The 57,144-nt window shown below is 59.3% G+C and carries 52 protein-coding genes and 5 pseudogenes (2 of these 57 only partly in view); 17 read left to right on the top strand and 40 right to left on the bottom strand.

What is annotated here, in order from left to right; translation table 11 throughout:
• Positions 1-85 carry the 5' portion of an NUDIX hydrolase gene (locus tag ACQQZ8_RS10530; protein ID WP_431709785.1) on the bottom strand. 374 nt of this gene lie to the left of the window's left edge, so 85 of the gene's 459 nt are visible here — the first part of the coding sequence; its start codon is at positions 83-85; the stop codon falls past the left edge of the window.
• 159 nt (positions 86-244) lie between these two features.
• Here ACQQZ8_RS10530 and ACQQZ8_RS10535 point away from each other — a divergent pair, with 159 nt between their 5' ends.
• Positions 245-748, top strand: coding sequence for an Lrp/AsnC family transcriptional regulator (locus ACQQZ8_RS10535; RefSeq protein ID WP_431709786.1), 504 nt, complete (start codon positions 245-247; stop codon positions 746-748).
• Positions 749-886: 138 nt separating this feature from the next.
• Here the strand turns inward: ACQQZ8_RS10535 and ACQQZ8_RS10540 are convergent, their stop codons facing one another.
• Together ACQQZ8_RS10540 and ACQQZ8_RS10545 are read right to left on the bottom strand one after the other, a co-directional pair.
• On the bottom strand, positions 887-1,756 hold the full coding sequence (locus ACQQZ8_RS10540; protein WP_431709787.1) for a hypothetical protein: 870 nt from the start codon (positions 1,754-1,756) through the stop codon (positions 887-889).
• 177 nt (positions 1,757-1,933) lie between these two features.
• Positions 1,934-2,554 carry a GNAT family N-acetyltransferase gene (locus ACQQZ8_RS10545; RefSeq protein ID WP_431709788.1) on the bottom strand — a complete coding sequence of 207 codons (621 nt, stop codon included), beginning with the start codon at positions 2,552-2,554 and terminating at the stop codon, positions 1,934-1,936.
• 121 nt (positions 2,555-2,675) lie between these two features.
• Here ACQQZ8_RS10545 and ACQQZ8_RS10550 point away from each other — a divergent pair, with 121 nt between their 5' ends.
• Positions 2,676-3,434: a 5-formyltetrahydrofolate cyclo-ligase gene (locus ACQQZ8_RS10550; RefSeq protein ID WP_431709789.1), complete on the top strand. Its 759-nt coding sequence runs from the start codon at positions 2,676-2,678 to the stop codon at positions 3,432-3,434.
• Between the two features lie 70 nt (positions 3,435-3,504).
• Positions 3,505-4,203 (top strand): SAF domain-containing protein, encoded by a 699-nt coding sequence (locus ACQQZ8_RS10555; RefSeq protein WP_431709790.1) that lies wholly within the window; start codon positions 3,505-3,507, stop codon positions 4,201-4,203.
• A gap of 16 nt (positions 4,204-4,219) precedes the next feature.
• On the opposite strand, the gene ACQQZ8_RS10560 is transcribed toward ACQQZ8_RS10555, so the two are convergent.
• The 3 genes from ACQQZ8_RS10560 to guaA form a co-directional block, all read right to left on the bottom strand.
• A complete protein-coding gene (locus tag ACQQZ8_RS10560; RefSeq protein ID WP_431709791.1) occupies positions 4,220-4,603 on the bottom strand; it encodes a hypothetical protein in 384 nt (127 codons plus the stop codon).
• Positions 4,600-8,802, bottom strand: coding sequence for a DUF4011 domain-containing protein (locus ACQQZ8_RS10565; RefSeq protein WP_431709792.1), 4,203 nt, complete (start codon positions 8,800-8,802; stop codon positions 4,600-4,602). The genes ACQQZ8_RS10560 and ACQQZ8_RS10565 overlap by 4 nt, the downstream gene beginning before the upstream one ends.
• Positions 8,803-9,048: 246 nt before the next feature.
• On the bottom strand, positions 9,049-10,635 hold the full coding sequence (gene guaA, locus ACQQZ8_RS10570) for a glutamine-hydrolyzing GMP synthase (protein WP_431709793.1): 1,587 nt from the start codon (positions 10,633-10,635) through the stop codon (positions 9,049-9,051).
• A gap of 45 nt (positions 10,636-10,680) precedes the next feature.
• On the opposite strand from guaA, the gene ACQQZ8_RS10575 reads away from it, so the two are divergent.
• Complete coding sequence (locus tag ACQQZ8_RS10575) at positions 10,681-11,448, top strand: hypothetical protein (protein ID WP_431709794.1); 768 nt, start codon at positions 10,681-10,683, stop codon at positions 11,446-11,448.
• Between the two features lie 231 nt (positions 11,449-11,679).
• On the opposite strand, the gene ACQQZ8_RS10580 is transcribed toward ACQQZ8_RS10575, so the two are convergent.
• The 10 genes from ACQQZ8_RS10580 to ACQQZ8_RS10625 all read right to left on the bottom strand — a co-directional run bounded on the left by ACQQZ8_RS10580 (position 11,680) and on the right by ACQQZ8_RS10625 (position 25,524).
• Positions 11,680-12,144, bottom strand: a complete 465-nt coding sequence (locus tag ACQQZ8_RS10580; RefSeq protein ID WP_431709795.1) for a DUF3817 domain-containing protein — start codon at positions 12,142-12,144, stop codon at positions 11,680-11,682.
• A gap of 35 nt (positions 12,145-12,179) precedes the next feature.
• Positions 12,180-12,977 (bottom strand): SURF1 family protein, encoded by a 798-nt coding sequence (locus ACQQZ8_RS10585; RefSeq protein ID WP_431709796.1) that lies wholly within the window; start codon positions 12,975-12,977, stop codon positions 12,180-12,182.
• A gap of 206 nt (positions 12,978-13,183) precedes the next feature.
• Positions 13,184-14,335, bottom strand: coding sequence for a GuaB3 family IMP dehydrogenase-related protein (locus ACQQZ8_RS10590; protein ID WP_431709797.1), 1,152 nt, complete (start codon positions 14,333-14,335; stop codon positions 13,184-13,186).
• A 73-nt stretch (positions 14,336-14,408) separates the two neighbouring features.
• Positions 14,409-15,689, bottom strand: a complete 1,281-nt coding sequence (locus ACQQZ8_RS10595) for a DUF4872 domain-containing protein (RefSeq protein WP_431709798.1) — start codon at positions 15,687-15,689, stop codon at positions 14,409-14,411.
• Between the two features lie 129 nt (positions 15,690-15,818).
• Entirely contained in the window at positions 15,819-17,633 is a 1,815-nt protein-coding gene (locus tag ACQQZ8_RS10600) for an HNH endonuclease signature motif containing protein (protein ID WP_431709799.1), read from the bottom strand.
• Positions 17,634-17,812: 179 nt separating this feature from the next.
• On the bottom strand, positions 17,813-19,318 hold the full coding sequence (gene guaB, locus ACQQZ8_RS10605; RefSeq protein ID WP_431709800.1) for an IMP dehydrogenase: 1,506 nt from the start codon (positions 19,316-19,318) through the stop codon (positions 17,813-17,815).
• Between the two features lie 107 nt (positions 19,319-19,425).
• A complete protein-coding gene (locus ACQQZ8_RS10610) occupies positions 19,426-21,558 on the bottom strand; it encodes an acyltransferase family protein (protein ID WP_431709801.1) in 2,133 nt (710 codons plus the stop codon).
• A gap of 192 nt (positions 21,559-21,750) precedes the next feature.
• A complete protein-coding gene (gene groL / locus ACQQZ8_RS10615; protein WP_431709802.1) occupies positions 21,751-23,346 on the bottom strand; it encodes a chaperonin GroEL in 1,596 nt (531 codons plus the stop codon).
• Between the two features lie 100 nt (positions 23,347-23,446).
• Positions 23,447-23,743, bottom strand: a complete 297-nt coding sequence (groES, locus tag ACQQZ8_RS10620; protein ID WP_431709803.1) for a co-chaperone GroES — start codon at positions 23,741-23,743, stop codon at positions 23,447-23,449.
• 269 nt (positions 23,744-24,012) lie between these two features.
• On the bottom strand, positions 24,013-25,524 hold the full coding sequence (locus ACQQZ8_RS10625; RefSeq protein ID WP_431709804.1) for an amino acid permease: 1,512 nt from the start codon (positions 25,522-25,524) through the stop codon (positions 24,013-24,015).
• 385 nt (positions 25,525-25,909) lie between these two features.
• Here ACQQZ8_RS10625 and ACQQZ8_RS10630 point away from each other — a divergent pair, with 385 nt between their 5' ends.
• Positions 25,910-27,160 carry a THUMP-like domain-containing protein gene (locus ACQQZ8_RS10630; protein WP_431709805.1) on the top strand — a complete coding sequence of 417 codons (1,251 nt, stop codon included), beginning with the start codon at positions 25,910-25,912 and terminating at the stop codon, positions 27,158-27,160.
• A 162-nt stretch (positions 27,161-27,322) separates the two neighbouring features.
• Positions 27,323-28,465, top strand: a complete 1,143-nt coding sequence (locus ACQQZ8_RS10635) for a glutamate--cysteine ligase (RefSeq protein ID WP_431709806.1) — start codon at positions 27,323-27,325, stop codon at positions 28,463-28,465.
• A gap of 408 nt (positions 28,466-28,873) precedes the next feature.
• Here the strand turns inward: ACQQZ8_RS10635 and ACQQZ8_RS10640 are convergent, their stop codons facing one another.
• Positions 28,874-29,710, bottom strand: a complete 837-nt coding sequence (locus tag ACQQZ8_RS10640) for a Ku protein (RefSeq protein WP_431709807.1) — start codon at positions 29,708-29,710, stop codon at positions 28,874-28,876.
• A gap of 163 nt (positions 29,711-29,873) precedes the next feature.
• Between ACQQZ8_RS10640 and ACQQZ8_RS10645 the strand changes: the two are divergent.
• A pseudogene (locus ACQQZ8_RS10645) lies at positions 29,874-30,137 on the top strand (ATP-dependent DNA ligase); the annotation flags it as partial.
• Between the two features lie 16 nt (positions 30,138-30,153).
• Here the strand turns inward: ACQQZ8_RS10645 and ACQQZ8_RS10650 are convergent.
• Positions 30,154-31,442 (bottom strand): IS3 family transposase gene (locus ACQQZ8_RS10650; RefSeq protein ID WP_431709808.1). Its coding sequence is split into 2 segments (ribosomal slippage): positions 30,154-31,169 and positions 31,169-31,442, totalling 1,290 coding nucleotides; the frame shifts between segments, so codons are not numbered across the junction.
• 168 nt (positions 31,443-31,610) lie between these two features.
• Here ACQQZ8_RS10650 and ACQQZ8_RS10655 point away from each other — a divergent pair.
• Positions 31,611-31,949, top strand: a complete 339-nt coding sequence (locus tag ACQQZ8_RS10655) for a hypothetical protein (RefSeq protein ID WP_431709809.1) — start codon at positions 31,611-31,613, stop codon at positions 31,947-31,949.
• A gap of 418 nt (positions 31,950-32,367) precedes the next feature.
• Here ACQQZ8_RS10655 and ACQQZ8_RS10660 read toward each other — a convergent pair whose 3' ends face one another.
• The 4 genes and pseudogenes from ACQQZ8_RS10660 to ACQQZ8_RS10675 all read right to left on the bottom strand — a co-directional run.
• Positions 32,368-32,835 (bottom strand): hypothetical protein, encoded by a 468-nt coding sequence (locus ACQQZ8_RS10660; protein WP_431712181.1) that lies wholly within the window; start codon positions 32,833-32,835, stop codon positions 32,368-32,370.
• A gap of 81 nt (positions 32,836-32,916) precedes the next feature.
• Complete coding sequence (locus ACQQZ8_RS10665; protein ID WP_431709810.1) at positions 32,917-33,855, bottom strand: IS3 family transposase; 939 nt, start codon at positions 33,853-33,855, stop codon at positions 32,917-32,919.
• A 151-nt stretch (positions 33,856-34,006) separates the two neighbouring features.
• Positions 34,007-34,150, bottom strand: a complete 144-nt coding sequence (locus ACQQZ8_RS10670) for a hypothetical protein (RefSeq protein ID WP_431709811.1) — start codon at positions 34,148-34,150, stop codon at positions 34,007-34,009.
• A gap of 55 nt (positions 34,151-34,205) precedes the next feature.
• Positions 34,206-34,337 (bottom strand): annotated as a pseudogene (locus ACQQZ8_RS10675) (ISL3 family transposase); the annotation flags it as partial.
• Positions 34,338-34,492: 155 nt separating this feature from the next.
• On the opposite strand from ACQQZ8_RS10675, the gene ACQQZ8_RS10680 reads away from it, so the two are divergent.
• Both ACQQZ8_RS10680 and ACQQZ8_RS10685 read left to right on the top strand, forming a co-directional pair.
• Complete coding sequence (locus ACQQZ8_RS10680; protein WP_431709812.1) at positions 34,493-35,314, top strand: hypothetical protein; 822 nt, start codon at positions 34,493-34,495, stop codon at positions 35,312-35,314.
• Positions 35,283-36,571, top strand: a protein-coding gene (locus ACQQZ8_RS10685) for an IS3 family transposase (protein ID WP_431709808.1) whose coding sequence is annotated in 2 segments (ribosomal slippage) — positions 35,283-35,556 and positions 35,556-36,571 — 1,290 coding nt in all. Because the reading frame shifts where the segments join, the coding sequence is not laid out codon by codon here. The genes ACQQZ8_RS10680 and ACQQZ8_RS10685 overlap by 32 nt, the downstream gene beginning before the upstream one ends.
• A 157-nt stretch (positions 36,572-36,728) precedes the next feature.
• On the opposite strand, the pseudogene ACQQZ8_RS10690 reads toward ACQQZ8_RS10685, so the two are convergent.
• The 3 genes and pseudogenes from ACQQZ8_RS10690 to ACQQZ8_RS10700 all read right to left on the bottom strand — a co-directional run.
• Positions 36,729-36,926: pseudogene (locus tag ACQQZ8_RS10690) on the bottom strand (AraC family transcriptional regulator); the annotation flags it as partial.
• 39 nt (positions 36,927-36,965) lie between these two features.
• Positions 36,966-37,547: a CDP-alcohol phosphatidyltransferase family protein gene (locus ACQQZ8_RS10695; RefSeq protein WP_050803074.1), complete on the bottom strand. Its 582-nt coding sequence runs from the start codon at positions 37,545-37,547 to the stop codon at positions 36,966-36,968.
• Positions 37,544-38,230 carry a DedA family protein gene (locus ACQQZ8_RS10700; RefSeq protein ID WP_431709813.1) on the bottom strand — a complete coding sequence of 229 codons (687 nt, stop codon included), beginning with the start codon at positions 38,228-38,230 and terminating at the stop codon, positions 37,544-37,546. Before ACQQZ8_RS10700 ends, ACQQZ8_RS10695 begins: the two co-directional genes overlap by 4 nt.
• Before the next feature lie 30 nt (positions 38,231-38,260).
• On the opposite strand from ACQQZ8_RS10700, the gene ACQQZ8_RS10705 reads away from it, so the two are divergent.
• Together ACQQZ8_RS10705 and ACQQZ8_RS10710 are read left to right on the top strand one after the other, a co-directional pair.
• A complete protein-coding gene (locus ACQQZ8_RS10705; RefSeq protein ID WP_074690056.1) occupies positions 38,261-39,682 on the top strand; it encodes a sensor histidine kinase in 1,422 nt (473 codons plus the stop codon).
• A complete protein-coding gene (locus ACQQZ8_RS10710) occupies positions 39,679-40,356 on the top strand; it encodes a response regulator (RefSeq protein ID WP_010154757.1) in 678 nt (225 codons plus the stop codon). The genes ACQQZ8_RS10705 and ACQQZ8_RS10710 overlap by 4 nt, the downstream gene beginning before the upstream one ends.
• Before the next feature lie 352 nt (positions 40,357-40,708).
• On the opposite strand, the gene ACQQZ8_RS10715 is transcribed toward ACQQZ8_RS10710, so the two are convergent.
• Together ACQQZ8_RS10715 and tet(33) are read right to left on the bottom strand one after the other, a co-directional pair.
• Complete coding sequence (locus ACQQZ8_RS10715) at positions 40,709-40,879, bottom strand: hypothetical protein (RefSeq protein ID WP_155818981.1); 171 nt, start codon at positions 40,877-40,879, stop codon at positions 40,709-40,711.
• 363 nt (positions 40,880-41,242) lie between these two features.
• Positions 41,243-42,466 carry a tetracycline efflux MFS transporter Tet(33) gene (tet(33), locus tag ACQQZ8_RS10720; RefSeq protein WP_074690335.1) on the bottom strand — a complete coding sequence of 408 codons (1,224 nt, stop codon included), beginning with the start codon at positions 42,464-42,466 and terminating at the stop codon, positions 41,243-41,245.
• 38 nt (positions 42,467-42,504) lie between these two features.
• On the opposite strand from tet(33), the gene ACQQZ8_RS10725 reads away from it, so the two are divergent.
• The 3 genes and pseudogenes from ACQQZ8_RS10725 to ACQQZ8_RS10735 all read left to right on the top strand — a co-directional run.
• The gene (locus tag ACQQZ8_RS10725; RefSeq protein ID WP_010154754.1) at positions 42,505-43,074 is read left to right on the top strand and encodes a TetR/AcrR family transcriptional regulator C-terminal domain-containing protein; all 570 of its coding nucleotides are present in this window, start codon (positions 42,505-42,507) and stop codon (positions 43,072-43,074) included.
• Positions 43,075-43,421: 347 nt separating this feature from the next.
• A complete protein-coding gene (locus ACQQZ8_RS10730; RefSeq protein WP_255180144.1) occupies positions 43,422-43,556 on the top strand; it encodes a hypothetical protein in 135 nt (44 codons plus the stop codon).
• Positions 43,557-43,737: 181 nt separating this feature from the next.
• Positions 43,738-44,109 (top strand): annotated as a pseudogene (locus tag ACQQZ8_RS10735) (relaxase domain-containing protein); the annotation flags it as partial.
• 11 nt (positions 44,110-44,120) lie between these two features.
• On the opposite strand, the gene ACQQZ8_RS10740 reads toward ACQQZ8_RS10735, so the two are convergent.
• The 6 genes from ACQQZ8_RS10740 to dfrA27 form a co-directional block, all read right to left on the bottom strand.
• Positions 44,121-44,885: an IS6-like element IS6100 family transposase gene (locus tag ACQQZ8_RS10740; RefSeq protein WP_001389365.1), complete on the bottom strand. Its 765-nt coding sequence runs from the start codon at positions 44,883-44,885 to the stop codon at positions 44,121-44,123.
• A 168-nt stretch (positions 44,886-45,053) separates the two neighbouring features.
• On the bottom strand, positions 45,054-45,554 hold the full coding sequence (locus ACQQZ8_RS10745; protein WP_000376623.1) for a GNAT family N-acetyltransferase: 501 nt from the start codon (positions 45,552-45,554) through the stop codon (positions 45,054-45,056).
• A gap of 127 nt (positions 45,555-45,681) precedes the next feature.
• Positions 45,682-46,521 carry a sulfonamide-resistant dihydropteroate synthase Sul1 gene (gene sul1, locus ACQQZ8_RS10750; RefSeq protein ID WP_000259031.1) on the bottom strand — a complete coding sequence of 280 codons (840 nt, stop codon included), beginning with the start codon at positions 46,519-46,521 and terminating at the stop codon, positions 45,682-45,684.
• On the bottom strand, positions 46,515-46,862 hold the full coding sequence (locus ACQQZ8_RS10755) for a quaternary ammonium compound efflux SMR transporter QacE delta 1 (RefSeq protein WP_000679427.1): 348 nt from the start codon (positions 46,860-46,862) through the stop codon (positions 46,515-46,517). Before ACQQZ8_RS10755 ends, sul1 begins: the two co-directional genes overlap by 7 nt.
• A gap of 116 nt (positions 46,863-46,978) precedes the next feature.
• Positions 46,979-47,824: an AadA family aminoglycoside 3''-O-nucleotidyltransferase gene (locus ACQQZ8_RS10760; protein WP_431709814.1), complete on the bottom strand. Its 846-nt coding sequence runs from the start codon at positions 47,822-47,824 to the stop codon at positions 46,979-46,981.
• Positions 47,825-48,004: 180 nt separating this feature from the next.
• Positions 48,005-48,478, bottom strand: a complete 474-nt coding sequence (dfrA27, locus tag ACQQZ8_RS10765; protein WP_001749985.1) for a trimethoprim-resistant dihydrofolate reductase DfrA27 — start codon at positions 48,476-48,478, stop codon at positions 48,005-48,007.
• A gap of 154 nt (positions 48,479-48,632) precedes the next feature.
• On the opposite strand from dfrA27, the pseudogene intI1 reads away from it, so the two are divergent.
• A pseudogene (intI1, locus tag ACQQZ8_RS10770) lies at positions 48,633-49,229 on the top strand (class 1 integron integrase IntI1); the annotation flags it as partial.
• Between the two features lie 53 nt (positions 49,230-49,282).
• Here the strand turns inward: intI1 and ACQQZ8_RS10775 are convergent.
• The gene (locus ACQQZ8_RS10775) at positions 49,283-50,047 is read right to left on the bottom strand and encodes an IS6-like element IS6100 family transposase (protein WP_001389365.1); all 765 of its coding nucleotides are present in this window, start codon (positions 50,045-50,047) and stop codon (positions 49,283-49,285) included.
• Between the two features lie 120 nt (positions 50,048-50,167).
• On the opposite strand from ACQQZ8_RS10775, the gene trxB reads away from it, so the two are divergent.
• Positions 50,168-51,154, top strand: coding sequence for a thioredoxin-disulfide reductase (gene trxB, locus ACQQZ8_RS10780; RefSeq protein WP_430267890.1), 987 nt, complete (start codon positions 50,168-50,170; stop codon positions 51,152-51,154).
• Positions 51,155-51,235: 81 nt separating this feature from the next.
• Here the strand turns inward: trxB and ACQQZ8_RS10785 are convergent, their stop codons facing one another.
• From ACQQZ8_RS10785 to tsaB, 6 genes are all read right to left on the bottom strand, one after another.
• Positions 51,236-51,733, bottom strand: a complete 498-nt coding sequence (locus tag ACQQZ8_RS10785) for a universal stress protein (RefSeq protein ID WP_430267891.1) — start codon at positions 51,731-51,733, stop codon at positions 51,236-51,238.
• 253 nt (positions 51,734-51,986) lie between these two features.
• Positions 51,987-53,927, bottom strand: coding sequence for a heavy metal translocating P-type ATPase (locus tag ACQQZ8_RS10790; protein WP_431709815.1), 1,941 nt, complete (start codon positions 53,925-53,927; stop codon positions 51,987-51,989).
• Positions 53,924-54,292, bottom strand: coding sequence for a Cd(II)/Pb(II)-sensing metalloregulatory transcriptional regulator CmtR (gene cmtR / locus ACQQZ8_RS10795; RefSeq protein WP_430267893.1), 369 nt, complete (start codon positions 54,290-54,292; stop codon positions 53,924-53,926). Before cmtR ends, ACQQZ8_RS10790 begins: the two co-directional genes overlap by 4 nt.
• A gap of 727 nt (positions 54,293-55,019) precedes the next feature.
• The gene (tsaD, locus tag ACQQZ8_RS10800) at positions 55,020-56,096 is read right to left on the bottom strand and encodes a tRNA (adenosine(37)-N6)-threonylcarbamoyltransferase complex transferase subunit TsaD (RefSeq protein WP_431709816.1); all 1,077 of its coding nucleotides are present in this window, start codon (positions 56,094-56,096) and stop codon (positions 55,020-55,022) included.
• The gene (gene rimI / locus ACQQZ8_RS10805) at positions 56,093-56,557 is read right to left on the bottom strand and encodes a ribosomal protein S18-alanine N-acetyltransferase (RefSeq protein ID WP_431709817.1); all 465 of its coding nucleotides are present in this window, start codon (positions 56,555-56,557) and stop codon (positions 56,093-56,095) included. The genes tsaD and rimI overlap by 4 nt, the downstream gene beginning before the upstream one ends.
• Positions 56,557-57,144, bottom strand: partial view of a tRNA (adenosine(37)-N6)-threonylcarbamoyltransferase complex dimerization subunit type 1 TsaB gene (gene tsaB / locus ACQQZ8_RS10810; RefSeq protein ID WP_431709818.1) — the 3' portion only. It continues 87 nt past the right edge of the window; the window shows 588 of its 675 coding nt (coding positions 88-675); the start codon falls outside the window, past its right edge — the gene reads right to left on this strand; it ends in the stop codon at positions 56,557-56,559. The genes rimI and tsaB overlap by 1 nt, the downstream gene beginning before the upstream one ends.

The following is a 57,144-nucleotide window of genomic DNA, read 5'->3' on the forward strand; positions in this document are numbered from 1 at the left end:
AGAACTTTCCTTCATCCTCAACCAGACAATAGGCCGCAAGTCGGGTGTCAAAGGGTTCACCGGTGAATTCGGATATGCGCGTCATACCTTCAATATAGCGAAGTCAACGCCACCTCTCCGAGCCAGAGCAACGGATCCGCGAGCCTGGGAGCCGACGTGCGGGAGAGCTGGGGGAGGAATTTTCTTCCCGCGGGTCGGCTGCTATCAAATCTTCGAACCCCGTCGAATGTGATGAAATGTTTCTATGTCACCGCACAGCGAACCAACCCATGACGCCGAACTGGACGAGATTGATCGAATCATCATTGATGAGCTGGTTGAGAACGCCCGAATCTCCAATGCGACGCTGGCACAGCGCGCCGGTATTGCCCCTTCCACCGCATTGCTACGCACCCGCTCGCTGGTGGAGCGCGGGATTATCACCGGTTATCGGGCCGAGATCTCCTTAGGCAGTGTGGGACGTTCGGTGCAGGCGCTGATTTCCGTCAAGCTACGCGCCCATGACCGAGAAAAGATCGACCGCTTCCGGGAACGGGTACCGCAGTTATCCGAAGTGCTCTCGATGTTCCACGTCTCCGGCGGAACCGACTATCTCTTGCATATCGCGGTGCGCTCCACCGATGAGTTACGCGATTGGGTGCTGGATAATTTAGCCACCGATGAATCCGTGGGGCACACCGAAACCACTTTGGTCTTTGACCATGTGCCCGGCAGTGGCGGGCCACTTCCCGCGGCCAACCTCGACTAGACTTCCCCGCTGTCCGCCACGGCGTAAAACAACAAATCCCGGCGAGAATCCTCTGTGAAGATTCTCGCCGGGATTTGCAGTTAAGGTCTGACTGCACCGCGGCCGTGAGCTTAGAGCTCTAGGGCTGAGGCCTCGGGGTTAGGCACGGCGGCGCTGAAGCACCGCGTCCAAGTTCATCCGCGGGGCAGCTGCGCTGGAATTCTCCGCGGCCGGGGTGTCCTGCACCGGCTGTGGCTGATCCTCGGCGGCTGCCTTGGTGTTCTGGGCGTTGTCCGCGGCCGGCACGTTGGTTGGCTTAGCGGTTTCGGAGGTCGGAGCTGTGCTTTGGAGCGTGGCCAGCGCGGCCTTCTGCTCCGCCGAGACCTGGCTAGCGATTTCCTTCGCTTCTTCCGCGGCCTTCAGGCTGATCTTGGTGCGAGGACGCAATGGCTCAGCCATCGGCAGCGGTTCGGGGCGCACCTGCTTGGCCACCAGTTCACGCGTGGCCTGCGATGCTTCGCGCACCGCAAGGTACTGCGGCTTCGGAACTTGGGTGGGCTCCCAAGTGGCTGGCTGTTCTACGCCACCGGCGCCACGAGCTACGCGCAGAGCTTCGGCGCGCAATTCCTCGGCGGTAATCGCCGGGGCGCGGCGCCCGGAACCGGGACGTGCGTCGAACACTTCATCCTCACGGGACTCGGTGGCAGCCACCGGGCGATGCCCTTCAGCCAAGGCCGGGGTGTGCATGGCCTGCTGACGGGCTCGTTCCATCTTGTCCAGCAGCTTGCGGTTGCGGTCACGCACCGCCAGCATGCGTAGGGTGGCGAAGCTAGCCACGGCGGCGAGGAAGCAAAGTAACACCACCGGGAAGCTGACCGCGGTGAAAGGCGCCAGAATGCCGGTGACGACAGTGCCCAGCACGGCCAGTAAACCTATTACGGCCACCGACAGACGCCCATAGCGCAAACGAAGTTTTGGCTGGGCAGCTGAAACTCGTTCTTGCTGTGCGTTCTGCGACGTAGCAGCCATAAGGTCCTCCATCACCGAGTCGTTTCGGTCTGATTACTGAATCCACGTTAGGGATTCTCGATTTAACCCTATGCAACACAGCAACTCGCAGCGATGACATTGCGCGGTGTGTCTAGAAGTTTTACGCCAAGACTCGTCATCTCAGAACGGAAAACTGGGCGTGAATCGAAAACTCAGTCACTGTTCGTTCATATGTTCGAAAATTGAGCGGCCGAAGTCTTCCCGGTTCAGTGCGAAGGTACGATGATCACGCCAGGCACCGTCGATATGCAGGTATCGCAGCCGCATTCCCTCATCACGGAACCCCAGCTTCTCTACCACCCGCAAGCTCGCCTGATTCTCCGGGCGCAGGTTGATTTCTATTCGGTGCAGATTCAGCGTGTGGTAAGCGAAGTGGCAGACCGCAGCCACCGCCTCCGGGGTGAAACCTCGCCCCGCGTGCCCGTAATCAATCCAATAGCCGATGGAGGCGGTACGTGCCGCCCCGTATTGAATCCCGGAGAGTGAAACCTGCCCGATGATCCTATCGGCGCGTTTGCCAGGCAACGGAATAGTAACTGCCCAGTTATAGGCGCTGCCCATCGCCGCCGCCCGGTTCTGGGTGCTGAGCATCTGCCGGAAGCTGATTTCTGGGGCGTTGCCGGTCGGGTCGGTGGGATCCCAGGGTTTGAGCCATTGCGCGTTCGCCCAACGCAGATGCATCCACGCATCGTAATCTTTCGGCCGCAAGCCACGCAGCCGCAGACGCGCGGAGGTCAGCGGCGGGATTCGCGCAGTTGAGAACCAGGAGATCTTCATGCCTATATCGTAGAGCGCGGGCTGCTACTCTCACGTCGTGACACCTAGTCATCGGAACAGATGACGCGGTATGCGGTAGCCGGGAAGAAAATGGGCAGAGCCCGGTGTATTGTCACGAAGTATGAGCAACAGTGATCGCACCCAACCACGTTCGCAGTCAGATGCTGTTGAGGATGCTGGTCCAGTAGCCCCACCGACGCCGGTGTTTGCCGATGCTGCTACGGCAGTATCGGGCGAGGCATCAGCGGGGTCGGAAGCGGCAAGGGCGGATAAGGCGCGGTGGCGCAGCGATATCCGGGCCGCACGTCGGGCCTTACCGGCAGCCCATCGTGCAGAGTTAGCGCAGGCACTCACCGTCCAGGCTTTGGACGCTCTGAAAGAACGTTTGGGAAGCGGTGATGACGCGGCGAGCACGCCGGGAAAGCTAGCAGCCTATTTCTCCGCTCCCGATGAACCCGATACCGCTGGGCTCTTGGCGGCGCTGGTGCAGCTGGGTTATGAGGTGTACCTGCCGGTGTGCGAGCCGCAATACCAATTGTCTTGGACACGGTGGGAGCCTGAAACCGAGCTGGTCCCCAGTCCGCGGGCGCCGGTATTGGAACCGGCCGGTGAGCGCCATGGGGCGGAACTCTTCGAGCAAATCCAGCTGATGTTTATTCCGGCATTAGCCATCGACGCCGCGGGACTGCGGTTGGGGCAGGGTGGCGGCTACTACGACCGTTTCCTTCCCCAAATCCAAAGCTTGGGCACGCGTTTAGCCGCGCTGGTGTATGACCATGAATTTTTGCCCGCCGGGTCCTTTGCGGTTGCTGCCCATGATCGGCCGGTGGGTTTGGTGATCACCCCGACCGGCCGCCACGAGTTAAACAACGGTTTCTAGCCGCAGCACTAATCCACACTCGGTCACGACGCGACTGTGGCCGAACAATGCCGACGGTGCAATGGGCTTTATGAGTCCTTCACCAGCACCGCGCCCCCTATCGATTCCGCGTCCGCGCCGCCGTCCGGCCACTACCCGGGCCGCGCTGTTACGCCGCTACCGCAAACCACTGGCGCTGATGTTGCTGGTGTTGGGGTTGGCAAGTTTCCTCAGTTCACTGGCACCGCCCAGTGCCGTGGAGCAACGGCTGGTGACCTTGAGTGTGGATCGGCCGGCTGGAGCAGAACTGCGGGCGACGGACCTGGAAGTGCTCATGCTGCCCGCACAGTTGGACTCCCCCGGGTTACTCAGTGACCCGCAACAGGTGATCGGTCAACGGTTGGCAGTGGGATTGCCTGCGGGGTCATTAGTGAGCGAACAGATGCTGATCGGTCCACAATTACTGACCGGCACAACCCCGGGCACGGTGGCGGTGCCCATCCGCTTATCGGATCCTGCCACGGTCCAGTTATTGCATGCCGGTCAGTTAGTCGACATCGTGCTGAGCAGTGGAGATGGGTTTGAACGCGAAGTTCTCTCCGAAACCATCGGGCGCCGGCTGGCCGTATTGTGGGTTCCAGTGCCCGGGGACAGCTCGGGGCTAGGATTGCTGGGTGCTGGAACTACCCACAGTGAGGGCATGGTGGTCGTGGCCGCCGATGAGTCGCTGGCCGGGGTGCTTTCCGGGGCAGTGACCCGAGGCAAAGTCTCCGCCGTGCTGGTCAACTAGCCCGCAGGAGTTTGGTTTAACCCCAGTGTGGAGGTTTTTCGCGGTTGAGCCGTTCGCTCAAATCCTCGGTCTTTTCTCCCCACCCGGAGAGCTCATCTTCTTTGGCTTGTAAGCCCGCTAACGGGTCGGCCGCCTGCGGTGGCGAGGGCTGATAGCGGGCTGCGGTGGTGCTGTTGACCTCTGCCTGCTCCACCGACTGAGGCCGTGGCAAGGAGTTGAAGCTGCCGGTGAGCTCGGTTGTCACATTCAATGATTGCGGTTGGGAGACCACCCGCCGGCGGCGTTTGGGTTTGAGTTCGGCCGAAGGTGCTGGGTTAGCCGCCGACGGCGAGGAGCTGACCCCGGTGGGTTGCTCCTCGCCGTCGGTGGCGTTGACTGCGGTGTTGACCTCGTCGTTCACTTCTTTGGCTGGTCCTTCAGCTGCGTGCTGGCTGGGATGGGAGCCGGGGTGCGTGGCTCGCTGGCAGCCGGGGATTGTTTGGCTTCCGGTTCTTTTGCCTGCTCCGCTGGCTCCACCGCGTCCTTAGCCGAGCTCACCGAATCCGCTGTGTTTTGCGCAGCGGATGCGGGTTTCTCGGCAGCCGGGGCGGCTTGACCATTGCCGGAACTGGCCGAAGCACTGACCGGTTCGGCCGGTTTCGTGTGGGCGGTGACGGAGCTGGCCGGGACCGGTTTAGCCACCTTCAGGTTTGCCCGTGAATCCTGTTCTGGTTCGCTGGTCTCTGGCTTGGCCAAATTCAGGTAGCTGGCCAACCGATCGGCCACCGCGGTGGGGTCGGTGAACACATCAATGGTCCACAACGGCAGGTAACGCCAGCCGTTGTTCTCGAAGAAGTCCGGACGCAGCCGGCTACGTTCGCGCACCGTGAGGTTGGAGTAGTGTTCGGTGCCGTCATACACCACGGCCAATGGGCGCACCGCGGCATCAACAGTTTCTAACACGTGAGCCGAAAGGTCCAGCACCCCGCGGTAGTTCTCGGTCACGATGGCCCCGCGTTCGCGCAGCCGTTTGGCGAGGTCCGCCACCAGTGGGTCGTGCCGGACGGCGCGATCGGTGCTGACTCCCGAGTCCCCTGCGTGCACCCGGCCAAAGAGTTCGAAGAACTGGCGGGCACCACGGTAGACCCGGCTGAGGTCCACGTCTTCGGGCAGCAGGCTGGAGACCAGCACCATGCGTTTGCGGGCGCGGGTCATCGCGGCAACGAACAGGTCGTCGCCGTCTTGCCGGGAGAGCGCACCGAATTCATGCAGTGCCTTGCCGTGCGGGGTGCGTCCGTACCCCCAGGCGAAGATTACTGCGTCGCGACGCAAGCCGATGAGCCGATCCATGGTGGTCACCACGAACGGTTCGTGCTTGCTGCGGAAGAACTCCATCGCATAGCGGTGGTTCGGCAGCTGCACCCGGATGGCTTCGGCGATGGCTGCGGCATGCACCCGGTTCGAAGCGATCACGGCCAAGGATTCATTGCCGTTGCGTGTGAAGTGGCTAAAGACCAGATCCACCACCTGGGCGACCTCGGCCGCGGTGGTTTGCACCCCTTCTTCGGAGCTGGAAAGGGTGCCGGTAGCATCGGGCACAAACCGGCTGGAGAGCCGTGGCGCGGTGTAGGACAGTGAAGCCGCCCCGGGTAGCCGGGAGAGCTTTGAATCGTAGTAGGCGTGGGAGAGCTGCTCCACCAGCCCCTCATCGATGCCGCGGTACACGGTGGAGAGCGAAGTGGTGACCAGCACCGAGTTCAGCGCCTGCAGGGCGGAGATCTCACTGCCGCGCTCCCCCAACCGGGCGGTGGGGTCCACGGAGACTTCGAAGGGCTTAGGCCCGCCGAGCATCAGGTCACCTACGGCGATGACCTGAGTGGAGCGGCGGATTGCGTCCAGCACTTCGCGCAAGGTCAGATAGTTCGCGTCCAGCAGGATCACCGCATCGAATTGCGCATCATCCGGTAGTGCGGTGCCCAGCAATAAGGGGGCGGCCACCCAGACCGGGGTGAGCGAATTAGCTAGTGCTGCACCCAAGTCAAGTAGCTTGGCCACCGACGGCTGGCCGTCCTTGAGCATGCTGCGCAGCTCGCGGGCGCCGGCTCGATGGTCGGCCAGCGCGCCCTTCCAGTTTTTCGCCAGTGCCCAACGCACCCGCTCGGGTCCGGCGGCAATGTGCGCGCCATCGGCCAGCCGGTAGTCGGCCTCGATCTTCTCCAGCTTGGCGCCGTCGTTCATCGCCAGGAAATCATCGCCGGAGATCATCGCTTCCAGAGCGGACTGCCACCAGGCTAATTCCAGTTCGGCGTCCACCTCATCGGCACCGATTTCCCGCTCGGCAAAGTCGCTGAGCAAGTCCCCCAACCCGGCCTGGGTGAGCTGTTCGGAAATGATGGTGCGTTCGGGCAGTTCTTTCAGGTCCTCGGCCCGGTCCACCAAGCTGGCGATGGTGTCCAGCAGTTGCTGCACCGGCATTTCGCGCAGTCTGGCACCCAATTGTGGCGGGAGCATTTCGGCAAGCGAATCGATGCGCGCCCCGGCATCGTGATAGCCGGCCTCCACATCCAACAACCCGCCGGGCACGGACGGGTTGCGCTGGCTGGTGGCGTAGGCGCGCCATGCTTCGCGCTGCTCGGAAATGGCTTGCAACGCGGACTGCAGATCCGCCACATGCATTCCCGGGCGCACGTACTCCTTAGCGATCTTCCGCAGCCGGGAGCGGACGATGGAACCCATCTCCACCCCGTGCTCCCGCCGCCATTGGCTGGAAGCGGTGGCGGCGATCAGATCGTCGATGTCACCTTCGAAAATATCGGGTTCAAACTTATCTAAGGAACCACGCACGGCGACCAGCAGTTGCAGCTGGTCCCCCCACTTGTCGTAGCTTTCCTCCAGCCGGATCTGCGACTTCTTAGCCACCTCGACCATGTGTTCGTGCAGGATCGGCAGGTCTCGACCCAACCCGGAGGCCAGATTCAGTGCCTGTTCGGTTTGGGTTTGGTTGCGTAGCGGGGCCCCGTACCAGGGACTGGAGGTGTGCTCCTTGCTGAACGCACCGAGTTGCGCGGCACGCTTGAGCTGCGCGGCCACGTGCCCGCGCTGCCCCATGGAGTCCAGGACCGAACGCTTGAGCCGGACCGTGGTGGACGGTGCCGGTTCCAGTGCCGAGAGACGAGCCAGCTCCTGCATCGCCTGATAGGGCGAACAACCCCAGCGGCTACGTACCGAATGCAACGACTTCACATGCTGTTGCAGGGTGTTGCGGTGATCGCGCAGCTTCTCGAAGAGTTTTTCTAGGTGCGGCTCGGTGGCCTGCTCATTACGCAAGATGGCACGGGTGAGCTGCCGGCGCAGCGCGTCGGGGTCCTCATTCGGGCCCAAAAGCAGGCTCGCGGCGTCGAGCTTCTCATTGAAGCGGGCGACGAACTCCTCAGCGGCTGAACGCTGCTCGGCGATCACCAGGACGCGTTTGCCCTGCGCGGCGAGCAGCGCGGCGGCATTCAGCGCGGTCTGCGTGCCCCCGGTTCCGGCGGCAGCGTTGACGCTTACCGATTCGCCGGCGGCCACATAGTCCAGCACTTTAGACTGCGACTCGTCGGCATCTAACAGGTAGAGCTCATCTGCCGGGTCACGCTCATCGGAGGACTTGGCGATCACCTGGGTGCCGGTGTGGATCCGTTGCAGCGCGCGCAGCGGCTCCGGATCGCTACCCTCTTCCCGTTTCCGGGTGCTCTCCTTCAAGCGTTCAGCTACCCGGCGGAAACGCGAACCGGTGTTGGCCGGGTGCTGCTCGGCATCCTGAGACTCGGCGCTGGAGCCTACCTCAGCTACGGTGTCCGCTTCCGGCAGGGATTCGGCCTTGGCTGCATCGCCGGTGACCGAAGCCTGCGCATCGGCCCGCGCGGCATTTTCGGTGTGGTTGATGAGCCCGGAAATCACGGGGTGGTGGGCCGAAAGCTTGGCCGGGTCGGCCGGGTCGGTCAGATCAGCGAAGGTGGAAATCAGCAGGCGATGGCCGATGACCACGCCGGGGACCTCGGAGAGCTGGGAACGCAGGGCATCCATGCCCCGCACCGGGTCAAAGCGGGCGATCGAGTAGGCGGCGGCGTGCACCGCCTGGGTATCGATGGTGTGCTGGTGATCGGCCTGAATCTGGCGGATAAAGGCCGGAGAGACGATGGCCTGACCCACCAGCTGAATGTCGTAGTCATCCTGATCTAGGTGCCGGGTGAGCTTGATGCGGCCGAGCATAATCGGGGCGGAGACCGCCTCGGAGCGCCCCTCATGGGTGGCGCGCCAGTTGGAGACCCCGGCGGCGAGGTAGCCCACGTCGATGCCGCGCTCCTCCCAGAGCTCGGCGATCTTCGCATCCAGTGCCCGTGCGGTGCGACGGGCCTGAGAGAACTGCTCGGCATCGTGCAAGAGGGTGGAGAGCCGGGTGCGTCGTCCGGCGAGGAATTGGGCCAGACCGGAGGGGTTGGCGTGCGTAATGTCGATACTGTTGGACGTCGACGGAGCAAATCTCAGGGTGGTATCCGCCCCGGTTCCCTGGCCCAGGGTTTTCACCCAATTGGCTACACGTTCGGCAGCAGCAGTACGGCCACTAGTCACGACAGTCATTCCCTTCGTTCACATCCCTGAGCGGTACCCGGTTCCCGGTGTGCTCCGTGGCCCGGCTGAGCGCCACCTCAGCTGTTTTGGCACGGAATCCGCCACTTCCTAACGTAGTGCACTGAGCCCCCGGTTAGCCGCCACGAAACACTGTTTAAAGAACTGCGGCGGAACCTACCCTTGCCGCCGCACCCCACCAGCGGTGGTAGCTGCGGCGGCGGAAGGTAGCTTCCGCCTGCACGTTCTAGCGTGGGATTACTCCCATTCGATGGTTCCCGGTGGCTTGGAGGTGACATCCAGCACCACGCGGTTGACCCCATCGACCTGGTTGGTGATGCGGTTAGAGATCCGCGCCAGCAAGTCATATGGCAGCCGTGACCAGTCCGCGGTCATCGCATCTTCCGAGGAGACCGGGCGCAGTACGATCGGGTGACCGTAGGTGCGGCCATCGCCTTGCACGCCGACCGAACGGACGTCAGCCAGCAGCACCACCGGCATCTGCCAAACTTCATTGTCCAGTCCGGCATTGGTTAGCTCTTCGCGGGCGATCGCGTCGGCCTTGCGCAGGATGCTCAACCGTTCCTCGTTGACCGCACCAATGATGCGGATGCCCAGACCCGGGCCTGGGAATGGCTGACGGCCCACAATTTCTTCGGGCAGACCCAACTCGCGGCCCACGGCGCGCACTTCGTCCTTGAACAAGGTGCGCAGTGGCTCCACCAGTTCGAACTGCAGGTCCTCGGGCAGGCCACCCACGTTGTGGTGGCTCTTGATGTTTGCGGTACCTTCGCCGCCACCGGATTCGACAATATCCGGGTACAGGGTGCCCTGAACCAGGAACTTCACCGGCTCACCCTTATCCTTTTCGGCTTCCAAGATGGCGATCTCGGCAGCTTCGAAGGCGCGGATGAATTCGCGGCCAATGATCTTGCGCTTAGTTTCTGGGTCGGTGACACCATCGAGCGCGGTGAGGAAGCGTTCACGCTCATCGGCGATGTACAGCTTGGCACCGGTGGCGGCGACGAAGTCCTTCTCCACCTGCTCGGCTTCACCTTCACGCAATAGCCCGTGGTTCACGAACACGCAGGTGAGGTTCTCACCGATGGCGCGCTGCACCAGCGCGGCAGCGACCGCGGAGTCCACGCCGCCAGACAGACCACAGATGGCCTTACCGTTGCCGACCTGAGCGCGAATGCGTTCGATCTGCTCATCGGCGATGGAACCGGCGGTCCAGTCGGCGGCTAGTCCGGCACCGTCGTAGAGGAAGTTCTCCAACACATTCTGACCGAATTCGCAGTGCTTGACCTCTGGGTGCCACTGCACTCCGTAGAGCTTCTTGGCATCGTTCGCGAAAGCGGCAACCGGGGCACCGGCGGTGGTGGCCAGCGTTTCAAAACCTTCGGGGGCTGCGGTAACCGCATCACCGTGGCTCATCCACACCGTCGGTGGGGTGTGGGCACCGGCCAGAATTGAGCGGGGGCCACCGGAGAACTCGGTCTCGGTGCGGCCGTATTCGCGCAAACCGGTCTCGGCGACGGTGCCGCCCAGGGCGTTGGCCATGGCCTGGAAGCCATAGCAGATACCCAGAACCGGGACACCGGCTTCGAACAGGGCCGGGTCAACGCTCGGGGCGTTCTCGGCGTAAACGCTAGAGGGGCCACCGGAGAGAATGATTGCGGCCGGGTTCTTGGCCAGCATCTTCTCTAGGGGCATGGTGTGCGGAACGATCTCCGAATATACGCGGGCCTCACGCACACGCCGAGCAATCAGCTGCGCGTATTGGGCCCCGTAATCGACGACAAGAACCGGTTGATGGTCTGTGGTGAGGGGCGCAGTAGTCACAGCCCTAGTCTACTAGGAACGCTCGGGGTGAAAATACTTCGGGTCTTGTCATCCGCATCACCTGCGCACCTTATTCAGGCACGGCGCGAAAATCACCACCTAACCACGCGTCAAACAAAAATTCCTGCGGTCAGTCGCGCGAGATTCGCAAAAGCCTCAAATCAGGCGATGTTCGTTTACTATCAGCGTATGTTCAGAAAATTCTCAGGCGCATCAATCGCAGCTCTGCTCTTACTGCTCACTGGCTGTGGCTCAACAACGACAGATGAAACTCCAATCGAGTTGGATGCGCCACCCGCTCCGAAGCCAACGACTTCTTCTGCGTCTCCTGAACCTACTGATCGTAACCTCAGCATTCGTGGAAACCTCGTGAAGGAGATGGGAGAACCAGCCGCATATCTGGATAACAGTGGAGACCCAACAGTCAAATTTCGCGTCGACTGGATTGACACGAATCCAAGGTGCGATTATCCGGACTATCCTGAGCCTGCTCCCGGGCGCGAGCGCATAGCGGTTCATCTGACCGTAGAAACAACCACGGCATTAACCACCCCACCCTTGAATTCTGGGATATCTTTCGACCCGTTCTTGTGGAAGTACATTGATGCCTCTGGTAAGACATGGGGTGGGGATCTAAACGACTCCAGCGGCATAGTCTGTGAGACCGCGGAAGGCGTCCTTCCCACCATTTTTGGGCCGGCAGAAAAAGGCAGTGGGGTCATCGTCATGGAAGTACCAAGTCTTGACGGGATTCTCATTTACAATTCACCGGAAGGCTTTGAATTCAACTTGGGTAAAGCCTTGAAAAGTTAGTTCGGAGTCTGGCCGCAGATTCGGAGTTAACCCTCGATACATTTCGTTCTCTCAACGAAGTACTTGAATAAAAAAGAGAGCCGATGTCCTGCTAACATCGGTTCTCTTTTTTGTGCTCTGAGCCATGGCATCGTCGTGCCCGTAGATAATTACAGTCTCAGGGCGTATGCCTAATGAAGAATCCGCCAACGCTCATTGTTGTTTGATTCCCCCATTGAAAAATTCTGATAACTAGTAACGCTTGGCCGCCTTGGGGAAGCGTGCCAGCTCCGCTTCCACTTCCTTGTGCACCTTTTTCTCAACGAAAAAAGACAGGAATGGGACCACGCCGCCCAGTGCAATGGTGATAAAGCGCATGAATGGCCAACGCATCATCGACCAGAGACGGAAGTCAGCAAACAGGTAGACCACGTACATCCAGCCATGCACGATCAGAATCATCAGCGAGATGTTAATACCGCCGGCCACCTCAGCACGGTTGAACATACCCAGGGTGTTTGCGGTGCCGTCGATCAAGGTGCCGCCGACGAACAGTTCCAACTGCCAGAAGTATTTGAAGATCATTTCCAGCACCAGCAGCAAGAGCATGATGCCCGTGGCCCAGGACAGTACCTTGTAAAAAGTCAGCGCCGACTTAATCTGCGCCGGAGTACCACCAAATTTACGCGGCGTGCTGGAGGGGTTCGGGGTGGACATACTGTTCCTTCCGCTGACACGGGGTTGAGAAATATTTAGCTGTTCTGTTGCGGATCCGAGTCGGCATTGCGGTGCGCGTCCGCGGCCGCTTGGGCGACTTCATCTAGTTCGCGCTGGTAGTCATCGCGCACCAAGCGGTACCAGAGGAAAACGGCAAACCCGGCAAAGACGACCCACTCGATCCCATAGAACACGTTCAGCCAGTTAATTTGGGCTTCCTGTTCGGGCATGCCCACGTGGATTAGTTCTAGGCCTTGTTCAGTAGCAGGTCCCGCTTCGTTGCTCAGCTCGTGGATGGCGACAAAACCGGAATACAGTGGCAGATCCCAGTAGTTGGACAACTCCGCGCTGGAGACCGAATCAAAGTAGGGTTCGCGCACGTCGCGCTTGAGTACCGGGCCTTCGGGCGGAATCAAACGCCCGGTGATGTTCACGGTTCCGTCAGGGGCTTCGGCCGGTGGATTAGCTTCGGCCTGCCAGCCACGGACCACGGTGATTGCTTCCGCGTCGGGGGCACCGTCCACAGCGAAGGCGCTGAGCACCCAGAATCCTAGTTGCTCTTCGTGAACCCGGTTCTCCACGATCACCTCGGTGTCGGGGATGAACTGTCCTTCGAATTCGACTATCTGGTCGGCCTTGATCCCGAGAAGTTCATCGCCGGGCATGAAGTGCTCAGTCAGTGGGACCGCAACCTCGGTCTTCTCCGCTTTGACCGGCGGCTCGGTAGTTGAGGAGCCGAACTGCCACCCCGAAAGCAACACAAATCCGGTGGAGATGAGCAGCGCACCGAGTAATGCGGCGATCCATTTGGGTTTCAGGGCGGTTTTTAGCACGTATCTACCGTACTTCGATTCCTTGTAGAAGAGCCAATGCGTGAGACGTGAGATTATTCCCTCAGCCCGATCTGCGCGGCGGGGGAACTCTTTGCAGGCGTTCTTCGTTGGGGTGGTACTGCCGGTATGGCGGCGGCTTCCGGGGTTAAAAGTTTGTGGGCCGGTCTACCTGTACGCACAGGCAGGACGGCCCACAGTTAAATCAATTAGAAGCGGTCGGCTTCGTATGGTGAAACTACGACGTCCACGCGCTGGAATTCCTTGAGTGTGGAGTAGCCTGTGGTGGCCATGGCGCGGCGCAGGGCACCGACCAAGTTGGAGCTACCGGTGGTCTCGTGCGAGGGGCCGAAGAGCAGTTCCTCCAACGGGGCGACGGTACCTACCGGCACCCGGTCCCCGCGTGGGCTGGTTTCGTGTGCAGCTTCGATACCCCAGTGCCAGCCTTGGCCCGGTGCTTCCTCGGCACGGGCCAGTGCGGCACCCAGCATGACGGCGTCGGCTCCCATGGCCAAGGACTTAACGATGTCCCCGGAACTGCCCACTCCGCCGTCGGCGATGACGTGCACGTAGCGGCCGCCGGACTCTTCGAGGTAGTCGCGACGGGCGGCGGCAACATCCGAGATCGCCGACGCCATCGGCGAATGGATGCCGAAGGTACGGCGGGTGGTGCTAGTGGCCCCGCCACCAAAGCCGACCAGTACGCCGGCCGCACCGGTGCGCATCAGGTGCATCGCCGGGGTGTAACCGGCGGCGCCGCCCACGATCACTGGGACGTCCAGTTCGTAGATGAATTGCTTCAGGTTCAGCGGTTCGGTGGTCTTCGAGACGTGCTCGGCTGAGACGGTGGTGCCGCGGATGACGAAGATGTCCACCCCGGCATCAATGACGGTTTGGTAGTGCTCCTGGGTGCGCTGTGGGGTGAGCGAACCAGCAACCACGACACCGGCTTCACGGATTTCGGAGATCCGCGAGGTGATCAGTTCGGGCTGGATCGGTGCGCCATACAGTTTTTGAAGCTTTGCGGTGATTTTGGGGTCGCTGCGGCGTTCGCTCTCCGAGCGTAGGCCGGCGATCTCATCCAGAATGGCCTGTGGGTTCTCGTAACGGGTCCACAGTCCTTCCAAATTCAGTACGCCGAGACCGCCGAGGCGGCCTAGCTGGATGGCGGTGGCCGGGCTCATGACCGAGTCCATCGGGGCACCCAGAATGGGGGTTTCTAGTTGGAAGGCGTCGATTTGCCAGGACACCGAGACATCTTTAGGGTCCCGGGTTCGCCGGTTGGGCACGATGGCCACGTCGTCGAGGGAATATGCCTGGGTGGCTCGCTTGCCGCGGCCAATCTCAATCTCGTTAGTCACCGAACTAGGTTATCAAGTTCCGTGGCGCTTATTGTTCTTTGCGTTACTTCTGGACGCCAGGAAACCTGTGAGATTAGTGTCCCGCTAGCTTTTCTACGGTGTCGCTGAGCGCGGTGGCGGCACTGCTTTCGGCATCGGCGAGCGCGTGGAGTTCGGTTCCCAGGTTGGCCAGAGCGTCGATGTCGAGCTCTCCGGTGAGGCTCTGCCGCAGTCCACTGGTGAAGCTCTTCCAGCGTTCGGTGAGCTGCTGGTAGGTTGCGGTGTGCGCGGCTAGGGGGCTGAGCTCCGGCAGCTGCGCGGCCTCGTTGAGGAAGGCTGCAAAGAGACCACGGAAACCATCGGTGGCGGCGAAACGACGCTCGCTGAGGAATTGGTCGAGCTGGCGCAGGGCCTCATGGCGCAGGGTGTCGCTGGCTAGTAGCTGGGGCCAGCCGGTTTCCCCGGTGGTGTCGCTGAGGCGTTCGGCGAATTGCCGCATACCGGCCACCCCGAAGTTGCGTGCATAGTGGGCGGGTAAGCCCGGCAGCTCACTGCTGCCCAGCATTCGGCCGGTAGCTTGTTCCAGACTGGCGAGCACACTGACGCGCAATAGGTCTGGCTTTGGCGCACGGCGTGAGGGTACCCAGGCACAGTAGTTCTTATCGCGCTTGTGTTTGGCGCGCGCGGTAGCTAAATCTTCCGGGCTGATGAGTTCTAGCTGGTCGGTGCCCGCGTCGATGAGCAGAGCATCGTCCATTTCCCCGAGCACCGCCACATCAATGGTGTCGGCCGGATCCACCTCGGCAGGATTGATCCAGGGTAGTGCCGCGCGGGATACCCGCACGACGATGGCGCGTCCGGCATCCAGTCCGGCATCGAGGTTCGCGGCGGCGGCTTGAGCATTACCGGTGGTGCGGATGCGCACCTTGGTGCCGCTGCGCTCAACGAGGTTCGCACTGAAAGGTTCGGGGTGGGCGCGGGTTGTCAGGGCGAGACTGAACGTCTGAGCTTCGCTGAAACTGTGCAGCATGAAACCGATGCCACCGCCCAGACCAAAGAGCAGCGCTTCGCTTAGCGGTTCGCCGGTGAGTGGGTGGGTGACGCCGGCCTGGGTGAGCACCCGATGCCAGAGGGCGGCATCGTACTGCTGGACATCGTCCGGGGCCGGGTATTCGGGAAGTTCTTCGGTCAGCTCGACGGCCGGGGCGGCTTGGGCCTTGGCGGACTGAGATTGCGCGGTGCGTTTAGCAGCGTTTTGTGCGCTGACCGGTTCGGGACGGTTGGTGAGAATCGCTTTACGCGCGGTGGTATAGCTTTCTCCGGTGCGCTCCATCCGGGCGCGGGTCAGTTTCTTCAAATTCTTGGGTTGCGACATGGCCTGTCAATCCTTCATCTTCCGGCGCCCTGGGCGGAATGATCCCCGCACGCGCACCTCGCGCCGCCATCGAATCATTCTACGGGTTGTGGCGCGGGTGCGAAGACACCGGTGATTACGGTCGGAGGCTTAGCCGGTATCGGCTGCGGCCAGTGAGATTGGCACCCCGGGTGGCACGTAGTTGCGGCGTAATCGCTGGTCCGGGTCTCGATCCGGGGGTAGCAACACCCACGGCAGGTCCTGGCACCAACGCACGTGGATGAGACCAAGGTCTAGTTCCATGTGGTGACTACGGCAGGCCGGAACGATATTGTTCAGGTTTGTCCGGCCACCTTGGCTGAAGGGAATCACATGGTGAAAGTCCAGATGCTCCACCGAGCGGGTGCAGCCGGGCACAATGCAGTAGCGGTCTCGGGCAAGCACTGCTTTTTGCAGGATGTCCGGCACCAGTCTGCGTCGGCGGCCGAAGTCAAGAAGTGCTCCGTCAGAGTTGAACACCGCGGGCAAAATGTCTGCTTTGCAGAGCAATTGCCGCAGAGCTTCGGCCGGGAGGTTTACCCCGTGCTGGGTTTCGGCATACCAACTGGCGCTGTTTTGCAGGTCCTGCATATACAGGTGAGCAATCACTAGCGGGCGGATGCGCTTGCGGGGCCGCTGCTGTTCACTGGAGTTGTGCGGATCGTCGGACGCGGTGAGTTCGACGGAGTCTTCAGACTGGGACAGTTCCTCATCCAACACCTCCTCGGCGCCCGGATCGTCGAGATCAAATAGGGGTTCTGTATCGTCTTCCGAGGACGGAGCGATGTTGGTAGGTGGTGCCGTGGGTTCGATAGCTTCAAATTCCAGCAGATTCAAAAAGGCGTTGAGGGCACGTTCGGGAGGACTGGCTTCCGCGGGTTGGAAGTCACCCTCACTCCACCGGGCGGTTTCGGCACCTTCCGGGAGGAAGTCGGGCACGTCTTGCCGAGTATTGAGCTGCGGGCTACCGGCCGGGCTTGGTGGGTGTGCGGAGGCCGGGTTGACTCGGGCGAGTTGTCCCGCCTGAGTACGTGGACTATTGGATCGAGCACAATGGGAATCAATCAGGGCGCCTTCCAAGGTGGTGGTGCGCAGCAGGTATTCACAAAGATGCGGGTTTTTCGGAGGTAGTTTGAACATGCCGCGGCGCAGCGAAGCGGCGGTGGCTCTTTGCGGGTCATGCGCGGCCGCGGCAATCAGAGCCTCCACCTTTTTGGCCGCGGCGCTGGCGGTGAATTCCTGATCCAGCGATTCGGCGGCGTGTTCTTGCAGGGTGCGTCCATCGGTGTGCCGCAAGGTGGGCTCGCTGATAATCCCGTCGAAGGTGGTGTCCGGCGGTTCCACACGGGCCAGTTTCTGACTGATTTCACGCACGGCTTCGGGGTTGTGTTTGGGGTCAAAGAAGCGCTCACTGAGTTGCGGGAATCTGGGTGGAACGCGAAATCCGGCCATATCGCGCCGAGCCACTAGGTCCAGGGCGTCGTTCACCAGCCGGCTGGTTGCCTTGTGTGGGGTGCGGGTCCAACTGGCGAGGAGTTCGGCGGCGTTCTTGTAGCTGGGCCGGCCGGTGGCGCGTTGGGCAAGAGTGCTGGTGTCCGCCGGATGCTTGCGCAGGGCTTCGAGTTCTTCCTGCGCCAAAGTGTGGGCGGCGGTGGCGTTCACACGTTCGGCCGCGACCAGTTGAAGGCGTGTGGCCTCGGCGCTCAAGGCGTGGGCGGCAGTAGCCATTTCCAGTGCGAGCCGAGGGTCATCGTCAGTTGCCAAGTATTTGCGCAGGCTGGCGGTGAGCCGGATGGTTTGGGCAAAGAGCTCGTGGACTTGCCTACCGTCCAATCCAGGCAGCGCCGAATCCCCCACGGTGGCCTGCACATCATCGAACAGGCTGCGTAGGGCTTCCGCGCTAGCTAGGAGCTCTCGGGTACTCATGTGCCCTAGTATCCACCGACAGCACTCGGTGGGCAGTGGTCGGCGGTGAAGTGTGGATAAGTGGGGTGGCACGCCAAAGCCCCGCCTTGCGCAACCCGGTGGGGCGCGCAGGGCGGGGCTTTGGCGGAACGACTCCGCGGCCACTGACTGCTGGTGGCCGGTGAGTAGTTTCTGTTGACCTAGCGGGACTTGTAGTTCGGTGCCTCGACGGTCATCATGATGTCGTGCGGGTGGGATTCCTTCAGACCCGCGGCGGTGATGCGCACGAACTTGCCGCGTTCCTTCAGCTCCGGAATGGTGCGGCCGCCCACGTAGAACATGGTCTGGCGCAGGCCACCGGCCAGCTGGTGCACCACTGCCGATAGTGGGCCACGGTATGGAACCTGGCCTTCAATGCCCTCGGGGATCAGCTTTTCGTTCGATGGGGCGTCGGCCTGGAAGTAACGATCCTTGGAGTAGGACGTGTTCTTCCCGCGGGTTTCCATGGCGCCCAGTGAACCCATGCCACGGTAGGTTTTGAACTGCTTACCGTTCATGAAAACCAGGTCGCCCGGGGATTCGGCGGTGCCAGCCAACAGCGAGCCGAGCATCACGGAGTCGGCACCGGCGACCAAGGCCTTGCCGATATCACCGGAGTACTGCAGGCCGCCGTCGGCGATCAGTGGTACGCCGGCTGGGATGGCGGCTTTGGCGGCCTCGTAGATGGCGGTGACCTGAGGGACACCCACCCCGGCGACGATGCGCGTGGTGCAGATGGAGCCGGGGCCCACACCCACCTTGATGGCGTCCGCACCGGCGTCGATTAGTGCCTGGGCGCCCTCGCGGGTGGCGGCCTGACCACCGATGACGTCCACATGGGCAGCGGCTGGGTCCTTCTTGAGCCGCGCGATCATATCCAGCACGCCTTGGCTGTGACCGTTGGCGGTGTCCACCACCAGCGCGTCTACGCCGGCGTCGATCAGGGTCATCGCGCGTTCGTACCCTTCGCCGAAGAAGCCGACGGCTGCGGCGACGCGCAACCGGCCGTCATCGTCCTTGGTGGCCAAGGGGTACTGTTCGGCCTTGTCGAAATCCTTGACGGTGATGAGCCCGGTCAGTACGCCTTCGTCGTCCACCAGTGGCAGCTTTTCGATGCGGTTCTTCGACAGCAGTTCGATGACTTTTTCGCGCGCCACACCTTCCTTGGCGGTGATCAGCGGCATGCCGGTCATCACTTCGTAGACCTTGGTGGTCAGGTACTCTTCGCGAGGGACAAAACGGGTGTCGCGGTTGGTGATGATGCCCAGCAGTTTGCGGTTCTCATCGATCACCGGCAGGCCGGAGACGCGGTACTGGGCGCACAGTTCGTCCCATTCGGCCAAGGTGGCGCCGGGGTGCACGGTGACCGGGTCGGTGATCATGCCCGATTCGCTGCGCTTGACTTGATCGACCTGCTTGGCCTGATCCTCGATGGACAGGTTGCGGTGGATCACCCCGATGCCGCCCTGTCGAGCCAGTGCGATGGCCATGGTGGCCTCGGTGACGGTGTCCATGGCAGCGGAGCTGATCGGGGTGGCGATGTTGATGCGCTTGGTGAAACGGGTGGTGGTGTCCGCTTCGGAGGGGATCACGTCCGTCGGGCCAGGCAGCAGAAGCACGTCGTCGTAGGTGAGTCCTTCAAAGGCAAAGGGGTTGAACTCAGTCACGTAGAAACCTTTCGGGCGAATCGGCGGTTGTTTACATGGTAGAACCATATTTCCTGCACGGCGATTCCCTGTAGGGTGCTTGTGTCCAAAGTAACGTAGCCGATGAGCTAGTTTGTGGGCCCGCTCCAGCCGGTGGCTTTGCTGAAACGCTGGGCGAAGATCTCCTGGGCGCTAGCCACAAAGGTCTTAGACAAGTGGGAATCATCCAAATAGGTCACCACATTACCGATGACCGGTTGGCATAGCCCATCCGGGCAGAGCACCTGAGTCATGTCTAGGGACACGACCTGCTTGCCGTAGTCATTTTCGGCCAGGAAGCTCTTCACCGGGTTTTTCAGTGCCATCAGTTCGGTGACCGGGCTGGAACAGTTTTCCAAGTTGTCCGGGTAGCGTTCCACGCATTCGGGAATGTTGTAGGGGTAGCGTGGGGTGTCGCGCATGGCGATGACCTGGCTCCCGGATTCCAGTAGTGGGGCGATCATCTGCTGGTAGTTCGGGGCGATGGCTTCCTGTTCGGAGACGCTGGGCCCAAACTCGTCTTGCCATTGTCCGGTAACCGAGGCGACGGTGAGCACCATTTTCGGGGATAGCTCGGCCACATAGTCCACCGCGGCCTGCTGGAAGAACTCGCAGCGTTGGATATCGTGCTGTCCTTCTCCGCCCAACCGGCAGCCCGGCTCGTGCAACATCATCCAGCTGCCACCGGTGGATTCGATCATCGCATCCACCGCTTGGCTCCAGTGCTGGATGTGTGAATCCCCCAGCAACACCAGGTCCGGGGTCCGTTCTAAGTCTCCGCCCTGTTGGCAGAAGTAGATGTCGGGGCTGTTCGGGGCGAAGTCACCGGTACAAGGCTGGCCAGGGTTTTGCCATTCGTTGGCCAGCTCGGTGCTCAGCGGCAGAGTAATGCTTGCGCGTTGCGGATCCCAGTCACTGGATGCCATCGCTCCGGGGTTTTCTTCCTCGGTCTGCGCCGCGGCGGCCACCCGGGTGTGTTCCACCGAGGACTTCCACACGTTGACCGGTGCCCACACCAAGAGCAGACCCAACACCAAGGTCAACCCCTGTGCGAACGCGGCATTGGGACGCAACTGCCCTAGACCGGGCAGCGCCGGGAATTGTGGCTGCCAGTGACGTAGTGGCTTTTCGATCCAGCGGGTGCTGGCCGCCGCTAAGAGGATCGAGACCAGAATCAGTAGCGCACCGTCGAGCACACCGACTCTGCTGATCTGACGCAGGTGAAGGTAGAACACCAGGATGGGCCAATGCCACAGGTACATGCCATAGGAGATATCCCCCAGCTTCACCAAGGGTTTGATCCCGAGCAGCTTGGCGGGGTTGGCCCGGATGTGCTCGCCCGGGGCGACGATTAGCAGGGCCGCACCCAGAGTGGGTACCAGAGCCAGCCAGCCGGGGAATTGGGCCTGAACATCCAGCAACGCGCCACAGCTGATGATGACCGCGAGCCCGACCCAGCCGCCAATGCGGCGGGCCCGCTCGTTGAAGGTCTGTAACCAGGGCAATGCCAGCGCCAGGATCGAGCCCAGCGCGAACTCCCACATCCGGGTACCGGTGTGGAAGTAGGCCAGCTGCTGGTTACTCGCGGTCAGCGCAATCGAGTAGCCCAGTGACAGGCCAAAGACGGCCCCGAAGACTCCGAGAGCCACGGTGGTGAACTGGTATCGGCGCAGCACATAGCGCCAAAGAAGGGCGCTAGCGATGAGCAGCAGTGGCCAGATAATGAAGATTTGTCCTTGAACCGATAAGGACCAAAAGTGCTGCAGGGGTGAAGCCGCGGCGGTGTTGAAGGCGTAGTAGTCCACCTGGTTGGAGGTCAGTTCCCAGTTCTGCTGGTAGGTCAGTGAGGCCATCGCCTCCCCCATGATCTTCTCCCAGCGGGTGCCGGGTAAGAATATCCAGCTGGCGGCCACCACCGCGGCAATCACGACGGCGGCTAAGCCGATGAGCCGGGAAAAGGTGCGTAACCAGTAGCGCAGCGGGTTGGGCCAGCGCCCGGAAGTGATCTGCCGGGTCAGTGAACCGGTGAGGAAAAAGGCCGAGAGCATCAGGAAGATGTCTACGCCGCCAGAGACCTTGTTGAACCAAATGTGATAACTCATCACCAGCAGCACGGCCAGCGCCCTCAGACCCTGCAAGTCGGTGCGGAACACCGAGCGAGGGGTCGCGGGCTGAGACGTGGGTTGCTTGGTGGTACTGCCAGTGGTGAGGTGTGTATTCATAGTCAAAGGTTCGAGACAGCCGTGAAAAATCAAGGGATAAAAAAAGTCGCTGGTCGACTCCCCAGCATACCAAGTACGGCGTTTACCTCGCGGTAAGCGGTGCGGGAGATGCCTCTCACCACAACGAACACACCCCCTGAGTGCTTCACTCAGGGGGTGTGTTGTGTGCGTCAAACTTTGACCTTGCCGGTGTTACTCGGCGTCCGCTTCCTCGGCAGGCTTATCAGCTACCAGGGTTTCGGTGGTCAAGACCAGGGAGGCAATCGAAGCCGCGTTACGCAGCGCCGAACGGGTCACCTTCACCGGGTCAATGACACCGGCGTTGAGCAGGTTCTCGTACTCGCCGGTCTTGGCGTTGAAGCCTTCGTTGGCTGGGGACTCAGCTACCTTGGAAACCACTACCGAGCCGTCGAAGCCGGCGTTGGTGGCGATCCAGAAGGCTGGCTTGGTCAGGGCGCGGCGCACAATGGCCACGCCTGCTGCCACATCCCCGCTCGCCGAAGTGACGCGCTCATCTTCGTCCAATGCGGAAAGGGCATCAACCAGGGCGGTACCGCCACCGGCCACAATGCCTTCTTCCAAAGCTGCACGGGTGGATGAGACGGCATCTTCGATGCGGTGCTTGCGTTCCTTCAGCTCGACTTCGGTGGCTGCGCCAACCTTGATCACGCCGATGCCGCCAGCCAGCTTGGCCAGACGCTCGGAGAGCTTCTCGCGATCCCATTCCGAATCAGTGCGATCCATCTCAGCCTTCAGCTGGGCCACACGGTCGGCGACATCCTCTTCGGTTCCAGCCCCATCAACGATGGTGGTCGAATCCTTGGTGATGGTCACGCGGCGGGCCGAACCCAGAACCTCGGTACCGACCTGATCCAGCGACAGGCCCAGCTCCGAGGAGACAACCTGCGCGCCGGTGAGGATGGCGATGTCCTGCATCATGGCCTTGCGGCGGTCACCGAAACCTGGAGCCTTGACGGCCACCACGTTCAGCAGGCCGCGCATCTTGTTGACCACCAGCGTGGACAGGGCTTCGCCCTCGATGTCCTCGGCGATGATCAGCAGTGGCTTCTTGGCTTCCAACACCTTTTCCAGCAGTGGCAGGAATTCTGCCACGGTGGAGATCTTGGTTGGGTTGATCAGGATCAGTGCATCTTCCAGCACCGCTTCCTGACGTTCCACGTCGGTGACGAACTGTGGTGAGAGGTAGCCCTTGTCGAACTGCATACCTTCGGTCACTACCAGCTCGGTGGCGGTGGTCGAAGATTCCTCGATGGTGATGACCCCGTCGGTACCCACGGTCTTGAAGGCTTCGGCGAGCAATTCACCGATTTCTTCGGACTGTGCGGAGATTGCGGCCACGTTGGCGACCTTGTCCTCCACGGCTACCGAGTTAGCTGCCAGACGTTCGGCCACAATCTCGGTGGCCACTTCGATGCCCTTGCGGACGTCGCCCGGGGCGGCGCCGGCGGCAACGTTCTTCAGACCTTCCTTAACCAGCGCCTGAGCCAGCACGGTGGCGGTGGTGGTACCGTCACCGGCCACGTCGTTGGTCTTGGTGGCAACTTCCTTGGCCAGCTGTGCGCCAAGGTTCTCGTAGGCATCTTCTAGATCGATGTCACGGGCAATGGTCACACCATCGTTGGTGATGGTTGGTGCGCCCCAAGCCTTGGCGAGCACTACGTTGCGCCCGCGGGGGCCCAGGGTTACCTTGACGGTGTCGGCGAGCTTGTCGATACCCGCCTCGAGGGCGCGACGTGCGTCCTCGTTGAATGCTAGCTGCTTAGCCATGCATTGACTCCTAAGAATCTTGGGTCGTAATTGACGCCAAGCCCCGGGTGACGAAAAATTCGCTGTGCGGGGCCCGGTCGATTACTAGAGGTGGGTGACGTTACTTAACGACAACTGCCAGTACGTCGCGAGCCGAGAGCACTAGGTACTCTTCGGAGCCGACCTTGACCTCGGTGCCACCGTACTTGGAGTACAGCACTACATCGCCCTCGTTCACGTCCAGTGGAACGCGGTTACCCTTGTCGTCGATGCGACCTGGGCCTACGGCCACTACGGTGCCCTCCTGCGGCTTCTCCTTAGCGGAGTCCGGGATCACCAGACCGGAAGCGGTGGTGGTTTCGGCTTCAACCTGCTTGATAACAATGCGGTCTTCGAGTGGCTTGATGGAGACAGACACGGTCTCTCCTTTTCGTTTATGAACCAATGGAAAAAACGGTAACGCCCCGTGGCATTGCTCCAACCGTCGTCGCGGTGCCAGTTGGTCATATCCAGTAAGGCTTGAGATACAAGTTCTCGAAGTGACTTCGAGTACTGCATCCAAGAGATGACTTTAGGCTGAGCGTTAGCACTCGGTCAAGGCGAGTGCTAATTATTGGTCATGTTTTCGCGCCTCGGTTCACGATTAGCTAAACCGAGTCACCAGTCAAACCAAATTTTCGACTGGTGTTAACTCTTCGTTGGTTCGTCGTCCAAATCGGCAGGACCGCTCAGATCCATATCCTTCAGGGCCACCACCTTGGACTTGGTTTTGAATCGGTGACCAAACCAGAGGATCAAGAACACCGGCAACCCGATGTAGGCCGACAGCACTTCTAGTCCTTGACCGGCGAGAACCGCTTGGTAATTCTGTCCGGCGATTACGAGCAGGAGTACTGCAAAGGCCACGAGCGGGCCGATCGGGAAGAAGGCCGCTTTATAGGGCAGTTCACTGACCTTGTGTCCTTGGGCTAGGAAGCCGCGACGGAAGCGGTAGTGCGACAGGGCAATACCTGCCCAGACGATGAAGCCGCAGAGACCGGAGACATTCAATAACCATGAGTACGCGGCACCCTGCCCAATAATGGCGGTGAGGAATCCGAACAGGCCGATGGAAGCGGTGGCCAGCAACGCTGGCATTGGTACGCCGCGGCGGTTGAGCCGGCCAAAGATCTTGGGAGCTTTGCCATCCATGGCCATGGCGTAGAGCATCCGGGTGGACGCGTAAAGGCCAGAGTTACCGGCGGAAAGGATCGCGGTGAGGATCACCGCGTTCATCAGGGCCGCCGCAAACGCGATCCCGGCCCGCTCAAAGACCATGGTGAAAGGTGAGGCGGCGATATCGGATTCGCCACTGGCTAGCAGGCTCGGATCCCCCAGTGGGATCAAGGTGCCAATAATGAAGATCGCGCCGATGTAGAAGAGCATGATGCGCCAGAACACCGTACGGATCGCTTTGGGGACCTCGCGGCGCGGGTTCTTGGCCTCGCCGGCGGCCACACCCACCAACTCGGTGCCTTGGAAGGAGAATCCGGCAATCATGAACACGGCAATGATAGAGACGAAGCCGCCATTGAACACTTCTTCGGTGTTTGCCCAGTTACCCATGCCGCCGGTTCCCTGACCGATAATCCCGAAGATCATCAGGACCCCGGCAGCCAGGAACACGATCACGGTGAGCACCTTGATCAGCGCCAACCAGAATTCGCCTTCACCAAAGGCTTTGGTGGACAGTGCGTTCAGACCGAACAATATGGCCAGGAACGCCCCAGCCCAGATCCATCCAGGCACCCCGGGGAACCAGAAGTCCATGATGATTCCGGCCGCAACCAGTTCTGCAGCCACGGTGATGGCCCAGTTGAACCAGTAGTTCCAGCCAATGGCGAAGCCGAACGATGGGGACACAAAGCGGGTGGCGTAGGTCTGGAAGGAACCGGCCACCGGGATCTTGGCGGACATTTCACCCAGGGACTGCATCAGCAGGTAGACCATCAGACCCACCGCGGCATAGGCCACCAGCGCACCACCGGGTCCAGCTTGGGCAATGCTTCCGCCCGAGGCGACGAAGAGCCCGGTACCGATCGAGCCGCCGATGGCGATCATTTGCAGGTGTCGGCTGCTCAGGGTGCGCTTGAGAGTTCGCTCGGAAGGCGCGGGTCCTGGATCCACGGTGGTGGAGGTGCGCTGCGTGTCCTGTGACATGGTGTGCTGTTCCTCGGATCGGTAGTTTGTGGCGCACCCGGATCCTCACCTTGGACGCGGCGGATTATAAGCAAATATCTCCGGCGCGCCATTTTCAAGCCTCAAGAAACAGTAAAAAGCGGGTCATAATTCCCCGGTTGTGTTTCTAAGACAAAGATCTTCTGAGCCATCGAGTAAATTCGGATGCCTTCCTGACCATACCGCTCGAGCCCGGCGAGTACTTTAAGCCCTGAGCCCCAGATCAGCGCCAGCGTTGAGGAGAAGCCAGTGCGCATGTGAACAAAATTACGCACAAACTATCCGGATCAGCGGCCACACCCAGCAGAAGATTGCCTACCGCTTCGCCGCAGGCTGCCAGTGGCCTGCTCTCCGATAGGCTTGCAGTATGGCTCAGGCGTCTAATGATTCAACAACCAACGAATACTTCTCAGCACTGCTCTCTCCCGCGGGCTGGGAGCTGCTGTCAACGGTTGACCCATCGATGGTTTCGACCAAGGACGCGGCTTGGGCCTTGAACGAAAAGCTGCGTAAGGGCGGACACGATCCAGCCGTGGTTCGCGCGGTGGTCATGCAAAGCGAACTGCGGTTTCGAGCTCGCGTGAAGTTCGGTCCTTTTGCCGACACGATGATCTTTACGCCAGCCGGTTTGGAGCAAGCCACGCGCTTAGCTATTGCCGGAATGCATGCACGCCGGTTCAGCGAGGCAGGTTGTCGGCATGTGGCCGATCTGGGCTGCGGTATTGGTGCCGATTCGATAGCGCTAGCCAGCGCCGAACTGCAGGTTACCGCGGTGGAACGTGATGAGATCACCGCAGCGGCCGTGACCTTGAATCTGATGCCCTTTGAGAATGCGACGGTGGTCCACGGTAGCGCCGAAGATGTCGATCTAACGGACATGGATGGGGTCTGGTTAGACCCGGCTCGACGCACCGAGGCCTCGGGCACTGTCAAACGTATCTTCGATCCCGAAGCGTTCTCCCCTCCCCTATCTTTCGTGGAGCAGCTTGTTGATCAGGGAAAGGATGTCGGGGTCAAGCTTGGCCCGGGCCTGCCCCATGATGCGATCCCAGAAACCGCCGAGTCGGTATGGATTTCTGATCACGGAAGCGTGGTGGAAGCCTGCCTGTGGTTTGGTCGTCTAGCCCGCCCCAATATCAAACGAGCCGCACTCGTGATCGACAAGGATGGGGCACACGAGCTGACCTCGGCAGAATCCGCAGAGCAAGGCGCGCACGCTACGGTTGCCGAACTGTCGAATTACCTTTATGAGCCCGATGGCGCGGTGATCCGTTCTCACCTGATTGCCGAGTTGCTCGAAAAAATCGGTGGACATTTACTTGATGAGCACATCGCTTACTTCACTCACGATGAGCTGATTAGCACCCCGTTCGCTAAGGCGTACAAGGTGTTAGCGGTTCATGACTATAACCTGAAGAAATTGAAATCCTGGGTGAAGACTAACGCGATCGGCCGACTGGAAATCAAGAAGCGGGGTGTCGATGTGACACCCGAGGAGTTACGTCGCATCCTCCTTGCCGGAAGCCCCAAATCAGCCAAGAATCAGGCCACCCTCGTGCTGGCGCGCATCGGGGACAGTCGCGTAGCCATTGAGGTTGAGCCGGTCCGCAACCCCTAAATGTGACCAAAATTCCGTGATACAACCTGAGAAACCAGCGTTTGTCGGTACGGGTTCACGTCAGAATGGACTAGGTTATATTCACCAGACCGGCTGGATTATCGATTCTATGCATTACAGTTCAGATCGATAGCCCGACCTTTGAGAGTAATAAGGAGCACCGTGCAAAAGATCGAATTTGCTCAGTCTGCCCAATCAACGATTGGCGTTGAATGGGAAATTGCACTGGTGAACCACGACACCGCCGACTTGTGCTCGGTCGCCGAACAAGTTCTAGATGCCGTCAAGCAGCGCGACGGTATCGCATCAGATGACGAACATCCCACTATCAAACCCGAGCTGCTGATGAACACCGTGGAAATTGTGACCGGTGTACACCAAACCGTCGCTTCGGCCGGTGAAGAGTTGCAACAAAACTTGCGAATGCTCACCGAAGTTACCGCCCCACTGGGTGTTGATCTGTACTGCGCTGGCTCTCACCCCTTCGCTGCGCCAACCCAGCAACCGGTCACCGATAAGGACCGCTACGCCAAACTCATCGATCGCACCCAGTGGTGGGGCCGGCAGATGGTGATTTATGGGGTACATGTTCACGTGGGTCTGGATAGCCGCGACAAGGCGCTGCCAATTACTGACGGTCTGATCAACTACCAGCCGCATTTTCAAGCCCTGAGTGCCTCCAGCCCATATTGGGGTGGGGAAGATACCGGTTACGCTTCGCAACGGTCCCTAATGTTCCAGCAGCTCCCGGCTGCCGGTATCCCCTACCATTTCAATGATTGGGCTGAGTATGAGGCACATGTCGGGGACATGCTGCACACTGGGGTCATCGATGATGTTTCAGAGATCCGCTGGGATGTTCGTCCAGTTCCGCGTCTGGGCACAGTGGAAATGCGCATCTGTGACGGCGTGAGCAATCTGGCAGATATCAAGGCCATTACCGCGCTGACCCAATGCCTAGTTCACGATATGTCGCTGAGCTTGGAAGCCGGCTACAAAATCCCAGTGATGCCGCCGTGGTTCCGTACCGAGAATAAGTGGCGTGCCGCCCGCTATGGTTTAGATGCCATCATCATCCTCAACGCTCAAGGTGATGAAATGCTGGTCACCGATCACCTGCGCCAAGAGGTTAAAAGGCTGACCCCGGTGGCCGAGCGTCTGGGTTGCGTGGACGAACTACACGGCGTGCTGAACATTATTGAAGATGGCGGCGAATACCAGCTACAGCGAAAGATCTTTGCGGCGTCGGGCGGAGACTTCAAGGCGGTTGTCAAAGAGAATGTGGCTCGTTTAGAGGGTCTCTAAACTCCATTCTTGGCACCCTGGGATCATCGTGGACAGCGAATAGCCGGTGGGAGCATTACTTTTTCAGATCCTGTCCTGGGACAGCTGGATGCCGATGGTGGCTTCCAGATTGTTGGGTGAAATCACGGACGGTCATGCCACAGGCGTGCAGGGAAATGATCATCACCTTCAGGCTGCCGTTGCACCGCGAACTTTTGGATGCCAAGGTCGGGAGCTAGCCTGCGTTCCAGCCCGACGTGGCGGATCTGCTGAGATGTTTCCATCTGTGTCATCGGGCTGGACCACGGTGACTGTCTGCGGCGTTTTTCGCCGGGCGTTCTGCCTGATCTTGCTGAATGGTCATGCGGTGTTTTCCTAGTCTCGTTCTAGTAATTGACTATGGTCTGTGCACCAGCAACCTGTCAGGCTTTACTTTTCCGCCGCGCTCTTTTTCTTCCCAGAACTCTTAGGTGCCGTTTTGGACTTGCGTCCATCGATACTGCGCTTGAGCGCTTCCATCAGATCGATAACATCCCCGGATTCACCTTCATCCCCTACCTCCCCGAACGTCGCATCAGTATCCAATTCCTCGCCCTGCTCGATCTTCGCCTCAATCAGTGCTTGCAGCTGAACCTGGTAGTCATCCTCGAATTCCTCGGGAGTAAAATCGCTGCTGTACTGTTCCACCAAAGTGGCGGACATCTTCAATTCCTGCTCGCTGATCCGCGGAGATTTCTCTGGCGAAACCAAGGTGGCATCACGCAACTCGTCAGCCCACATCACCGCTTGGAGCACCATGACCTTCTCCCGCACCCGCAAAATGCCAAGCCTAGTCTTTTGACGCAACGCAAAGCGCACCACGGCCAGCTTCTCAGTATCCTCCAACGTGCGGCGCAATAGCTCGTAGGCCTTGGGGGATTTCGAATCGGCTTGCAGATAGTAACTTTTCTCCAGCATCAACGGATCAATCTGCTCGGCCGGCACGAATTGCACCACTTCAATCTCACGGCTTTTCTCCGCAGGTAGCGCATCCATGTCCTCATCGGTGAGCACGATGGTACGCTCACCGTCTTCGTAGGCCTTGTCCAGATCCTTGTATGCCACCTTCTTTCCGCATACCTCGCAGCGCCGCTCGTAGCGAATGCGCCCGCCGTCCTTGTCATGCACCTGGTGTAGGTCGATGTCATGGTCCTCGGTCGCCCCATAGGCCTTCACTGGAACGTTCACCAGTCCGAAAGCAATTGATCCAGTCCAGATAGCTCGCATGGGCATAGTGAAGCATATTTCGCCTCTCAGCGTTAGTGATCCGCTGCCTTTGACAGTCACCGAGCAGACTGGCGCAGTGAATCGCAAAGCTTGCTTGGAACTCTGGATTCTTTCTTCCTTGCCGGGAAGATTTACTGTCAGAAACCAATGCAAAGGACTGGGCATGGCACGCAAGGAGCAAACCGTCAAAGTCGCGGGGCACAACCTGAAGGTCAGCAACCTGGACAAGATCCTGTATCCGGAAACCGGAACCACCAAGGGCGAAGTCATGGAGTATTTCCAGCAGGTCGCCCCGGTACTGATTCCACATTCCTACGCTCGCCCGGCCACACGCAAACGCTGGGTTGATGGAGTGGGAACCACTGAAGATCCGGGCAAGGTCTTCTTCCGCAAAGATCTGGAAGATTCGGCTCCCAGCTGGATTCCCTGAACCGTCCCGGAAATCATGCCGCCGTCTTATGTGCGGCAGCGTCGGGTAACGAGCCTGTTATTTCATCATAGTAGGCTTGCTCAAATTCCTCGGGAGTTTGGTGATCCAGCGAGGAATGCAAGCGATCATTGTTGTACCAAAACACCCAGTCGAAGACGATCTCAATGACATCTGATTCGGTCTTCAGTGCACCAGATCTGAATGGCGATCCCTTGGCCACGGCTTCATTCTTGAATAGACCCATCACAGTTTCGGCAGCGGCGTTATCGTACGCATCACCGACGCTTCCGATGGAAGGAACCAAGCCTTCAATCTCCAACGTGTCGGTATAACGGATCGAAGTATACTGCGATCCTGCATCTGAGTGATGCAAAAGCCCCTTGTCAACTGGTCTTTTAGTGTGTTTGCGACGCCATAAAGCCATCTTTAAGCATTGTTCCACGAAGGCCGTGTCTTTCACAGTGGAGGTTTCCCACCCAACAATCGCCCGTGAATATAAGTCAATCACCAGCGCAACGTAAACGAACCCGGAATACACCGGTACGTACGTGAAGTCCGTGACCCAAATCCGGTTGGGTGCCTCTGCGCTGAAGTCTCGATTTAGCAGGTCACCGGCTCTGTGGCCGTCTTTGCCGGGGATTGTGGTGCGGGTCTTACGTCCACGAATCAGGCCATTCATGCCTTCATCTCGCATGAGCCGATCCACGGTGTGCTTGGAGACCTCCGCGTGACCGTTGCGCCGCAGCCAGGCAGTCATTTTCCGCCGGCCGTAAAGGATTTCTGGTTTCGGTCTTCCTTTACTGTCTAACTCTTTGAGGCTGCGCAACGTGTCAATGATCTTCGCGTCCTCAAAGGCGCGCAGGGCTGGCAAACGTGTTTTCCAGGCTCTGTAGGTTCGTGCGGCAACCTGCACGCCCTGCGATCGCAGGACGGCGCAGATCGACTCGACCGCATGACCTAAAGCTCTTTGTTCGTCAATGAACCGGCAGATTAGCGGCGGCGAGGGTCGAGCTCCCTCGCGAAGAAAATCGAGGCAGCCTTCAAGATTTCGTTGGCTTCCTTCAAGTCCCTGTTTTCGGCCCGCAGACGCTTGAGTTCGTCTTGCTCATCGGTGGTCGAGCCTTCTTTTTGGTCGGCATCAACCTGGGCTTGAAGAACCCAGCGCCGTAAGGATTCTTTACCAACGTCCAACTTTGGGGCCAATGCCTTGCATGCAGCATAAATGGAGGGATATTCGGAAAGCCGATCCATCACCATGGCTACAGCACGGTCACGAACTTCGGCAGGGTACCTCTTGGGCATAGTTACTATCTTTCTCTCGAAAGACAGCGGCATCAAATCCGGGACGGTTCAACTTCCGCGTCCCTCGCCACCGTACGCAACGAGCTCAAAGCAGGCCGGCACAAAGGCACCGATTACGTCCACTTCGTACGAGAACGCGATGCCATCAAAGACAAGTTCATCAGCATCATGCGCGAATGCGACCTGACAACAATCATGTACGTCTCAGCAGCGAAGAAACACGCCACCGCACGTGAAGCTTGCCTGCACACAATGCTCGACGACATCGCAGCACAACAAATCAGGCAACTCACCATCGAATCAGACGCCTCAATCGACGCAGCCGACCGACGAATCATCGCCAAACGTCTCAGAGAACTAAACTACGCAGACCTGCGCTACCAACACAGAGGCAAAAAAGAAGAGCCACTGCTATGGGCCAGCGACGCCATCGCCTGGTGCTACAACCGAGGCGGAACCTGGAAACAAAAAATCGAACCACTACTTCTCGACGTCCGGTCCTGTTAAATACGCTAGCCCGGCTCGTCACACCTCCGGAGGACTGCCGGGCCTACTTTCGAACGCTACTGCATTCGACACTCCCATTATGACAACTCAACCCGACTTGTGTCCACCTACAGCGACTTACCTCTCAAATGCACCGAACCAACGCCGAATATGGACACTCCTCACAGTGTCCACCTTCCAAGAGCGCTCCGTCACTGGCCCTTCCAAACTGCAGAAGAGCTACAACAGAGGGCAAGCCCATAAGATCAGATAGAGCGGTCATCTCAAAAACGGTCGTTTTTGGGATGATGAAAACCGCCGTTCGATCAATCGCTCGAACGGGAGTTTCTCAACGTTTTCGGTTTCCCGAAACTCTGAACCGAAAGCTCGTGGCCCAGAACGGGGATCATAGCGTTTCGGGAAGATTCCTTGAGTTGCACTAGGGATTGAATAGTCGCATTTCGAGGCAGTCGGAGCGTTCTGCTTCGGGCAGGTGTCCCACGACATTGTTGATCAGTTCTAAGTATTCTCGGTACTCCGATGGAGTCCACCAGGCTTTGTCAGGCCAGCCAATGGAAGCAGCGACCTTTCTGTCTAGAATGAGATGGCGCATTTTCTTGCTATCCGTGGGGCCAGCTGCGAAGTACAAAAGCTTGGTGAAGAAGGCTGGGCCTAGACCTTTGAGTCTGTATTGCTCACGTGTCCAGAAGGATCGGTAGGCCTCTTCCGATTCGACGTTCGAGTCTTTGGCGAGCATGATTCCGCCGAGGAGTTTTCCTCCAACGTCCGGTTCGCTCAATGTTGGAATTCGACGGTAGATATCCCGGGCTTTGGCGCCGGCGCCCCATGAACAGACCGCGACGTAGAAGTTGACCGCATCTTGTGCAGTTTCCACCTTGGTACCCAGAGTGAATAGGTCGCCTCGGCTGAGGGCAAGTCGCCCTTTGTCAAGCCCCGGGTTTGGTAGAGGCTCCTTTTCTTGTTTTTCCTACGCGGCTTCCGCGAGCGTGCCAGGCCGTCCCATCCACTGTTGATGAACATCCGCCGGCGACCTGTACCCGAGTGCCGAATGCAGGCGCTGGTAGTTGTACCAGCCAACCCATCGAGAGGTCTCGGCCATGACCTCTACCTGTCCGGACCACTCACGCCGATCAATCAACTCCGCCTTGTAAACAAAGTTCAGCGCCTCTGCCATGGCGTAATCGGACGAATCCCCACGGGAACCAACCGAGGCGACGACCTTCGACTCGGCCAGCGCCTGCCCATACCTAATGGACCGGAATTGCACGCCCCAGTCGCTGTGATGGACAAGGCCGGTCACGTCCTCGCCATCCCTGTATTTCCTTGCCAAAGCCATCATCAACGCGTCCCTGGCCAAGGATTCACGCATGTGGTTCGTCACTTGCCAGCCCACGATTTCGCGGCTGAACACATCAAGGATAAACATGGCATAGACCCACCCGCACTGGGTCGGAAAATACGTTATATCAGCCACCCAAAGCCTGTTGGGCGCTGCAGCAGTGAACCGCCGGTCCACCAGATCCACGGGACATGATTCAGGATCCGCAGAGCGGGTCTTGGGCTTCTTCCGCTTGCGCCGCACTCCATCAATCCCTAGGTTCTTCATCAGCCGCTCCACAGTGCACCGGGCAATCGGCCCGAACGCTTCGGCATGCTGATTGTTCATGGCATGCCACATTTTGCGCACCCCATAGCAGGAATAGTTCTCCTCGTATACGTCAAGAAGTTTCGGCAGTAGTTGCTCATCCCGCACGCTGCGGGCTGAGGGCGGTCGTTTCTTGAAGGCATAGTACGAGCTCACGGCGATCTGCGCATGGGTGCCTTGCAACGCGCGGATGATCGGCTCGACCCTGAGCTCGTCTTTGTGCTGATCGATGAAATCAACAATTACTTTGAAGGGCACCACGAGCTCACGCCGCGAAGAAAGTCGCTGCCTTCTTCAAGATCTCGTTGGCACGTTTGGTTTCGGCCAGTTCGGCGCGCAGCCGCTTGTTCTCGGCTTCCAAATTAATCGACTGCTCGGGCAGAGCGCCACCGCCTGTCCTGTGCCTGCGGACTCAAGTACGCAGTGTCTCGCTGCTCAGGCCCAGCTCCTTGGCGACTCTCGTGATGGCGCCATTGGAGGTGTCTGGATTCGACTGGGCGTGGAGCACCAGCTCGATAGCTCGGGTTTTCAGTTCGTCAGTGTATTTAATCGGCAAGACAGTAGTGTTCCTATTCCAATTTCTTTGCCTCTATTAAACCCGGTGCGATTCAGGCTGCCTCTGTGGCTTTGGGCTCGATAAGGACTTGTCGTCCGGCTGGTTCTTGGGTTGCGTCGATGACGCGGTAGTCAGTGAGGTTGAGAAGAATCGACGCAGCGTCGTTTCCACCGGTATCCTTAAACACGGCTCGTAGTTCCTTGCTGATGGTTTGTCTAGACAACATCCATTTTCGCAGAGGACTGCGGGCCTTACTTATTTTTCGGGCTCACCACGCTAAAACTTGAAGAGCCACTAAGCGCGCATAGAGATGAACTCATAAACGTACTTGGTGAACTACCCGTGAACATTGCTGATTCGGCCACGTTAGATTCGTATCAAAGAGCAATTGGGGACTTCGTATCCCATCTCTCAAACATAACCGCGCGCCTCAACAACGTGGAGGCAGAAGCCCAAGACGCACTAGATGCCTATAGAAGTAGATTCAATGAAGACCAAAAGTCACTTGAATCTAGGCTTGGGCAAACTCAGAACGAGATTGAAGCGAAGCTTCAAGCGACCCGAGAATCAATTGACGCTATAAAAGTTGATGTTGAGGCGCAAAAGACAAGATTAGATGCGGCCTTGAATCAATTCTCCACGGACACGGTGAAAGCGGCCGCCGAAGCCGATAGTAATTCCAAGCGTCTCATGGCCTCCCTCCAGGAAACTTTCGATGAGGAGATGGGGCGCTTGAACGAAGAGGGCATCGAGCGGCTAGAGACTCTAAAAAACTATGAAGAACAAGCGAAGAAGCTGGTTGACGCTACCGCAAATTCCACGATCAGTGCCGATTATGGAGGTCGCGCTCGACAGGAACGTCTAAGTGCCAATCTGTGGAGTATAGGGGCGGTTGTGGTGGCCTTGCTCGGCCTTGTTGTCATAGCGATTGGGATGGCGAACATTCATGAGGCAGCTGTTCCGGAGACGATCTGGAAAACCAGCGCGACTATAGTTCTGCTCGCAGTCGCAGGATATATGGGAAAGGAAGCCGGTGCGCATCGTAAAGAGGAACGAGATGCCAAGCGAGCCCAACTGGATTTGAACCGTCCCGGATTTGATGCCGCTGTCTTTCGAGAGAAAGATAGTAACTATGCCCAAGAGGTACCCTGCCGAAGTTCGTGACCGTGCTGTAGCCATGGTGATGGATCGGCTTTCCGAATATCCCTCCATTTATGCTGCATGCAAGGCATTGGCCCCAAAGTTGGACGTTGGTAAAGAATCCTTACGGCGCTGGGTTCTTCAAGCCCAGGTTGATGCCGACCAAAAAGAAGGCTCGACCACCGATGAGCAAGACGAACTCAAGCGTCTGCGGGCCGAAAACAGGGACTTGAAGGAAGCCAACGAAATCTTGAAGGCTGCCTCGATTTTCTTCGCGAGGGAGCTCGACCCTCGCCGCCGCTAATCTGCCGGTTCATTGACGAACAAAGAGCTTTAGGTCATGCGGTCGAGTCGATCTGCGCCGTCCTGCGATCGCAGGGCGTGCAGGTTGCCGCACGAACCTACAGAGCCTGGAAAACACGTTTGCCAGCCCTGCGCGCCTTTGAGGACGCGAAGATCATTGACACGTTGCGCAGCCTCAAAGAGTTAGACAGTAAAGGAAGACCGAAACCAGAAATCCTTTACGGCCGGCGGAAAATGACTGCCTGGCTGCGGCGCAACGGTCACGCGGAGGTCTCCAAGCACACCGTGGATCGGCTCATGCGAGATGAAGGCATGAATGGCCTGATTCGTGGACGTAAGACCCGCACCACAATCCCCGGCAAAGACGGCCACAGAGCCGGTGACCTGCTAAATCGAGACTTCAGCGCAGAGGCACCCAACCGGATTTGGGTCACGGACTTCACGTACGTACCGGTGTATTCCGGGTTCGTTTACGTTGCGCTGGTGATTGACTTATATTCACGGGCGATTGTTGGGTGGGAAACCTCCACTGTGAAAGACACGGCCTTCGTGGAACAATGCTTAAAGATGGCTTTATGGCGTCGCAAACACACTAAAAGACCAGTTGACAAGGGGCTTTTGCATCACTCAGATGCAGGATCGCAGTATACTTCGATCCGTTATACCGACACGTTGGAGATTGAAGGCTTGGTTCCTTCCATCGGAAGCGTCGGTGATGCGTACGATAACGCCGCTGCCGAAACTGTGATGGGTCTATTCAAGAATGAAGCCGTGGCCAAGGGATCGCCATTCAGATCTGGTGCACTGAAGACCGAATCAGATGTCATTGAGATCGTCTTCGACTGGGTGTTTTGGTACAACAATGATCGCTTGCATTCCTCGCTGGATCACCAAACTCCCGAGGAATTTGAGCAAGCCTACTATGATGAAATAACAGGCTCGTTACCCGACGCTGCCGCACATAAGACGGCGGCATGATTTCCGGGACGGTTCATTCAACCCGTTCTTGACTCTAATGAATGAAGACGATGCGAGGGAGCTACGCAAGGAGTTTGCTCATAGGATATTCAATCGGCCGCTGGCAAATCTCAAATCAGAAAACGGATTCGGTTTCGAGAATCCACTTCTTCGCGGGGGGAAGCGTGCGCATCAGTTCGCGTGCGGCAGGCTCGTCGAAGGAGACGACACCACAGATCAGCTGTGCTGCCCGGCCGCCGCCCCCGTGCTGGAGGATCGAGTAGCTCGTGCTCAGGTACTCCTGGGGAAGGAGGTCGACCCTCGGGCCGCATTCAACCGCGCCTTCACCCGGGTCAACGGCCAGACCCCCGGCTCTCTGCGTGGACGCCGGAGAAGATAGCTGAACGGCCTGGGCTCACATATCGGGCGGATCTGCGCGGTTGTCACGGAGGAGAGCGCGGACGTAGCCGAATCCTGCGACAGCGTGGAGGAACGCTCCTACGACGCAAAGGACTCTGCCTGCGGCTCCGACTGGATGGAGCGCGGGGACCAAGCTGACTCCGATGAGCGCAAGGCCTGCCATAAGCGCCGCGGTACGTACCTTGCCGACACGGGAGACCTTCGGCGCTCGTGCAGGACGAGTCACCAGGTAAGTGACGGCAAGTGCAGCGTCGACGGCTGCGATGGTGAGAACGACTCCGAGGGAGAGATGACCTGCTACGGCGAGGGCGAGTGCGATCGTCGCAACGCCGACGCGGTCTGCGACAGGATCGAGTACCGCTCCCGTGGCACTGACCTGGTTCAGGGCGCGAGCGAGATAGCCGTCGATCCAGTCGCTTGCGCCGAAGACCGCCAGGAGTACGACAGTGAGGACCGGCTGGGCATGGTGGAGGACGAGGATGACAATCGGAACCACGAGCCCAAGCCGCAGCAAGGTGATGAGATTGGGCAGAGTCGCCCAGTCGGGGCGCGGGTGTGCCGAGGACATGCGGTTCATGCGCGCACCCCACGCTTGTGGCGTGCGAAGAGCCAAAGGACGAGTGCAGCGGCCACGACGATGAGTGCGGGCAGAGTGTAGCGCTCAACGACGTCGAGCAGTGCGTTTCCGATGAGCGCACCACCGACGACCCAAAGCCCCGCCCAAAGCAACGCCGCGACACCACAAGCGGTTGCGAACCGCGAGTATGGCACCGCTGAGGCGCCGGCTGCAGCAGCGACAAGGGTGCGGATACCCGGAAGCAGACGGGCGAGGATCACAATCCAGAACCGGCCGGCAACGTAATATCGTGCCTTCTCCCAGCGGTCCCGGCCCAGGCGCTTGATCAGTCTGGTGTCGCCGAGGCGGGCTCCAAGACCGCGTCCGACCGCGAACCCCACATGATCTCCGAGGAATGCGCCCAGCGCAGCAACGAACACACCGGCGGCGAGCAGCTCGGCACGGTCAGAGAGCGTGACCGCGGCCAGGACGATGCCCGTTTCCCCCGGGAGGACAGCACCGATACCGAGGGCTGCGTCAAGGGCCGCGAACAGGAGCATGCAGGCGAGCAGGAGCGTGACGTGCTCGCCTGCCTGCGCAAGGAACATGCGGAGAAGATCGACCATGCATACGACGGTAGATTCACGGGTCAACGTGCCGATATTGCCGAATGCCCATTCATGACCTAACGATCGTGAGTTCACCGGGCGGAGTCGCGCGCATAGATTGGGAGTATGAGTGGTAGCTCCAATGATCCCGCGACACTCCGCCGTCGGCAGACCATCGTTGGATGCGTCGTCGCGATCAGCGGCGGCACGTCCACGCGTTGGTTGCCCGATGCTCCCGTGCTGGTGCTGAGCCTTATTGCGACTGCTGCGATCGTGCTGATGTTCGCAACCCCGGCTGCGCGGGTGCGCGTGATCCTTGCTGGTTCCGTGCTCGCCGCTACCGTCGTCAGGCTCCCCGAGTTGCGAGTCGAGGAGATCGTCGAGGGCCTTGTGTATGGTCTGCTGACCGCCCTGGTGCTCGCCGCACCGCTGACCACGCGGCGCGCGGTGTCGCAGAGGCGAGAGTTTCACCGCCGAGGCTGGGAGCTTGCCGCGATCGAATCCAGACGACGGGCAAGCCAGACCCGTGAGGTCCTGCAACGAGAGCGGATGAGCCTTGCCGCGGAGATGCACGACGGCCTCGGCCACTCCTTGACGCTCATCGCCGTCCGGCTCGGACAGCTCTCCCTCACACCCACGCTTCCGGATACCGACCGGGCAGAGGTCTCCGGTATCCGCACGATCGCAGCGGACGCGGCGGATCAGCTCGGCCTCGCCGTTCGACTGCTGCGCCAGTCCGAAGACCCGGCTGCCGGATGGAGCTCCCCGAGCATCGACGAAGCAGTGACCGGTGCTCGTCAGGCCGAGATGCACGTGGAAACGCACATCGCCGCAGATCTGTCCGACCGACTCAGCGATGAAGCGCTCAACACTGTCGCGCGGGTGGTGCAGGAAGGGCTCACCAACGCGTCCAAGCACGCTCCTGGGCAACCGGTCACCGTGCGCATCGAGGTCGAGGGCGATATTGTCACTGCGATCGTTTGCAATCCGCGTGACAAGGAGGCGTCCTCAGCCCATCCGCTCGATGGTGGATTCGGACTGCATGGCCTGCGGCATCGCGCCGCGATGCTGGGCGGCGCCCTCACCGTCCATCAGATGCCGACCGAGTTCGCACTGACCCTCACCCTTCCCGCGCACGCACGCCCATCCGCGGACAGCGCAGCACCTGATGGCGACATCGTCGCCGCCGAGGACGATGCCGCGATCCTTCGATCCCGCGCCACCCGTGCTGCCATCGCCGTTCCCACAGCCATCCTCGGCGCACTCGTGTTCATCGCGGTCGCTTACTTCGTGCTCGCCAACACGCTATCGGTGATGACCACGGCACAGTTTGCGGACATCTCCGTCGGAGACACCCAAGAGACGGTCGAGCGATCCCTCCCCGCCCTGGAGATGCTCGATCCTCCACGCGATGAGTTCCCGCCTCGCCCCGACGAGACCTGTCACTATTACGAGGCGGAAATCAGCTTCTTCGAACGAGTCGACGTCCACGTCGTCTGCTTCGCCTCCGACCAGGTCAGCAGGATCGGAACGGTTCCCGCGCCATGACCCCGGAGGATCGCACCGACACCCCGCCGATCCGTGTCCTGATCGCGGATGACGACCAGCTCGTCCGCACCGGCGTCGCCGCTATTCTCGCCTCCGCCACTGACCTTGACATCACCGCCCTCGCCAGCAACGGCCACGAGGCCGTCGACGCCGCGGCAACACACCGCGTTGACGTCGCACTGCTGGATATCCAGATGCCACGACTCGACGGCATCGGAGCTCTCCGTGAGATCCGGCACCGACTGCCCGAGCTTCCGATCGCCATGCTCACCACCTTTTCCGACGACCATCTCATCGCCGATGCGATCAACGCCGGCGCCCTCGGTTTCCTCCTCAAGTCCGACGAACCTCAGCAACTCATTGCCGGCGTCAGGGCCCTCGCGCACGGCGGAGGCGCGTTCTCCCCTCGAGTCGCCCGCTGGCTCGCCGCCGAGCAACGAGCGGGCCACCGCACCCGAACCGCGCGAGACGAACTCACTGCCCTGCTCACCGAGCGCCAGATCGAGCTCCTCACCCACATCGCTCGCGGACTCTCCAACGCCCAGATCGGCAGGGCCATGCATCTGTCCGAAGGCACCGTCAAGCAATACGTCTCCCAGCTCTTCAACACCCTCGGCATCGACAACCGTGTCCACGCCGCCATCACCGCCTACCGACATGGACTCATCACCTGAAGCCGACCCTGACCACACTAATGGTGGGTAGTGGCGCACTCGAGAGCATGGTCATCGTCGGCATCTAGATGGCGGTCGTCTACAGCGGCGCAATCTTTTAACCAAAGTGGACAGCGCGTCCGCGATCAGTCCCCGCTCCCCTGATCGTCGAAGGCAGTAGCGTCGTGACGGTTTCGATGCGCGTGATGATCGCGAGGGATGGCTACAAGCACCTCCTGCGCACGGTCGCGGCCAAGGACGACGACCGCGAGCCAACCCCGTAGGGCCGGCAAAGTAGTTGCGTTTCGATCGGGTAGTTTCTGCGGTTCCCAGATTACGGGCTTAAGGGTCGTTCGTGCTGTCCGCACAGGCCTCAGTCAACCTGCGTCTCGATGCAGTAGCGTCGCAGTTCTGCGATCATCGCGGTCTTGGGGGTGCTGACGAAGCGGAACGCATGGCTGAAACGGACGCGCATTCCTCCAGCCTCGAGGTAGCCGTCGCAGGAAGCGCGTCGTCCGTGGGTGACGACAGAAATGACCTCCACCCGCTCGGGAGAACGGCGGGCGCACCTCTCGGGCTGCACTGGGGCCGCTGTGTGTGGATTTCTCGATGAGCGTCCAGCTCATGTCATCGGCAAGCCACTCGGAGAGGGCCTCCAGCTCTCCCTTGGCCCGGTTCACAACGAAGTCTCCGTCAACGCACTTCCGTGAAGACTCATGGTGCTATGGCTCGATCCGATGCGCCCGGCCTTTCTCCGCGATCGGCACGCACATTTCGATGGGTCTATCAGGCTCCCAGCTGACCTGTCCTTGGTAGATGATGCCGAGTTTCCCGGTGGCGCCGTCTCGCTAGTCGGCCATGGCGAAGCAGTGTCGCCGCCGTGTTGCTCCTGCTCACGTCTCACAACTCACATCGAGTCGCCGCTCGCCCATGAGCCGAACTTCGGGGACGCTGCTGTACCACGCATGATGAGAATCACGCAGGGCACGTAGAGTGCTGCGGCGCAGAGCCAGAGGAAGCCGTCGGCGTTGATGTAAGTGAGCGCGAAGATCGTTGTGAAAGCGACCGGTCCGAAGATCGATGTGACGCTGTTGATGCTGGCGAGCACACCCTGGAGGCGCCCTTGGTGCTGTTCATCGACGCGCTGGGAGAGAAGGGTTTGCAGAGCGGGGAGGCCGATGCCACCGATCCCCAGTGCCGCCAAGATAGGCGCCATGGAAAATGCGTCAGTGACAATCGCCAGGCCTACGAGACCCAAGGCGTCGGTAACACACCCGATGATGACTGTTTTTGCCTCACCGATCCACTCCACGATGCGGCCAGTAAGGAGGGCCTGCACGAGAACCTGTACGATCCCGAAGACGGACAGGGAGATTCCAACTTCGACGGGACTCCAGTCGAGGCGGTGTTCAGTAAACAGCACCCAGGTCGCACCTGGAGCCTGCCCAATGAATTGAACAAGGCCGAATGCGACTAATAGGAAGGTAATCCCAGGCACCGCGCTGAGGCCGGGGCGACCACGATGCTGAGCGAGCGACGCAGAGCGCGCAGGGGAATCAGGACGGGTCTCGCGTAACAAGATAAAGGTGAGTGCCAGATTGCTCGCTGAGAGAAGAGCAGCGAGCAAAAACGGCAGATGTGGCGAGATGGCACCGAACAGTCCACCCATGGCTGGCCCCGCGATCATTCCGCCGCCATAGCAGGCACTGAGTAAACCGAAACGCTTGGCGCGCTGGTGGGGTGGCGTGATGTCGGCGATCACGGTGGCGGTGACCGCATTGGTCGCTCCGGTTATCCCAGCCACTGCACGGGCGATATAGAACACCGACAGAGCGGATGTCGTGGCGAGCACGAGATAGTCGACGGTCGCACCGGCCAGGGAAACAAGCAGCACCCGGCGGCGGCCGAATCGGTCCGACAGTGTTCCCAGTACGGGGGCAAAGATGAACTGCATTACCGCGTAGAGCGCGATCAGCACTCCGACGTTCAGCGGAACCGCATCAGCGGTGACCCCTGCCTCGTGTAGCAGTGCGGGGAGAATCGGCATCACCAGGCCCATGCCGGCGGCGTCGAGGCTAGCCGTGATGAGGACCGTGGCCAACGAGCCACGAGCGGAAGTGAGAGATGACACCTTATCAACGATAAAGTTATCGATGATAAAGTGCAAGCATGGCTCAGAAACAAGCGCGACTCGATCGTGCAGCAGTCTTGCGCGGTGCGAGGCATGTGCTCAATAACACGGGGATCGACGGTTTCACCACGCGGGCGCTGGCTGCGCATCTGCGGGTGCAGCAGCCAGCGCTCTACTGGCACTTTCGGACAAAGGGCCACCTGCTCGGATCGCTCGCAGCTGATGTGCTTGATCGCGAACACCACGCCTCACTCCCAGAGTCAGGGGAGCGCTGGGACGACTTTCTCCTGCGCAACGCGCGGAGCTTCCGGACAGCGCTTCTGGCAGTCCGGGATGGAGCACGGCTGCACGCAGAGTTTCACCGTCAAAAGAGTGACCAGATGCCAGCGGGCTCGGATGCCCCCGAAAGTCAGATCGAGTTTCTCGTGTCCGAAGGATTCGCTGAGGTCTCTGCGGTCCGAGCTCTCATGGCTATCAGCCGCTATACGGTCGGTTTCGTACTAGAAGAACAAACAGCGCTCGACAACGGATGTGAGCCTGTCGATCAAGACCTAGATTTCGAGTTCGGGTTAGTTGCAATGGTTGAAGGGCTGGCATCAAAGCGATGAGGGATGCTCGCGCTTTGGGTCTCTGCGTCAGTAAGGTCAATCCTTTCCCGCTCCCGCAGCAGCTCCTCCGCGATACTGACGTTTTGCTCATGGCTACGGAGCTCACTAACGAGCAAATCAGGGACCGTATGCATGTCGCGTCGCGATCGCGGAACGGCACATCAGCAGCATCTTCACCATGCTCGACCTTAACGAGCGCACAGGAAACAAGCGCGTCATCGCCGTCCTCGAGTACCTCAAGAACTAAGCGTCGAGTGCGTGACCGGCGCGATGACCATAGGTAACGGCGGTTTAGCATCGGTGCCGCATCTTGACACGACTCAATCCGCGACAGCTAACCTCCGCATATGGAGTTCGACGGAATGGAGATCCCCGACGATATCGAGGTCACGGTCTGGGGGAGCAACGAGCACCGGCTCTGTAACGTCTGCCGCGCAGAATGCGACCCCGAGCCGAGCGGCGCCGACGGGTACGGCGTGTGAATCGTCTACGTCTGCCGCGACCACGGAGTCCAATCCGTCGTGGACCCATTCGAGCATCTCCGTTGAAGCGCGCTCTTCGCTATCTCCCTGCATTGACGCAAACATCGCGCTCTCCGCCTTCCGAGGGTAGATCCCAAGATCTGCGGCGCACCTGCCCAGTGTGACGATCTCGATCAGGGTCATGACCGCTGGGGACGGGTACCGGTACCTGCTGAACGCAGTTGTCGCTGGCGACGGGGATCGCGATGCGTCGTCAGCGCTGACAAGGTACTACCTTGAAGCAGGAACGCCTCCCGGCATCTGGCTCGGGGCCGGCCTCCCAGGACTCGCCGGAGAGATCGCCGTCGGTGCCTCGGTGAGCGAGGAGCAGTTACGGCGCCTCATGGGGCACGGGCAGGATCCGAACAGCGGCGAGCAACTGGGGCGTCCGTACCGAAAGTTTGCCACCGCGGGCGAGCGGACGCAGCGCCGCCTCGATCAGCTCCCGAAGTCCCTTACCGCAGGTGAGCGGGCTCTGTTGCAAAGATTGGCGGCAGTCAGAGGTAGGCTGTCGCTCTGCGCCGATCAGGCGGCTGCTGCGAAATGGTGGTTGAGCATGCCCATGGCCTCCGTCAGCGCCGAGGGCCCAATGCCAAAAGCTCTCTCCACAAGGCGCACCTCGCCCCTGATGCCGGGCTGCAGGCACCAGGGGCGAGCCTGTCCTTTGCGCAGGGCTCGCATGACTTCGAATCCCTTGATCGTGGCATAGGCCGTGGGGATCGATTTGAAACCGCGCACCGGCTTGATCAGTATCTTGAGCTTTCCGTGATCGGCCTCGATCACGTTATTGAGATACTTCACCTGCCGGTGGGCCGTCTCCCGGTCCAGCTTTCCTTCGCGCTTCAATTCGGTGATCGCTGCACCATAGCTCGGCGCTTTGTCGGTATTGAGCGTGGCAGGCTTTTCCCAGTGCTTCAGGCCTCGCAGGGCCTTGCCCAGGAACCGCTTCGCTGCCTTGGCGCTGCGGGTCGGCGACAGGTAGAAATCGATCGTGTCGCCCCGCTTGTCGACTGCCCGGTACAGGTAGGTCCACTTGCCCCGCACCTTGACGTAGGTTTCATCCAGGCGCCAGCTCGGATCAAAGCCACGCCGCCAGAACCAGCGCAGCCGCTTCTCCATCTCCGGGGCGTAGCACTGGACCCAGCGATAGATCGTCGTATGGTCGACCGAAATGCCGCGTTCCGCCAGCATTTCCTCAAGGTCGCGATAGCTGATCGGATAGCGACAATACCAGCGCACCGCCCACAGGATCACATCACCCTGGAAATGGCGCCACTTGAAATCCGTCATCGTTCCGTCCGTCCAATCTCCGCCAAGCATGCTCAAGCTTCACGATTTTTGCAACAGAGCCATATCGACAACCTCTCGCGCAACCAAGACATCGCGGTCGGACTGCAAGTGATCTTGAAGCCACGGGCCCGTCCCACCCCGACATGGACCTCGATGCCCGAACGGACGTTAGATTTCGAGTTCTAGGCGTTCTGCGATGAAGGTTGGATCCCAGCCGGGATTGAAAGTGTCGACGTGGGTGAATCCGAGCCGCTCGTATAGGCCACGCAGGTTCGGGTGGCAGTCGAGCCGCAGCTTGGCGCACCCCTGCGTTCGCGCGGCATGGCGGCAAGCCTCGATCAGCGCGGAGCTGACACCCCGGCCCGCATGTGTCCGTCGCACCGCGAGCTTGTGCAGATATGCGGCCTCCCCCTTGAGGGCGTCGGGCCAGAACTCGGGATCCTCGGCCGACAAGGTGCAACAGCCGACGATGCCGTCGCTGCAACTCGCGACTAGGAGCTCGGATCTCAGGACGAAGGTCTCCGCGAATGTCCGGTCGATCCGCGCGACGTCCCAGGCGGGCGTTCCCTTGGCGGACATCCACGCCGCAGCGTCGTGCATCAGCCGCACAACCTCGTCGATATCACCCGAGCAGGCGACCCGAACGTTCGGAGGCTCCTCGCTGTCCATTCGCTCCCCTGGCGCGGTATGAACCGCCGCCTCATAGTGCAGTTTGATCCTGACGAGCCCAGCATGTCTGCGCCCACCTTCGCGGAACCTGACCAGGGTCCGCTAGCGGGCGGCCGGAAGGTGAATGCTAGGCATGATCTAACCCTCGGTCTCTGGCGTCGCGACTGCGAAATTTCGCGAGGGTTTCCGAGAAGGTGATTGCGCTTCGCAGATCTCCAGGCGCGTGGGTGCGGACGTAGTCAGCGCCATTGCCGATCGCGTGAAGTTCCGCCGCAAGGCTCGCTGGACCCAGATCCTTTACAGGAAGGCCAACGGTGGCGCCCAAGAAGGATTTCCGCGACACCGAGACCAATAGCGGAAGCCCCAACGCCGACTTCAGCTTTTGAAGGTTCGACAGCACGTGCAGCGATGTTTCCGGTGCGGGGCTCAAGAAAAATCCCATCCCCGGATCGAGGATGAGCCGGTCGGCAGCGACCCCGCTCCGTCGCAAGGCGGAAACCCGCGCCTCGAAGAACCGCACAATCTCGTCGAGCGCGTCTTCGGGTCGAAGGTGACCGGTGCGGGTGGCGATGCCATCCCGCTGCGCTGAGTGCATAACCACCAGCCTGCAGTCCGCCTCAGCAATATCGGGATAGAGCGCAGGGTCAGGAAATCCTTGGATATCGTTCAGGTAGCCCACGCCGCGCTTGAGCGCATAGCGCTGGGTTTCCGGTTGGAAGCTGTCGATTGAAACACGGTGCATCTGATCGGACAGGGCGTCTAAGAGCGGCGCAATACGTCTGATCTCATCGGCCGGCGATACAGGCCTCGCGTCCGGATGGCTGGCGGCCGGTCCGACATCCACGACGTCTGATCCGACTCGCAGCATTTCGATCGCCGCGGTGACAGCGCCGGCGGGGTCTAGCCGCCGGCTCTCATCGAAGAAGGAGTCCTCGGTGAGATTCAGAATGCCGAACACCGTCACCATGGCGTCGGCCTCCGCAGCGACTTCCACGATGGGGATCGGGCGAGCAAAAAGGCAGCAATTATGAGCCCCATACCTACAAAGCCCCACGCATCAAGCTTTTGCCCATGAAGCAACCAGGCAATGGCTGTAATTATGACGACGCCGAGTCCCGACCAGACTGCATAAGCAACACCGACAGGGATGGATTTCAGAACCAGAGAAAGAAAATAAAATGCGATGCCATAACCGATTATGACAACGGCGGAAGGGGCAAGCTTAGTAAAGCCCTCGCTAGATTTTAATGCGGATGTTGCGATTACTTCGCCAACTATTGCGATAACAAGAAAAAGCCAGCCTTTCATGATATATCTCCCAATTTGTGTAGGGCTTATTATGCACGCTTAAAAATAATAAAAGCAGACTTGACCTGATAGTTTGGCTGTGAGCAATTATGTGCTTAGTGCATCTAACGCCTGAATTAAGCTGCGCCGCGAAGCGGCGTCGGCTTGAATGAACTGTTAGACATCATTGGCGTGGAGCCGAGCAGACTGGCGGCTTCGTGCTTCAGAAAGTAAATGAACGCAGTCAACTGATCAGCGCGTGAGGCCAAGCAATCCATCCCTTGTCCAAGGTAAGCCTGCTGGGCTTCAAGCAGCACGGGCTGATGTTGGACGGGCAGGCGTTCCATTACCCAGTTGGCAGCTACATCCTTCGGCGCGATCTTGCCGGTTGCTGCGCTGTACCAAATGCGAGACAAAGTAAGCACTACATTCCGCTCGTCGCCTGCCCAATCCGGTTGTGAGTTCCATAGTTTCAAGGTGTCGGCCAGTGCTTTGAATAGATCGCTTTCCGGGACTGAGTTGAAGAAATCTTCCGCGGCCGAACCTGCCAAGGCAAGGCTGTGTTGCCTTGCTTTAGTTAGCAGAATAGCCAGATCAACATCGGTTGTCGCGGGCTCGAAGATGCCCGCAAGAATGTCCTTGCGCTGCCACTCCCCGAATTGCAGTTCCCGTCTGGCTGGATAACGCCAAGGAACAACATCGCCGTACACGACGATGGTAACTTCCAAGGCACGGAGAGCTTCACTTTGGCCGGGAGAAGCGGAAACTTCCAGGAAATCTACGAACAGAGCCTGCCGCACAGTCTCATCGAGCTGTGCAGTCACAGTAACCAGCAAATCAATATCACTGCATGGCTTCAGGCCACCGTCGAGTGCAGAGCCGTACAAATGCACGGCCAGCAACGTCGATCCCAGATGATGCTCGATGACGTTGAGTGCCTGTGATAGCCTTACCGAAATCTCGGCGGGCACTGCGTTGCTCATGATGTCTAACTCCCAATTTGTGTAGGGCTTATTATGCACGCTTAAAAATAATAAAAGCAGACTTGACCTGATAGTTTGGCTGTGAGCAATTATGTGCTTAGTGCATCTAACGCCGCTAAGCAGCGGCACATTTTGCGTTTTGAGCGCAGCGAAGCAAAATGTGTCCGATGGCTTGGATGGTTAACCCCTTTGCCAGATTTGATAGCGATAATTTATATTTGAATGAAATTCCTGCTCGAACACCACATTGAACTCTTTGGGGATTTCCGGAAAGAAAACATTGCCCTCTGGCTCGGAATCTATTGTCGAGATATGTAGCGTGTCGGCATGGGCGATCAGACTCTTGTAGATCTCTCCACCACCAGAAACAACAACATGGTTCGTAAGAGTCTTTAGCTCCCTCATTGCTGCTTCTATAGATGGAAACACAACCACATCATCGTTAGTAGCTACCGATCCTGAGCGGCTGACAACTGCATACTTTCTATTTGGGAGAGCCCCCATTGCCTCAAATGTTTTACGGCCGACTAAGAGCCATTGATTGTAAGTTATTGCTTTAAAAAGCAGCTGCTCACCTTTAGCGTTCCACGGGATATCCGAGCCGCAGCCAATAACCCCATTTCTTGCTTTTGCAGCCATTAGTGATATTTTCACGATACTCCTTTGGGTTAACTTTGTTTTAGGGCGACTGCCCTGCTGCGTAACATCGTTGCTGCTCCATAACATCAAACATCGACCCACGGCGTAACGCGCTTGCTGCTTGGATGCCCGAGGCATAGACTGTACAAAAAAACAGTCATAACAAGCCATGAAAACCGCCACTGCGCCGTTACCACCGCTGCGTTCGGTCAAGGTTCTGGACCAGTTGCGTGAGCGCATACGCTACTTGCATTACAGCTTACGAACCGAACAGGCTTATGTCCACTGGGTTCGTGCCTTCATCCGTTTCCACGGTGTGCGTCACCCGGCAACCTTGGGCAGCAGCGAAGTCGAGGCATTTCTGTCCTGGCTGGCGAACGAGCGCAAGGTTTCGGTCTCCACGCATCGTCAGGCATTGGCGGCCTTGCTGTTCTTCTACGGCAAGGTGCTGTGCACGGATCTGCCCTGGCTTCAGGAGATCGGAAGACCTCGGCCGTCGCGGCGCTTGCCGGTGGTGCTGACCCCGGATGAAGTGGTTCGCATCCTCGGTTTTCTGGAAGGCGAGCATCGTTTGTTCGCCCAGCTTCTGTATGGAACGGGCATGCGGATCAGTGAGGGTTTGCAACTGCGGGTCAAGGATCTGGATTTCGATCACGGCACGATCATCGTGCGGGAGGGCAAGGGCTCCAAGGATCGGGCCTTGATGTTACCCGAGAGCTTGGCACCCAGCCTGCGCGAGCAGCTGTCGCGTGCACGGGCATGGTGGGCTCTGTTGCAAAGATTGGCGGCAGTCAGAGGTAGGCTGTCGCTCTGCGCCGATCAGGCGGCTGCTGCGAAATGGTGGTTGAGCATGCCCATGGCCTCCGTCAGCGCCGAGGGCCCAATGCCAAAAGCTCTCTCCACAAGGCGCACCTCGCCCCTGATGCCGGGCTGCAGGCACCAGGGGCGAGCCTGTCCTTTGCGCAGGGCTCGCATGACTTCGAATCCCTTGATCGTGGCATAGGCCGTGGGGATCGATTTGAAACCGCGCACCGGCTTGATCAGTATCTTGAGCTTTCCGTGATCGGCCTCGATCACGTTATTGAGATACTTCACCTGCCGGTGGGCCGTCTCCCGGTCCAGCTTTCCTTCGCGCTTCAATTCGGTGATCGCTGCACCATAGCTCGGCGCTTTGTCGGTATTGAGCGTGGCAGGCTTTTCCCAGTGCTTCAGGCCTCGCAGGGCCTTGCCCAGGAACCGCTTCGCTGCCTTGGCGCTGCGGGTCGGCGACAGGTAGAAATCGATCGTGTCGCCCCGCTTGTCGACTGCCCGGTACAGGTAGGTCCACTTGCCCCGCACCTTGACGTAGGTTTCATCCAGGCGCCAGCTCGGATCAAAGCCACGCCGCCAGAACCAGCGCAGCCGCTTCTCCATCTCCGGGGCGTAGCACTGGACCCAGCGATAGATCGTCGTATGGTCGACCGAAATGCCGCGTTCCGCCAGCATTTCCTCAAGGTCGCGATAGCTGATCGGATAGCGACAATACCAGCGCACCGCCCACAGGATCACATCACCCTGGAAATGGCGCCACTTGAAATCCGTCATCGTTCCGTCCGTCCAATCTCCGCCAAGCATGCTCAAGCTTCACGATTTTTGCAACAGAGCCACCTGAACTAACCAACAACTAAGAACTTCTTTACCGTGCTCGATGAAAGGCACCCGCTCATGAGCGTTGACTCTACTGAAGCCATCCGCAACGTCATCATTATCGGCTCAGGCCCTGCCGGATACACCGCGGCGATCTATACCGCCCGCGCAGATTTGGCACCTTTGGTCATTGCCGGTTCAGTCACCGCCGGCGGCGAACTCATGAACACCACGGAGGTTGAAAACTTTCCGGGATTCACCGACGGCATCATGGGGCCCGTCCTGATGGACAATATGCAGAAGCAGGCTGAACGTTTCGGCGCTGAAATTCTCTTCGATGACGTGACTCACGTTGAGTTGGATGGCGAAGTGAAGAAGGTGACGGCCGCCAACGGGCAGACTTATCGTGCCCGCACTGTCATCCTGTCCACAGGTTCGGCCTACCGCACTTTGGGTGTCTCCAATGAGCAGCGCCTGACTGGCCACGGTGTATCGTCCTGCGCCACCTGTGATGGGTTCTTCTTCCGCAATCAAGAAATCGCTGTCATTGGCGGTGGTGATTCGGCGATGGAAGAAGCCTTGTTCCTCACCAAGTTTGCTGCCAAGGTGACCGTCGTGCATCGCCGTGACACACTGCGTGCCTCCAAAATCATGGGCGACCGGGCTCTAGCCCATCCCAAGATCGAATTCTTGTGGGATAGCACTGTCACCGATATCGACGGAGACGAGAAAGTCACCGGATTGCAGATTGAAAATCTGCGCACCGGAGCATCGAGTCGCTTAGCGGTCACCGGTGTATTTGTTGCGATTGGCAACGACCCCCGCACCGACCTGGTCAAAGATCAGCTAGAACTGACCTCTGCGGGAACGATCGCTGTCGAGGCCCGTACCTCGAAAACCTCTGTCGCTGGTGTCTTTGCTGCCGGGGATGTCATTGACCCTACCTACCGTCAAGCAATTACGGCCGCGGGGTCCGGTTGCGTTGCGGCCTTGGACGTCACCCATTATTTGGCCGCTGGGGAAACGACGGACACGACAACTGATAAGTCTGCGCAGCTCGTCTAACTCTCTGGGCAGAAGAGGTGGGGCCGGCCGGTGAATTGGCCGCGGCTCCGGTTTCCCCCGACTCTGTGAAATTGTTTGGGGTTAGTGGTCGTGCCGTCTGTGCGCGGGTGGAACGATCAAGAGCGGACGCTGCTGGTACGCGGCCAGGTGCGCACCGGTGGACTCTCCAACGAGCACTGAAATGCGCGAGCTCACGGAGGTTCGTCTAGTTCCAATAATGAGCATCGACGCACAGGACTCATCTGCAAGCCGAGAGAGCGCTCTCCACGGTTCACCAGCCAGGATCCGCAATCTCCACGACACGTCGCGGCCAACTATGTGCGCTTCGATAGTCTCTAACAGCGTCAGGGCGTCGACGGTGTTCTCTTCATCCAAGTCATCAGGATGCAGGGAGCGATTGATGATGTTTTTACTGAAGCCCCACTCGGTGAGATAGCTATCGGGTTTCACGTAGGCGAAAACAAGGGGCACACCGAGTTGGTGCGCAAGATCCGTGGCGCAGGTCAAAACCTCGGGATGCTGGTGAGGAATGAACCCCACGATCAGTGGCCCGGCCAAGTTCTCCTGGTTCGACAGCATGACAACCCCCAACTGCCTTTGACAGGTAGTGCATCCGTTGTGGTCTCAGGATGACGGAAAACTCTCCCGCGCAAAAGGTCCTCTTCGATGATTTACATGCCGTTCCTTTTGGCTGTACGTATCGAATAGCGATTTTTACAGCAAGAAGTGGCGTAGCAAACAAATAACATGACGCTGACTTCTAGATTTGAATGCGGTGCATTCTCCCCGTTGGGAACAGTGCACCGCCTTCAACAGCATTAACGATAGTTTTCTAGGTCAAGACTGTATCGGGTTGTCGGGTTAGTTGTGCCCGGCGAACGCGAGCCGCGCGTAAACCGTTAGCAATCACCACGACCTCGGCTACCTCATGAACGAGCACGACGGCTGCTAACCCCAGCACACCAGTGACTGCCAGCGGTAGCAGAACAATGATGATAGCTAAGGACAAAATGATGTTCTGATTCATGATGGTTCGACCCCGTCGCGCATGTGACAAAGCCTGCGGGATCAACCTCAGATCATGACCGGTAAAAGCAACATCAGCCGATTCTATGGCCGCATCAGCACCGGTCGCTCCCATCGCAATACCCACCGTGGCAGTAGCCAAAGCGGGGGCATCGTTGATCCCATCACCAATCATCCCTGTTGGAACCTGCTGCACCGACGCAGCGACTTCACGAGCTTTATCTTCGGGGCGCAGCTCGGCATGAACGGTGTCGATGCCTGCGATAGCAGCCAACGCATGGGCAGTACGCGCGTTATCCCCGGTCAGTATGAGCACGTCAATTCCCTGATCACGCAGGTGACGAACCGCTTCAGGAGCTTCAGGGCGCAGTTCATCGCGCACACCGATCACACCAATGACCCGCCCTGCACGAGTCACCATCACACAGGTTTGCCCCGATGCTTCCATGCTTTCCACGGCAGGTGTGAGTGTTCCCGGGGTGATCCAGCGAGGGCTACCCACCGCGACCGGCTCACCGTTGAGTACACCAGTAATGCCATGTCCAGGTTCTTCAGCAACCTCGGTTGCTTCAGGGATCGCCGATGCCGCTGAGCTAATGGCCCTAGCCAAGGGGTGGGTGCTGTGGTGTTCCAGAGCTGCGGCAACATTGAGCACAGCATCCTGGCTCACACCATCAACAGCGTGAACCTGAGTCACCGCTGGCTGATTACGGGTCAGTGTGCCCGTCTTATCTACTGCAATACGGCGCAGTGAACCTAAACGTTCGAACGCTGCACCACTTTTGATGATGACCCCAAATTTACTGGCAGCACCGATCGCGGAAACAACGGTCACGGGAACAGCGATCGCCATCGCACACGGGGAGGCGGCAACCAGCACCACCAGGGCGCGGGTGATCCACGTTTCCGGATCACCCACAAGAGAACCGATGATGGCCACCAGGACGGCTAGGACGATCACCCCAGGAACAAGCGGTCGGGCAATACGATCGGCTAGACGAGCTCGCTCACCGCGTTCCGCCTGAGCTTGCTCGACCAGGCTCACCAGCGTAGTCAATGAGTTATCAGTGCCGTTGGCTGAAGCGGTCACTTCTATGGATCCTGAAGTGTTGATTGAACCGGCGGCGACCTGGTCACCTACGGACACATCCACGGGAATGGATTCACCGGTAATCGCCGAGGTGTCTAAACTGCTAGACCCCTGGCTGATCACCCCGTCAGTAGCAAGGCGTTCTCCTGGCTTCACACGCAGGAGATCACCAACCCGAATCTCTGATGCGCTGACAACGGTTGGCATGCCGCCGCGGATGACCGTTGCTGTTTCTGGGACCAGCTTCAGTAAGGATCGCAGTCCTGACCGTGCACGGTCCATGGCCTTATCTTCAAGGGCTTCAGCGATGGAATACAAGAACGCCAGCGCGGCGGCTTCCTCAACGTAGCCCAGGATGACCGCACCGACCGCGCTGATGGTCATCAGTAGCCCGATACCGATTTTTCGATTCGAGAACAGATTGCGAAGGGCGCCAGGAACAAAGGTATATGCGCCGAGCAGTAGACCGATCCAGAAGAAGACTAGGGCTACTACTTCAGCGGTATCGCTTGAAGTGGTCCATTCAAGGATCAGGCCGGCGAGGAAGAAAACGCCAGAGGTGATAGGAATGAGCACATGCCAATCCCGGTACCAGGGCAGTTCTTCCTCGATTTCGACGGTGATTTCCGGTGATTCACAACCGCACGCGGAACTCATACTTTATCCTCGACTATTAGTGAACTATCGGTAGTGCAGTCCGGACAGGAAGAATCTACACACGGCACTTGGTCATCGACGGCTAAGGTCACATCCACGAGAGCGCTAAGTGCCGTGGTCAGATGCGGGTCGGTGATTTCGTAGCGAGTTTTACGTCCCTCGAGTTTCGCCACGACAATCCCGCACCCCCGCAAGCAGGTCAGGTGATTCGAGACGTTCGCCCGACTCAACCCCAAGTCCTCGGCTAACTGTGCAGGGTATCCCGGTTCATGCAGCAAAGATAGAAGGATACGCGAACGCGTGGGGTCGGCCATGGCGCGGCCGAGCCGGTTCATCGCTTCGATCCGCGATTCAATATTCATCATAAACTGTACTATACAGTAGATAATGTATAGACGATCTCGTGTCATAAACATTCGTTTTCGGTTCGGAACTGCATACTCACACTGAACTTCAATGCCGAACTTTGAGCTGTATTGGAACTTCAATTGCGCGCGCCGTCCCTACAAGATCGCACCGTTCATGGTGCCTGACGTTTCATCAGTTATCTCGTTGCCGGCCCAGCTGATCGGCCCCACCTGCTCTCGCAGGCACCTTCCGTAGTTCGTCCACGCTTCCGGAACCACAGCAACGTTGGGCCTGCCCGGCGCGCACCTATACATGCTCCTCGAGAAGTTCGTATAGTCAAGTAGCTTCCTCGCCTGCTCACCATAGAGATGAACCAGCTGCTGTAGTACTCACGCTATGCTGCGAAAGTTCCAGCGCATCAATTCCACTCGCTTCGCAGACGACCATGAGAATTCTTGGGACCTTCGGATCCGGGCTGTTGTCGAAGGTCAGGAAACCTATTGCATTATTTGGAATTCCTTCGCCGATCAATCCTTACTCGCTCCAGAAGGGCCGCTCATCGACAGCGAAAGTCTTGTTCAGCCGCCGAGCCGCTAAGTGCAATTCAGGCCCTAGTGCAAGTGCCGTTCGGGAAACGCGGGACGAAACTAGATATTCGCCCGGTGTCCAGGGATCGCGGCCACAATGACCCGCTTCTCAATAGACGGAAGCACACAAGAGTTAGCTGACAGAGAACCAAATTTTTCACATACTGAGTGAAATTTCGGTCACCGGCTGCGAGGAATCTGTAGCAAAATCTAACCCACTCGGGGAAGCACCAGCCATAACTAGCTGCGCACCGAGCGCAGCCACCATTCCACCGTTATCGGTGCACAACGAGAACGGTGGGATAGTTAGGTCGATTCCGGCCGAAGCGCACCGTGCTGCGAGAAGGTCACGAAGTCTCGTGTTAGCAGCAACTCCCCCGCCTAGCAAGAGTGTGGTCATCCCATGCTCAGTGCACGCTTTAACAGCCTTGGACGTGATCACGTCGACAACCGCTTCTTGGAAGGACGCGGCAATATCATTGACCGGTACTTCCAGACCTTGAGATTCAAAGTGCTCAACACACCGAGCCACGGCAGTCTTAAGCCCTGAGAATGAGAAGTTGTAACGGTGCTTTCCGGGACTCTCCGCGCTGCCGGTGAACTTCGGCAGGCTCAGTCCGCGTGGGAAGCGGAAGGCCTTGCGGTCGCCTTCTGCCGCGGCCTTATCAATGGCGGGGCCGCCGGGGTACCCCAGCCCGAGCAGACGAGCGACCTTGTCGTAGGCTTCTCCGGCCGCATCATCGATCGTTGCCCCGAGGAGCTGCACATCATCGGTCAGCGAGGACACTTTCAGGATTTCGGTGTGACCGCCGGAAACCAACAGTGCCCCGAAAGTCGCCGGCAGTGGCTTCCCGTCAAGGACGCCAACGCCCACGTGTGCCACGAGGTGGTTGATTCCGTACAACGGCTTCCCGGTTGCTAGCGCAAGTGCTTTAGCCGCAGCAACACCAACCATCAATGCCCCAGCCAGCCCCGGACCGCTGGTCACCGCGATCGCGTCAATGTCATCCAATTCCACCTTAGCTCCGGCCAGAGCGGCATCCAAGGTGGGGATGAAGGCCTCAAGGTGCGCGCGGGCAGCAATCTCTGGGATCACTCCCCCGAAGCGTACGTGCTGGTCCATGGAACTGGAGACGGTGTTGGTCAACAGTTGGGTGCCGCGCACAATTCCGACACCGGTTTCGTCGCAGGAGGATTCGATGCCCAAGACGATCGGGGCTTTGCTGGTGCTCATGCGTTTTCCTCTTCGTCGCGTAGTCGGAGCTGCATAATCAATGCGTCAGTGCCATCGCGGTAATACTTGGGTCGTTCGTGGATCTTACTGAATCCCATTGACAGGTAAAGACCGATAGCTACCGGGTTGTCTTTGCGTACTTCCAGCATCACGTCTCGGGCGTTTAGTTCCCGAGCCTTGTCAATCATGACGTTCATCAGTGCTCGGCCAAGTCCTTTACCCTGCATTGTTGGGTCAATGGCAATGGTCTGCACATCCGCGAAGGGCAGTACCGTGCACAACCCGGCGTAGCCCACAATCTTCTCCCCCGTCTCATAAACCCAATAGTTGCGGGTTTGCGTCTGGGCGAGCTCTGCTTCGAAGAGTTCGATTGGCCAGGCATCGGTGGGAAAGGTTGCAGTTTCTAGTTCATAAACTGCCGGGATGTCGGCGGCGGTCATGCCGCGTAGAACCGGTCCCATTATTTGCTCTGCTTCATGAAGGCTGGCACCTGGGCGTCGGATTCACGCAAGTAGAGTGGTGCGGTACTGGATAAGTCGGCACCGTTTGCCAGTTCGGCGAGCGCCTTGGGGGCAAGGTCTGTCGCGCGAGTGAGCCATTGGTTGCTGGTCTCTGAGACGGTGGCACCGGCCTCGGTCAGCGCTTCGGTGTAAAGCCCGGCCCCAATACCGTGGACTGGTAGGGCTGGAAGTTCGGCGGCTGGACCAACGTGTGGTCCGTCCTGCAGTTGACCATCGGAGTTGAATCGGGCCCAGTACACTTCGCGGCGACGGGCATCGGTGGCCACAAGGAAGTCCCCGGTTGGTGCCAGTTCGTTTTGCACCCGGTGTGCTAGTGCCAGCAGCGACATCGCCCCGTAGAGCGGAACCGACCAGACATAGCTAAAGGTGCGTGCAGCGACCAGTCCAACACGGAGCCCGGTGAAGGGTCCTGGTCCGGTACCAACGATGATGCCGGCGAGGTCTTTGCCCTTGATACCGGTTTTCGCAAGTACGGCGTGGACATAGCTGGCGAGTGTTTCGGTTTGGTCGTTACCGCGTTCGCTCTG

The organism is Glutamicibacter uratoxydans (assembly GCF_050753455.1).
Classification (GTDB): Bacteria; Actinomycetota; Actinomycetes; order Actinomycetales; family Micrococcaceae; genus Glutamicibacter; species Glutamicibacter uratoxydans_A.

Coding starts and splice junctions, on each gene's coding strand:
- ACQQZ8_RS10535 (WP_431709786.1), top strand. CDS start 245: ATGTCACCGCACAGCGAACCAACCCATGACGCCGAACTGGACGAGATT.
- ACQQZ8_RS10540 (WP_431709787.1), bottom strand. CDS start 1,756: ATGGCTGCTACGTCGCAGAACGCACAGCAAGAACGAGTTTCAGCTGCC.
- ACQQZ8_RS10545 (WP_431709788.1), bottom strand. CDS start 2,554: ATGAAGATCTCCTGGTTCTCAACTGCGCGAATCCCGCCGCTGACCTCC.
- ACQQZ8_RS10550 (WP_431709789.1), top strand. CDS start 2,676: ATGAGCAACAGTGATCGCACCCAACCACGTTCGCAGTCAGATGCTGTT.
- ACQQZ8_RS10555 (WP_431709790.1), top strand. CDS start 3,505: ATGAGTCCTTCACCAGCACCGCGCCCCCTATCGATTCCGCGTCCGCGC.
- ACQQZ8_RS10565 (WP_431709792.1), bottom strand. CDS start 8,802: ATGACTGTCGTGACTAGTGGCCGTACTGCTGCTGCCGAACGTGTAGCC.
- ACQQZ8_RS10580 (WP_431709795.1), bottom strand. CDS start 12,144: ATGTCCACCCCGAACCCCTCCAGCACGCCGCGTAAATTTGGTGGTACT.
- ACQQZ8_RS10595 (WP_431709798.1), bottom strand. CDS start 15,689: ATGTCGCAACCCAAGAATTTGAAGAAACTGACCCGCGCCCGGATGGAG.
- ACQQZ8_RS10600 (WP_431709799.1), bottom strand. CDS start 17,633: ATGAGTACCCGAGAGCTCCTAGCTAGCGCGGAAGCCCTACGCAGCCTG.
- ACQQZ8_RS10610 (WP_431709801.1), bottom strand. CDS start 21,558: ATGAATACACACCTCACCACTGGCAGTACCACCAAGCAACCCACGTCT.
- groL (WP_431709802.1), bottom strand. CDS start 23,346: ATGGCTAAGCAGCTAGCATTCAACGAGGACGCACGTCGCGCCCTCGAG.
- ACQQZ8_RS10625 (WP_431709804.1), bottom strand. CDS start 25,524: ATGTCACAGGACACGCAGCGCACCTCCACCACCGTGGATCCAGGACCC.
- ACQQZ8_RS10630 (WP_431709805.1), top strand. CDS start 25,910: ATGGCTCAGGCGTCTAATGATTCAACAACCAACGAATACTTCTCAGCA.
- ACQQZ8_RS10640 (WP_431709807.1), bottom strand. CDS start 29,710: ATGCGAGCTATCTGGACTGGATCAATTGCTTTCGGACTGGTGAACGTT.
- ACQQZ8_RS10655 (WP_431709809.1), top strand. CDS start 31,611: ATGCGCGAATGCGACCTGACAACAATCATGTACGTCTCAGCAGCGAAG.
- ACQQZ8_RS10695 (WP_050803074.1), bottom strand. CDS start 37,547: ATGAACCGCATGTCCTCGGCACACCCGCGCCCCGACTGGGCGACTCTG.
- ACQQZ8_RS10705 (WP_074690056.1), top strand. CDS start 38,261: ATGAGTGGTAGCTCCAATGATCCCGCGACACTCCGCCGTCGGCAGACC.
- ACQQZ8_RS10710 (WP_010154757.1), top strand. CDS start 39,679: ATGACCCCGGAGGATCGCACCGACACCCCGCCGATCCGTGTCCTGATC.
- ACQQZ8_RS10725 (WP_010154754.1), top strand. CDS start 42,505: ATGGCTCAGAAACAAGCGCGACTCGATCGTGCAGCAGTCTTGCGCGGT.
- ACQQZ8_RS10730 (WP_255180144.1), top strand. CDS start 43,422: ATGGAGTTCGACGGAATGGAGATCCCCGACGATATCGAGGTCACGGTC.
- ACQQZ8_RS10740 (WP_001389365.1), bottom strand. CDS start 44,885: ATGACGGATTTCAAGTGGCGCCATTTCCAGGGTGATGTGATCCTGTGG.
- ACQQZ8_RS10745 (WP_000376623.1), bottom strand. CDS start 45,554: ATGGACAGCGAGGAGCCTCCGAACGTTCGGGTCGCCTGCTCGGGTGAT.
- sul1 (WP_000259031.1), bottom strand. CDS start 46,521: ATGGTGACGGTGTTCGGCATTCTGAATCTCACCGAGGACTCCTTCTTC.
- ACQQZ8_RS10755 (WP_000679427.1), bottom strand. CDS start 46,862: ATGAAAGGCTGGCTTTTTCTTGTTATCGCAATAGTTGGCGAAGTAATC.
- ACQQZ8_RS10760 (WP_431709814.1), bottom strand. CDS start 47,824: ATGAGCAACGCAGTGCCCGCCGAGATTTCGGTAAGGCTATCACAGGCA.
- ACQQZ8_RS10775 (WP_001389365.1), bottom strand. CDS start 50,047: ATGACGGATTTCAAGTGGCGCCATTTCCAGGGTGATGTGATCCTGTGG.
- trxB (WP_430267890.1), top strand. CDS start 50,168: ATGAGCGTTGACTCTACTGAAGCCATCCGCAACGTCATCATTATCGGC.
- ACQQZ8_RS10785 (WP_430267891.1), bottom strand. CDS start 51,733: ATGCTGTCGAACCAGGAGAACTTGGCCGGGCCACTGATCGTGGGGTTC.
- ACQQZ8_RS10790 (WP_431709815.1), bottom strand. CDS start 53,927: ATGAGTTCCGCGTGCGGTTGTGAATCACCGGAAATCACCGTCGAAATC.
- cmtR (WP_430267893.1), bottom strand. CDS start 54,292: ATGATGAATATTGAATCGCGGATCGAAGCGATGAACCGGCTCGGCCGC.
- tsaD (WP_431709816.1), bottom strand. CDS start 56,096: ATGAGCACCAGCAAAGCCCCGATCGTCTTGGGCATCGAATCCTCCTGC.
- rimI (WP_431709817.1), bottom strand. CDS start 56,557: ATGGGACCGGTTCTACGCGGCATGACCGCCGCCGACATCCCGGCAGTT.